Origin of the sequence: Streptomyces sp. WG7 (assembly GCF_049975785.1) — a bacterium.
In the GTDB taxonomy this organism is placed as follows: Bacteria; Actinomycetota; Actinomycetes; order Streptomycetales; family Streptomycetaceae; genus Streptomyces.
This window is the reverse complement of sequence record NZ_JBNGGE010000028.1, coordinates 55,803-106,916: the sequence shown is the minus strand read 5'-3', so window position 1 is coordinate 106,916 and position 51,114 is coordinate 55,803. Positions and strand designations below refer to the sequence as shown.

At 72.8% G+C, this 51,114-nt stretch carries 48 protein-coding genes and 1 pseudogene (1 of these 49 cut by a window edge); 28 read left to right on the top strand and 21 right to left on the bottom strand.

The features are described 5' to 3' along the window. Nucleotides 1-58: 58 nt before the first annotated feature. Nucleotides 59-1,954: a SpoIIE family protein phosphatase gene (locus ACP4J0_RS25215; RefSeq protein ID WP_426600964.1), complete on the bottom strand. Its 1,896-nt coding sequence runs from the start codon at nt 1,952-1,954 to the stop codon at nt 59-61. Between the two features lie 130 nt (nt 1,955-2,084). Between ACP4J0_RS25215 and ACP4J0_RS25210 the strand changes: the two genes are divergently transcribed. Together ACP4J0_RS25210 and ACP4J0_RS25205 are read left to right on the top strand one after the other, a co-directional pair. Then, complete coding sequence (locus tag ACP4J0_RS25210) at nt 2,085-2,780, top strand: hypothetical protein (protein WP_426600963.1); 696 nt, start codon at nt 2,085-2,087, stop codon at nt 2,778-2,780. 77 nt (nt 2,781-2,857) lie between these two features. After that, nucleotides 2,858-3,409: a GNAT family N-acetyltransferase gene (locus ACP4J0_RS25205; RefSeq protein ID WP_426600961.1), complete on the top strand. Its 552-nt coding sequence runs from the start codon at nt 2,858-2,860 to the stop codon at nt 3,407-3,409. A gap of 103 nt (nt 3,410-3,512) precedes the next feature. On the opposite strand, the gene ACP4J0_RS25200 is transcribed toward ACP4J0_RS25205, so the two are convergent. From ACP4J0_RS25200 to ACP4J0_RS25170, 7 genes are all read right to left on the bottom strand, one after another. Continuing rightward, entirely contained in the window at nt 3,513-4,013 is a 501-nt protein-coding gene (locus ACP4J0_RS25200; protein ID WP_426600960.1) for an ATP-binding protein, read from the bottom strand. A 111-nt stretch (nt 4,014-4,124) separates the two neighbouring features. Then, complete coding sequence (locus ACP4J0_RS25195; protein ID WP_426600959.1) at nt 4,125-4,259, bottom strand: hypothetical protein; 135 nt, start codon at nt 4,257-4,259, stop codon at nt 4,125-4,127. 164 nt (nt 4,260-4,423) lie between these two features. Further along, entirely contained in the window at nt 4,424-6,064 is a 1,641-nt protein-coding gene (gene pgm, locus ACP4J0_RS25190) for a phosphoglucomutase (alpha-D-glucose-1,6-bisphosphate-dependent) (protein WP_426600958.1), read from the bottom strand. 233 nt (nt 6,065-6,297) lie between these two features. Beyond that, a complete protein-coding gene (locus tag ACP4J0_RS25185; RefSeq protein ID WP_426600957.1) occupies nt 6,298-6,486 on the bottom strand; it encodes a hypothetical protein in 189 nt (62 codons plus the stop codon). A gap of 81 nt (nt 6,487-6,567) precedes the next feature. Continuing rightward, nucleotides 6,568-6,969 carry a hypothetical protein gene (locus ACP4J0_RS25180; RefSeq protein WP_426600956.1) on the bottom strand — a complete coding sequence of 134 codons (402 nt, stop codon included), beginning with the start codon at nt 6,967-6,969 and terminating at the stop codon, nt 6,568-6,570. Between the two features lie 315 nt (nt 6,970-7,284). Continuing rightward, nucleotides 7,285-8,076 (bottom strand): PepSY domain-containing protein, encoded by a 792-nt coding sequence (locus ACP4J0_RS25175; RefSeq protein ID WP_426600955.1) that lies wholly within the window; start codon nt 8,074-8,076, stop codon nt 7,285-7,287. A 74-nt stretch (nt 8,077-8,150) separates the two neighbouring features. Beyond that, nucleotides 8,151-9,089 carry a LysR family transcriptional regulator gene (locus ACP4J0_RS25170; protein WP_426600954.1) on the bottom strand — a complete coding sequence of 313 codons (939 nt, stop codon included), beginning with the start codon at nt 9,087-9,089 and terminating at the stop codon, nt 8,151-8,153. A 214-nt stretch (nt 9,090-9,303) separates the two neighbouring features. Here ACP4J0_RS25170 and snpA point away from each other — a divergent pair, with 214 nt between their 5' ends. Beyond that, entirely contained in the window at nt 9,304-9,993 is a 690-nt protein-coding gene (snpA, locus tag ACP4J0_RS25165) for a snapalysin (protein WP_426600953.1), read from the top strand. A 220-nt stretch (nt 9,994-10,213) separates the two neighbouring features. On the opposite strand, the gene ACP4J0_RS25160 is transcribed toward snpA, so the two are convergent. Then, complete coding sequence (locus ACP4J0_RS25160; protein WP_426600952.1) at nt 10,214-10,903, bottom strand: adenosylcobinamide amidohydrolase; 690 nt, start codon at nt 10,901-10,903, stop codon at nt 10,214-10,216. Between the two features lie 263 nt (nt 10,904-11,166). On the opposite strand from ACP4J0_RS25160, the gene ACP4J0_RS25155 reads away from it, so the two are divergent. Then, on the top strand, nt 11,167-11,517 hold the full coding sequence (locus ACP4J0_RS25155) for a hypothetical protein (RefSeq protein WP_426600951.1): 351 nt from the start codon (nt 11,167-11,169) through the stop codon (nt 11,515-11,517). Nucleotides 11,518-11,581: 64 nt separating this feature from the next. On the opposite strand, the gene ACP4J0_RS25150 is transcribed toward ACP4J0_RS25155, so the two are convergent. Both ACP4J0_RS25150 and nsrR read right to left on the bottom strand, forming a co-directional pair. After that, a complete protein-coding gene (locus tag ACP4J0_RS25150; RefSeq protein WP_426600950.1) occupies nt 11,582-12,778 on the bottom strand; it encodes a globin domain-containing protein in 1,197 nt (398 codons plus the stop codon). A 98-nt stretch (nt 12,779-12,876) separates the two neighbouring features. Then, on the bottom strand, nt 12,877-13,323 hold the full coding sequence (gene nsrR / locus ACP4J0_RS25145) for a nitric oxide-sensing transcriptional repressor NsrR (protein WP_426600949.1): 447 nt from the start codon (nt 13,321-13,323) through the stop codon (nt 12,877-12,879). A 102-nt stretch (nt 13,324-13,425) separates the two neighbouring features. Here nsrR and ACP4J0_RS25140 point away from each other — a divergent pair, with 102 nt between their 5' ends. Then, complete coding sequence (locus ACP4J0_RS25140) at nt 13,426-13,863, top strand: hypothetical protein (RefSeq protein WP_426600948.1); 438 nt, start codon at nt 13,426-13,428, stop codon at nt 13,861-13,863. 7 nt (nt 13,864-13,870) lie between these two features. Here ACP4J0_RS25140 and ACP4J0_RS25135 read toward each other — a convergent pair whose 3' ends face one another. Together ACP4J0_RS25135 and ACP4J0_RS25130 are read right to left on the bottom strand one after the other, a co-directional pair. Continuing rightward, a complete protein-coding gene (locus tag ACP4J0_RS25135) occupies nt 13,871-14,554 on the bottom strand; it encodes an ABC transporter ATP-binding protein (RefSeq protein WP_426600947.1) in 684 nt (227 codons plus the stop codon). Next, nucleotides 14,551-15,639 carry an ABC transporter permease gene (locus ACP4J0_RS25130; protein ID WP_426600946.1) on the bottom strand — a complete coding sequence of 363 codons (1,089 nt, stop codon included), beginning with the start codon at nt 15,637-15,639 and terminating at the stop codon, nt 14,551-14,553. Before ACP4J0_RS25130 ends, ACP4J0_RS25135 begins: the two co-directional genes overlap by 4 nt. 227 nt (nt 15,640-15,866) lie before the next feature. Here ACP4J0_RS25130 and ACP4J0_RS25125 point away from each other — a divergent pair, with 227 nt between their 5' ends. The 7 genes and pseudogenes from ACP4J0_RS25125 (at nt 15,867) to ACP4J0_RS25095 (ending at nt 22,539) form a co-directional block, all read left to right on the top strand. Next, nucleotides 15,867-17,096: a sensor histidine kinase gene (locus tag ACP4J0_RS25125; protein WP_426600967.1), complete on the top strand. Its 1,230-nt coding sequence runs from the start codon at nt 15,867-15,869 to the stop codon at nt 17,094-17,096. Beyond that, nucleotides 17,093-17,737: a response regulator gene (locus ACP4J0_RS25120; protein ID WP_426600945.1), complete on the top strand. Its 645-nt coding sequence runs from the start codon at nt 17,093-17,095 to the stop codon at nt 17,735-17,737. The genes ACP4J0_RS25125 and ACP4J0_RS25120 overlap by 4 nt, the downstream gene beginning before the upstream one ends. Nucleotides 17,738-18,023: 286 nt before the next feature. Beyond that, nucleotides 18,024-18,716 carry a GAF and ANTAR domain-containing protein gene (locus ACP4J0_RS25115; protein ID WP_426600944.1) on the top strand — a complete coding sequence of 231 codons (693 nt, stop codon included), beginning with the start codon at nt 18,024-18,026 and terminating at the stop codon, nt 18,714-18,716. Nucleotides 18,717-18,791: 75 nt separating this feature from the next. Continuing rightward, a complete protein-coding gene (locus ACP4J0_RS25110) occupies nt 18,792-20,105 on the top strand; it encodes a cation:proton antiporter (protein ID WP_426600943.1) in 1,314 nt (437 codons plus the stop codon). 571 nt (nt 20,106-20,676) lie between these two features. Continuing rightward, a pseudogene (locus tag ACP4J0_RS25105) lies at nt 20,677-20,820 on the top strand (cytochrome P450); the annotation flags it as partial. Next, a complete protein-coding gene (locus ACP4J0_RS25100; protein ID WP_426600941.1) occupies nt 20,817-22,040 on the top strand; it encodes a cytochrome P450 family protein in 1,224 nt (407 codons plus the stop codon). The pseudogene ACP4J0_RS25105 and the gene ACP4J0_RS25100, both read left to right, overlap by 4 nt. Before the next feature lie 97 nt (nt 22,041-22,137). Beyond that, entirely contained in the window at nt 22,138-22,539 is a 402-nt protein-coding gene (locus ACP4J0_RS25095; RefSeq protein WP_426600940.1) for a hypothetical protein, read from the top strand. A 75-nt stretch (nt 22,540-22,614) separates the two neighbouring features. Here ACP4J0_RS25095 and ACP4J0_RS25090 read toward each other — a convergent pair whose 3' ends face one another. Further along, nucleotides 22,615-23,676 (bottom strand): glucose 1-dehydrogenase, encoded by a 1,062-nt coding sequence (locus ACP4J0_RS25090; protein WP_426600939.1) that lies wholly within the window; start codon nt 23,674-23,676, stop codon nt 22,615-22,617. Nucleotides 23,677-23,855: 179 nt separating this feature from the next. Here ACP4J0_RS25090 and ACP4J0_RS25085 point away from each other — a divergent pair, with 179 nt between their 5' ends. Then, nucleotides 23,856-24,650, top strand: a complete 795-nt coding sequence (locus ACP4J0_RS25085; RefSeq protein ID WP_426520034.1) for a ribonuclease BN — start codon at nt 23,856-23,858, stop codon at nt 24,648-24,650. Nucleotides 24,651-24,781: 131 nt separating this feature from the next. Here the strand turns inward: ACP4J0_RS25085 and ACP4J0_RS25080 are convergent, their stop codons facing one another. The 3 genes from ACP4J0_RS25080 to ACP4J0_RS25070 form a co-directional block, all read right to left on the bottom strand. After that, nucleotides 24,782-25,930 carry an SDR family oxidoreductase gene (locus ACP4J0_RS25080; protein WP_426600938.1) on the bottom strand — a complete coding sequence of 383 codons (1,149 nt, stop codon included), beginning with the start codon at nt 25,928-25,930 and terminating at the stop codon, nt 24,782-24,784. Next, the gene (locus ACP4J0_RS25075; protein ID WP_426600937.1) at nt 25,927-27,729 is read right to left on the bottom strand and encodes a thiamine pyrophosphate-requiring protein; all 1,803 of its coding nucleotides are present in this window, start codon (nt 27,727-27,729) and stop codon (nt 25,927-25,929) included. The genes ACP4J0_RS25080 and ACP4J0_RS25075 overlap by 4 nt, the downstream gene beginning before the upstream one ends. Nucleotides 27,730-27,854: 125 nt before the next feature. Beyond that, entirely contained in the window at nt 27,855-28,922 is a 1,068-nt protein-coding gene (locus tag ACP4J0_RS25070) for a LacI family DNA-binding transcriptional regulator (protein WP_426600936.1), read from the bottom strand. 236 nt (nt 28,923-29,158) lie between these two features. On the opposite strand from ACP4J0_RS25070, the gene ACP4J0_RS25065 reads away from it, so the two are divergent. From ACP4J0_RS25065 to ACP4J0_RS25035, 7 genes are all read left to right on the top strand, one after another. Further along, on the top strand, nt 29,159-30,085 hold the full coding sequence (locus ACP4J0_RS25065; protein WP_426600935.1) for a carbohydrate ABC transporter permease: 927 nt from the start codon (nt 29,159-29,161) through the stop codon (nt 30,083-30,085). 7 nt (nt 30,086-30,092) lie between these two features. Next, nucleotides 30,093-31,043, top strand: coding sequence for a carbohydrate ABC transporter permease (locus ACP4J0_RS25060; protein WP_426600934.1), 951 nt, complete (start codon nt 30,093-30,095; stop codon nt 31,041-31,043). A 98-nt stretch (nt 31,044-31,141) separates the two neighbouring features. Next, nucleotides 31,142-32,485: an ABC transporter substrate-binding protein gene (locus tag ACP4J0_RS25055; protein WP_426600933.1), complete on the top strand. Its 1,344-nt coding sequence runs from the start codon at nt 31,142-31,144 to the stop codon at nt 32,483-32,485. A 93-nt stretch (nt 32,486-32,578) separates the two neighbouring features. Beyond that, complete coding sequence (locus tag ACP4J0_RS25050) at nt 32,579-34,624, top strand: beta-galactosidase (RefSeq protein ID WP_426600932.1); 2,046 nt, start codon at nt 32,579-32,581, stop codon at nt 34,622-34,624. A 162-nt stretch (nt 34,625-34,786) separates the two neighbouring features. Next, nucleotides 34,787-36,832, top strand: coding sequence for an RICIN domain-containing protein (locus tag ACP4J0_RS25045; protein ID WP_426600931.1), 2,046 nt, complete (start codon nt 34,787-34,789; stop codon nt 36,830-36,832). A 116-nt stretch (nt 36,833-36,948) separates the two neighbouring features. Beyond that, the gene (locus tag ACP4J0_RS25040) at nt 36,949-37,590 is read left to right on the top strand and encodes a sugar O-acetyltransferase (protein ID WP_426600929.1); all 642 of its coding nucleotides are present in this window, start codon (nt 36,949-36,951) and stop codon (nt 37,588-37,590) included. 117 nt (nt 37,591-37,707) lie between these two features. Beyond that, nucleotides 37,708-38,499, top strand: coding sequence for an SAM-dependent methyltransferase (locus ACP4J0_RS25035; protein WP_426600928.1), 792 nt, complete (start codon nt 37,708-37,710; stop codon nt 38,497-38,499). Between the two features lie 24 nt (nt 38,500-38,523). Here ACP4J0_RS25035 and ACP4J0_RS25030 read toward each other — a convergent pair whose 3' ends face one another. Continuing rightward, nucleotides 38,524-38,709 (bottom strand): hypothetical protein, encoded by a 186-nt coding sequence (locus ACP4J0_RS25030; RefSeq protein ID WP_426600927.1) that lies wholly within the window; start codon nt 38,707-38,709, stop codon nt 38,524-38,526. 170 nt (nt 38,710-38,879) lie between these two features. Between ACP4J0_RS25030 and ACP4J0_RS25025 the strand changes: the two genes are divergently transcribed. The 7 genes from ACP4J0_RS25025 to proP all read left to right on the top strand — a co-directional run bounded on the left by ACP4J0_RS25025 (nt 38,880) and on the right by proP (nt 48,088). Further along, entirely contained in the window at nt 38,880-40,061 is a 1,182-nt protein-coding gene (locus ACP4J0_RS25025) for a spore photoproduct lyase family protein (RefSeq protein WP_426600926.1), read from the top strand. Nucleotides 40,062-40,239: 178 nt separating this feature from the next. Then, the gene (gene cdtA, locus ACP4J0_RS25020) at nt 40,240-41,100 is read left to right on the top strand and encodes a siderophore ABC transporter ATP-binding protein CdtA (protein WP_426600925.1); all 861 of its coding nucleotides are present in this window, start codon (nt 40,240-40,242) and stop codon (nt 41,098-41,100) included. After that, on the top strand, nt 41,097-42,083 hold the full coding sequence (locus tag ACP4J0_RS25015; RefSeq protein ID WP_426600924.1) for an ABC transporter substrate-binding protein: 987 nt from the start codon (nt 41,097-41,099) through the stop codon (nt 42,081-42,083). Before cdtA ends, ACP4J0_RS25015 begins: the two co-directional genes overlap by 4 nt. Nucleotides 42,084-42,090: 7 nt before the next feature. Then, nucleotides 42,091-44,160, top strand: coding sequence for an iron ABC transporter permease (locus ACP4J0_RS25010; protein WP_426600923.1), 2,070 nt, complete (start codon nt 42,091-42,093; stop codon nt 44,158-44,160). Between the two features lie 66 nt (nt 44,161-44,226). Further along, nucleotides 44,227-44,820: an exonuclease domain-containing protein gene (locus ACP4J0_RS25005; protein WP_426600922.1), complete on the top strand. Its 594-nt coding sequence runs from the start codon at nt 44,227-44,229 to the stop codon at nt 44,818-44,820. Nucleotides 44,821-45,052: 232 nt separating this feature from the next. After that, nucleotides 45,053-46,390 carry a lipase family protein gene (locus ACP4J0_RS25000; RefSeq protein WP_426600921.1) on the top strand — a complete coding sequence of 446 codons (1,338 nt, stop codon included), beginning with the start codon at nt 45,053-45,055 and terminating at the stop codon, nt 46,388-46,390. Nucleotides 46,391-46,552: 162 nt separating this feature from the next. Further along, nucleotides 46,553-48,088: a glycine betaine/L-proline transporter ProP gene (gene proP, locus ACP4J0_RS24995; RefSeq protein WP_426600920.1), complete on the top strand. Its 1,536-nt coding sequence runs from the start codon at nt 46,553-46,555 to the stop codon at nt 48,086-48,088. On the opposite strand, the gene ACP4J0_RS24990 is transcribed toward proP, so the two are convergent. Then, a complete protein-coding gene (locus ACP4J0_RS24990) occupies nt 48,052-48,993 on the bottom strand; it encodes a DMT family transporter (RefSeq protein WP_426600919.1) in 942 nt (313 codons plus the stop codon). The two genes, proP and ACP4J0_RS24990, sit on opposite strands and share 37 nt — an antisense overlap. A gap of 215 nt (nt 48,994-49,208) precedes the next feature. On the opposite strand from ACP4J0_RS24990, the gene ACP4J0_RS24985 reads away from it, so the two are divergent. Further along, the gene (locus ACP4J0_RS24985) at nt 49,209-49,958 is read left to right on the top strand and encodes a hypothetical protein (RefSeq protein WP_426600918.1); all 750 of its coding nucleotides are present in this window, start codon (nt 49,209-49,211) and stop codon (nt 49,956-49,958) included. A gap of 2 nt (nt 49,959-49,960) precedes the next feature. Here the strand turns inward: ACP4J0_RS24985 and ACP4J0_RS24980 are convergent, their stop codons facing one another. Next, nucleotides 49,961-50,452 (bottom strand): MSMEG_6728 family protein, encoded by a 492-nt coding sequence (locus ACP4J0_RS24980; RefSeq protein ID WP_426600917.1) that lies wholly within the window; start codon nt 50,450-50,452, stop codon nt 49,961-49,963. A gap of 14 nt (nt 50,453-50,466) precedes the next feature. Next, nucleotides 50,467-51,114 carry the 3' portion of a DUF5914 domain-containing protein gene (locus tag ACP4J0_RS24975; protein WP_426600916.1) on the bottom strand. 387 nt of this gene lie beyond the right edge of the window, so the window shows 648 of its 1,035 coding nt (coding positions 388-1,035); its start codon lies beyond the right edge, outside the window; its stop codon occupies nt 50,467-50,469.

Below are 51,114 nucleotides of genomic sequence, written 5' to 3'. Positions count from 1 at the left end.
GGGCGGCGGGCGGCGGGCGGCGGGCGGCGGGCGGCGGGCGGCGGGCGGCGGGCGGCCCCTACTCCTCCGGATCGACGTGTGTCGGGTCCGCCACCTCGGGCTGCTGGCGACGTGAACCGGGCGCGGCCCGGTCGGGGGTGGCCTCGCTGTGCGCGGTCTGGGGCGGTGGAGGCGGCGCGGTGTCCCCCGGGGCGCCGACACCGGCGGCGGGCAGGCGCAGGGCGAGCAGGGCCACGTCGTCGCCGCGGGGCGTGATGCGGGCGAGTAGCTCGTCGCAGAACTCGTCGATGGTCCGCCCCTCCAGCCGGCCGGCCAGGACACCGGCGTGGTGGCGGAGCTCGGCCATGCCGAGGTCGATCGGGCGGTCACGGCTCTCCACCAGGCCGTCGGTGTAGAGCAGGAGCATGCTTTCCGGCGGGAGTTCCTCATGTGCGTCCGGCCAGCTCAGCCCGAGACGCAGGGTGGCGCTCATGCCGATGAGCGGGCCGTGGCCGCCCTCCAGGAAACGGGTCTCCCCCTCCCTTGTGATCAGCAGGGGCGGCGGGTGTCCCGCGTTCACCCAGTGGAACCGCCAGGGGCCGCCTTCGGGGCCTTCGACGCGGGCGAAGACGAGCGTGGCCATGGGGGCGTCGCTGGTGTTGGTCACGGCCTCGTCGAGACGCCGCATGATCACACTGGGCGGCTCCTGATGGTCCCAGGCGAGGGCGCGCAGCATGTTGCGGACCTCGGCCATGTGGGCGGCGGCCTGGAGGTCGTGTCCCACCACGTCCCCGATGACCAGGGCCATGACACCGTCGGCGAGGAGAAAGGCGTCGTACCAGTCGCCGCCTACCTCCATGGCGCTCTCGGCGGGCCAGTACCGGGCCGCCATGCGGACGTGGTCGACCTGCGGGAGGGGGGTCAGCAGCTGGCGCTGCATGGTCTCCGCGACGTTCTGCTGCTCGTGGTAGAGCCGCGCGTTGTCCAGGACCAGTCCGACACGGCGGCCGATGTCGGCCAGCAGGGCGACCTCGCCCTCGGTGTGTGCGGGATGGTCCCCCGCGCGTGCCACGGTCAGCATCCCGTACGAGCGTTGCCGGGTGCGGAGCGGGACGACCACGGCCGAGTGCCCGCCGAGCCGTTCGAACAGCACCCGGTGGGTGGCGGCGAGGGGGTTGTGCGGGTCGTGCAGAAGGTCCTCGGCGTTCAGCGGGACGGGGCGGTCACCGTTGGTCAGCCGGGTCAGCGCGGCGCGGGCCGGGTCCGGCAGCGAGGTCACCCGCCCCCTCAGCCGTCCCGCCCGGTGCGGGTGCGTGGCGCTGCGGACGGCGACCCGCTCCAGGACCTCCGAGTGCCCCGGGTAGACGTCGACCGCGGCCCACTGGCCCAGTTCCGGCACCAGCAGCCGCAGGAGCCGGCGGATCGTGGCGGAGGTGTGCTCGGTGGGGATCAGGACCGTGGAGATCTCGGCCACCAGGTGCAGCTGGGCGGTGAGGGCCTCCAGCGCGGTGGTGCGTGCCTCGGTCTCCTCGGTGGCGCTGCGGTGCAGGCTGAAGTCGTGGAAGACGAGCACCAGTCCTTCCGTCCGGCCCTCTCTGACCAGCGGAGTGGCCGCCCAGATGATCGGTACCGTGGTGCCGTCCGCCCGCTGGAAGTACTCCTCGCTGCCCTCCTCGTAGGAAGCCCCGTGCAGGGGGTTGCGCAGCGCGCACCGTTCGCGCGGCACGGGGCTGCCGTCGGCGTGCCGGTGCAGCAGGTCGTGCGCGTCGTTTCCGATCATGTCCCGCGCCGACCGGCCCAGCAGGCGCTCGGCCCAGGGATTGACCGAGGTGATGCGCGCGGACGGGTCGAGGGTGAGGACGCCGGCGCCGAGGGCTTCCAGGACGGCGCGGGCGAAGTCGGGTGCCGGGGAACCGCCCGCATTCCCGGCTCCTGGCCCGTCGCCCTTCCGGGGGCCCGCCCAGCGTGATGTCACGGCCCTCACAGCCTTCCGATGCCGTCCATCCCGCCAGGTTCCCTCAGGAAGCGGTGATGAACCGCTCCGGCGGGCCGAAGGGGGGAGGTCGGGTAGGCTCCCGGTGCTGATCTTGTACCTGGAGGGTTGCGTGCGGACGAAGACCACGACCACGGTGTCGGCCTTGCTGACCTGTCTGCTGGCCGGGGCCCTGGTGGCGGGCTGCGGCGGCGACTCCAGCGGGGACAAGTCCGCCGGCGACATGCTCGAGGACGCCAACGCCGTGATGCGGGGGCTGAAGTCCGTGCGGGTCGACTCCACCAGCACCGCGGCCGAGGGCGGTACGGTCACCGTCCGGCTCGTGACCGACCTCGACAGCCGGTGCACCGCCAGGACCACGTTCTCCCAGGGCGGCACTCTCGACCAGATCCGGATGGGCGACACCGACTACGTCCGTCCCGACCGCGCCTACCTGGAGAAGCGGAAGCCCGGCAGCGTCACCGGCGAGCAGCGGCTGTGGATCAGAACGCCCGTCGGCGCGGCACAGCCCGGTGACGGGCTCTCCTCCTGTACCCGGCCCTTCGAGTCCTTCGGTACGGCGAAGAAGGGGAAGAACACCCGCGTCGGCGACCGGGAGGCCGTCGAGCTGACCGTGACCGACAAGGAGGACCGGGGCGGGACGTACACCTTCTACGTCGCCACGGAGGGCAAGCCCTATCTGCTCCGGGCGGTCTACAAGGGTGCCGAGTACGACACGACCACGTCCTTCGCCGGTTTCGACGAGCCGCTGGACATCCAGCCGCCGAAGGCGGACGAGGTGATCGACGCACAGGACACGCTGCGGTGAGCCGGTGAGCCGGTGAGCAAGCAGGCCGCTCCGCTTATCCGGTCGCTCCGCCGGTCCGCTCCCCGTAGGTTGGCGTGATGCCCGAACTCAGAACGGATCGTCTCCTGCTCCGCGAGTGGCGGACTTCCGACCTGGGCCCGTGGGCGGCCATGAACGCCGACCCGGTGGTCCGCGAGTACTTCCCCGGGGTTCTCACCCGTGAGCAGAGCGAGGCGTCCGTGGCCCGCTTCCAGGCCGACCTCGTGCGACGGGGCTGGGGATGGTGGGCGGTGGAGGTCGTCGCCACCGGCGAGTTCATCGGGTTCACCGGGCTCGACCCCGTGGAGGACGGCATGCCGTTCACCGGAGTGGAGGCGGGCTGGCGGCTGGCCCGGTCGGCCTGGGGGCGCGGCTGTGCCACCGAGGCCGCGCGGGCCGTGGTGTCCCACGCCTTCCGGGAGATCGGACTGGCGGAGGTCCTCGCGGTGACGACGGCCACCAATCTCCGCTCGCAGGCCGTGATGCGCCGCATCGGCATGACCCGCGACCCGGCCGACGACTTCGACGACCCGGGCGTGCCCGAGGGGCCACTGCGCCGCAGTGTGGTCCACCGCCTGCGGGCCGGGGACCGGCGGCCCGCCGAACGGTAGGCACGGGCGGCGGGCCGGCCGTCTCGTACAGCGGTGGTGTCGTTGGTTCCGCGGGGCGGTGGAGCCGTCACCCGCCGGGCGGTGGAGCCGTCACCCGCCGGGCTCAGGACGGGCGGCCGACGGCTGTGCCGGGTTCCGGACGGGCGGCCGAGGCTGTGCCGTTCATGTCGTCGGCGAGCCGCACCGCGGCCCGCATGCGCTTGCCGACCGGCTCCCGGCGCACCTCGAAGCTCTGGCAGACGGCCATGACTATCTCCAGTCCGTGCCGGCCGATCCGGCCCGGGTCCGCCCTCTCGGCCACCGGCAGCACCGGGTCGCTGTCCCACACCGTGACCTCCACCCGGTCCTCGGCCAGCTCCAGATCGACCGACGAGGGGCCGGGCGCGTATTTGCAGGCGTTCGTCAGCAGCTCGCTGACCACCAGCTGCACCAGGTCCGTCGCGCGGTCGGACACCGGAAGGCCCCGCACCGCCCGCACCCGTGCCAGGAACCGCCGGGCCAGCTCCCGGCCCCGGGCGATGTCGCCGGGCCTGCCCTCGTACTCCGCCGAAACCCTGACCAGCTCACTTCTCAGCCGGCCCCCATCGTGGGCAGCCCCGTCCATCCGATCCGCCCTCTTCCTGAGCCTTGACCGTTACGCCAGCCCGTCTACCCCGAAACGCGGGAAACATCAGAGGACGGCCGTGCGATCACGAGTACTCCGTGGTCTCATCACTCAGTCGCTCGCCGGGGGCGGTACGAGGCGGAGGAAGCCCAGTGCGTCCCGGTGGACCCGCAGCCGTTCCGGGCGCACATCGCCCTCCTGGAGACCGGCGCCGACGTCGTCCTCAGCCGTCTGTTCGTTCTCCACGGTGTCCGGATGACCGGGGAGCCGCACGCCGCCTTCCAGGTGGCGATCGGCGGTTGCGAGACCCGCGGGCCGACCGTGGCACTCCCCCGGGCCGGTCGTCGCCGACCGGCCCGGGGTCCGGCGCCGGATGGGTGCGGGGTGGGTGCGGGGGTGCCGGTACGGCGTCAGCCGCCCAGCGCGCCGAGGACGACGTGCTTGGCCTCGTCCTGCACCTGCCGGAGGTGGTCCGCCCCGAGGAACGACTCCCCGTAGATCTTGTAGACGTCCTCGGTACCGGAGGGGCGGGCCGCGAACCAGGCGTTCTCGGTGGTCACCTTGATCCCGCCGATGGACGCGCCGTTGCCCGGCGCCTCGGTGAGCACGGCGGTGACCGGCTCCCCGGCGAGGGTGTCGGCGGTGACCTGGGCCGGGGACAGCTTGGCCAGGCGGGCCTTCTCCTCGCGGCTCGCCGGGGCGTCGATGCGGGCGTAGGCGGGTTCGCCGAAGCGTGCGGTGAGGGCGGCGTAGTGCTCGGAGGGCGTCCTGCCGGTGACGGCGGTGATCTCGGAGGCGAGCAGCGCCAGGATGATGCCGTCCTTGTCCGTGGTCCACACCGAACCGTCCCGGCGCAGGAAGGACGCCCCGGCGGACTCCTCACCACCGAAGCCGAGCGTGCCGCCGACCAGCCCGTCCACGAACCACTTGAAGCCCACGGGTACTTCGACCAGCCGCCGGCCGAGATCGGCGGCGACCCGGTCGATCATGCCGGAGGACACCAGCGTCTTGCCGACGCCGGCGTCGGCGGGCCACTCGGTGCGGTGGGCGTAGAGGTAGGCGATGGCGGTCGCGAGGTAGTGGTTGGGGTTCATCAGCCCGGCGTCCGGGGTGACGATGCCGTGCCGGTCGGCGTCCGCGTCGTTGCCGGTCGCGATGGTGAAGCGGTCGCGCTGCTCGATGAGCGAGGCCATCGCGTGCGGCGACGAGCAGTCCATGCGGATCTTGCCGTCCCAGTCCAGCGTCATGAACCGCCAGGTGGGGTCGGTGAGCGGGTTGACGACGGTCAGGTCGAGGCGGTGCTGTTCGGCGATCCGGCCCCAGTACGCGACGGAGGCGCCGCCCAGCGGGTCGGCACCGATGCGCACGCCCGCCGAGCGGATCGCGTCGAGGTCCAGGACGCTCGGCAGGTCCGAGACGTAGGCGCCGAGGAAGTCGTAGCGGCCGGTGCCGGGCGCGGCCAGCGCCCGGGCGTAGGGGACGCGCCGTACGTCCTTCAGGCCGGCCGTGATGATCTCGTTCGCCCGGTCCTGGATCCAGGAGGTGGCGTCCGAGCCGGCGGGGCCTCCGTTCGGCGGGTTGTACTTGAACCCGCCGTCGGCGGGCGGGTTGTGCGAGGGGGTGACGACCACACCGTCGGCGAGGCCCGAGGCGCGGCCGCGGTTGTGGGTGAGGATGGCGTGCGAGACCGCCGGGGTGGGTGTGTAGCCGTCCGCGGTGTCGATGAGGACGGCCACGTCGTTGGCGGCGAACACCTCCAGCGCGGTGATCCTCGCGGGCTCGGACAGGGCGTGCGTGTCGGCGCCCAGGAAGAGCGGACCGTCGGTGCCCTGTGCGGCGCGGTACTCGCAGATGGCCTGGCTGGTGGCGGCGATGTGGTCCTCGTTGAACGCCGCCGCCAGGGACGATCCGCGGTGCCCGGACGTGCCGAAGGCCACGCGCTGCCCGGGCTCCGCCGGGTCCGGGTGCAGGGCGTAGTACGCCGTCACCAGCCGGGCGACGTCGATCAGGTCCTCGGGGCCGGCCGGCTTCCCGGCTCGGTCATGCTGCATTGCGCCCACTCCTCCGCATCGGTCGGGACTTTCCTCGCGGTCCCATCTTCCCCTGTCCGGGGAGCGGTGCCGGACGTCCCGGCCGAGGTCCGGGATGAACGTCGTGCCCCGGGCGGCGGCGCCCACACCCGCACGGGCCGGTCCCTGACTGCCGGACGACCGACGGACGCGGGCCGAGGCAGCCGCGGTACCGCCTCCACGGCACCGGCGTTCTCACGCCGGGGAAACCCGGCTCACCGGGCGGGAGCGGTACGTACTTCCACGCGGTCCCGGGCACCCCGGGTACCGACCTGCCGGCAGGTCGCCGTCGCGTAGCGGTACAGGGGCCGGAGCACCGTCAGCCGCCACAGCCCGGCCAGCGGTGACAGCAGGAACATGAGGAGCCGATGCCGCGAGGTCTCGTCCGGTCGGATCGGGGTCACGCCACGAGCCCGGATCCACGGTCTCCGCAGGCCGGGTCGGCCGACGGGTCCGGGCGACGTGACGCGACCGTCCGTGACACCTCAGATCCGGCCGCCGGTGAGGCGGGTGAGGGGGCCCTGCGTGTGGCGTCCCGCGCGGCGGCCCACCGCGTACGACGCGGCGCTCAGCGCGGTGATGCCGGCGCCCATGCCCGCGGCGACGAGCTTGCGGTGGGCGATGGCCGTCCACGCCGTCCTCGCCGTGGACGCTACCTGCCCCGAGGTGGTGATGACCGCCCGGCGGCCGGCTTCGACGCCCTTGGCCGCCGTCTGCACGGCGCCGTTCGCGGCCTGAGCCGAACGCTGGGCACCGGCCTTGTCCGCGGCGGCCTGTCCGGCCCGCGAGGCGGGAGCGGTCGCCTTGTCCGCGGCGTCGCGGGCCTTGGACTCGGCGGTCCGTGTGGTGTTGGGCTTCTGGTTCGTGTCCTTGTTCGGATCGCTCATGGACACCGCCTTGCCCCTCACTCGGACGGCAAACACGTGCGGCGGGTCCAGCGGCGCGGAACACCGGACTTCGGAGTCACGCCACGCCGGGCGGCGTTCGCGGCTCGACGCGCACGTCCACCGCACGGTCGCCGTCGTCCGACGCCTTCGGGCACGCGCGACGGGAGCAGCCGGGTGACTCCGTCCGGCTGCTCCCGTCGTGCTGCTCCGGTTCCTCTCGTGCTTCTGGTGTCCGATGTTCTTGCGGTTCTGCTGTCGGTTGCTGTCGTGGTTCTGCTGTCGGGTGGTTCTTCTCGCGGCGTTTCGGGGCGGCGCTCAGTCGCGGTCCACGTCCTCGCGCAGGATCTCGCCGTTCGTCGCGTCGACGTCCACGGTCGTCTTGTTCCAGTTGTCGGTCGACACCACGTCGACGGACCACAGGAGCTGCTGGTTGTCGTTCTCGTCCAGCTCGACGCCGGTAACGGTGCCCTTGGTCTTGTCCGTGGCCACCTTCACGGCCTGTTCCGGGGTCTGGGTCGCCTTCTTCAGCCGGTCGGCGAGCTGCTGCTTGTCGTCCGCGTCCTGGTCCTCGACCTGGGTGCGGAAGACCTTGCCGGAGACGGCGTCGACGTCGATCCGGTACACGGTGCCGTCGGTGGTGGCGACCTTGGCCTCCCACTCCGGAGCACCCTGGCTGGGGGCCGGGTTCGGCATGCTGGGACTGGGCGAGCCGGTCGACGCGGTGGCCTCGGCGGACGTGGGCTTCAGTTCGAGGTCGACGAGCTTGCCCTCGGGGACCTCCTTGACGGCGGTGTCGGCCGCCTTGTCCCACGTGACCTTCGCCTTCGGGACCAGGGCCTGTCGCTCGGACTGGTCATCGGTCAGGGTCTCCGAAGGAGAGGGGGAGTCCGTGCCGGTGGGGGAGGCCGTGTCGGTGGGGGAAGCGGTGTAGGTGGGGGAAGCGGTACTGGTCGGGGACGTGATGGGGGGAGTGGTCTGAGCCGCCTCGGCGACACTGGAGCGTGCCGTGTCGGCGTTCGTGCAGCCGGTCATCAGGAGGACGGAACTGCCCAGGGCGCAGATGACGGCCATCGAACGAAGAGGCGGAAGACGTCGCACAGAGCTCATACACCTCTCCGTAACCGTATGACCTTCTTGCCATACCGGTTCGGGAGGGAAACCACCGCAATGGCCGATACGGTTCAGCGCGCCGGCACCAGGCGCGACCCGGTGTGCTCGAGCCACTCCCGGTAGGCGGTGGACTGGCGGGCCACCTCCCAGTACGCCTCCTCCAGCGCCGGGTAGCAGGCGTCCAGCTCGGTCCGGGTGCGCGCGGCCACCAGAAGGCGCACGCCGAGGGGGTCGCCGTACAGGCGCCGCACCGCCGTGTCGGGGCGTGACTGGGAGCTCGGCTGGCATACGGTCACGACCTCGCCGGTGGCGACGAGGGAAGCGGCGGTGTGGTAGTCACCGTGCAGGACGCGCGGGTCGAGGCCGACGGCGCGCAGCATGCGGTGCACGCCGTCCCACTCGCCGTCGACGGTGGGGTCGACCATCCAGCGGTCGCCGGCCAGGTCGGCGAGGCGGACTACGGACCGGGTGGCGGCGGGGTGGTCGGCGGGCAGCATGACGAACTGCGGTTCGCGCTCGACGAGGACCCGTGTCCGCAGCCCCTCGGGGACGTGCAGCGGACAGCCCTCGACCTCGTGCACGAAGGCGACGTCGAGCTGGCCGTCGGTGACCGAGCGCAGCAGGGCGTTGGCGGAGACGTCCATCTGGAGCGTCGGTTCCAGGCCCGGCTGTCTGAGCCGGCGCAGCCAGCCGGCCAGGGCACGGCTGGCGGTGGAGCCGACGCGCAGCCGGCTGTCGCCGCCGGCCGCGGCGGCGCGGGCCTCGCGGACCAGGGTGCGCATGTCGGTCAGCAGCGGACGGGCCCGGCCGAGGACCGTCCGGCCGAGCGGGGTGGGCCGGCAGCCGGTGCGTTCGCGGATGAACAGGGGCCCGCCCAGGGCCTGTTCGATGCGGTTCAACTGGGTGCTCAAGGTCGGCTGGGCGACGCCCAGTTGGCGTGCCGCCCGGTGCAGGCTGCCGGCGTCGGCGATGGCGCACAGTGCGCGTAGGTGCCTCACCTCGAGCTCCATGCAGGGAGCGTAAAGCGGAACAGTTGGTTGCGCCAGGTGAACAAAACGCGGCGGATCAGGGCGAGTTCTGCACTCCGGTCGAAGCTGTTCCCGGCCGATGCGCGGCCGGTGATAGCCCCGTCCTATCGCCTGCTGCCATCATCACGCGGGCTCATGAACGCTCCACACTCACCGGTGACGACTTCTCCCCACTCCCCCACACAAGGAGTCATCGATGCGCATCAGTCTGCCCCTGCTGTCCACCGCGGTCGGCCTCGGCCTGACCGCGGCCGTGCTGGGCACCGGCCCCGCCGCGACGGCCGCCGCTCCGCAGCCCCAGGACCAGGCCCGCGCCGCCCACGTCGGCTACCAGCCCTCCGCCGGCTCGGGCGAAGACGCCGCCGCCAACCGGGCGTTCTTCGAAGCGGTCATCGAGTCCGTCGCCGAGAAGCGCGCTGCCGACCCGGCGTCGACGGCCGCCGTCACCGTCTACTACAGCGCCGCCAACGCGCCCAGCTTCCGGTCGCAGATAGCGCGCTCCACCCAGATATGGAACGGCTCGGTGTCCAACGTGCGGCTCGCGGAGAGAAGTTCGGGCGCGGACTTCGCGTACTACGAGGGCAACGACTCGCGCGGTTCGTACGCGTCCACGGACGGGCACGGCAACGGCTACATCTTCCTCGACTACCGGCAGAACCAGCAGTACGACTCGACCCGCGTGACCGCCCACGAGACCGGGCACGTGCTCGGTCTGCCCGACCACTACTCCGGCCCGTGCAGCGAGTTGATGTCGGGCGGCGGCCCCGGTCCGTCCTGCACCAACGCCTACCCGAACGCCAACGAACGCGGCCGGGTGAACCAGTTGTGGGCGTACGGCTTCAAGGCCGCCCTCGACAAGGCGCTGCAGAAGACCTCTCGGAGCTGACCGCCAGAGGCGGACACCTGTGGGGGCGGCCCGGCCGGGCCGCCCCCACGCACGTGTGCCGCCGGGGGGTGACGGACGCAGGGGAAGAGCGGGTCCGGGGACGTCCACCGGGTGGCCTCCCCGTCGTCGTGGACGTGTCCCTCGGCCGCGTTGGCCGGGTGTGCCCGTACCGGGAGCGCGCCAGGCCGGCCGGCGGCCGCCGCACCGATCCGTGCGGCGCTCAGGTACGCGCGACGGCGGGCAGCGCGCCGAGCACGGCCCGGTGTACGGCCCGGGCCAGCCGGGCTCCCCACTCGGAACGCGGGCCGGCGAAGGAGTGGACCTCGGCGCCGGCCCGCGGGGCGCGGGCCGCGACGCACACGGCGTCCGTGGGAGTGCCGGAGCAGTCGAGGCCCGACTCCAGCAGCGCCTGGACCTTGGCCTCGGTCGCCGTCATCACGGCGTTGACCAGGGCGGCGTCGCTCAGTGCGACCGGCAGCGCGGCGACGATGTTGATCGTCCCGGGTGCGGCGGGCCCGGTGGCGCCCTCCTCCGGTGAGGCCGCCCAACCGCGTACCGAGATGCCCGCGGTCACCACGGCTTCCGCACCGCCGTCCCGCGTACGGGCCCGGGCGGACACGTCGGCGGCCGTCATCAGGCCCACCCCGGGGCCCCGGGCGCCCGCGGCGCGAGCCAGGTCGGCCAGGTGCCGTGCCGGGTCGGTGCGCCGGTAGCCGTGGGCGACCTGGGCGTTGAGCACCCACGCGCGGTCGTCGATCCCGCCGCCGAGTACCGCACTGCTGGCCATCCGCCAGCCCGGTCCCGGGCGCCACAGCAGGGCGTGCAGCCGTTCGCCGTCCTCCATGCGCGTCAGGTGCTCCGGGTTCAGCAGACGGGGCCCGGTACGGGGCGGGGGCAGGAGGGCGGGCACCGGTCGGGGCTCCTTGCGACGGTCGGGAAACGCGGATCAGCGGACGGACGTCGGGTGACAGATGCCGGAGACGGATGTCGGGGGACAGGCGTCGGGGACGGCTGCCGGGGAACAGGCGTCGGGGGCGGACCGGACGATCGTACTCAGTGCCGCGTCCGGACCGGGCGGGCCGTCCGGTCCGGACGCGGGGCGCGTTGCGGACGCGGTGCCGGGCGCCTTCACTGAACACAACTTCGCCATCAGGCGTCGGATCGGAGGCCGCAATGCTGTCCCACACCCTGGAGCATGGGGTCCTGGTCATCACGCTGGACCAGGACCCGGGAATCGACGGGCGGGCCACGCTGACCACGCACATCACCAACCTGGTCGACGCCCACCAGCCGACCCCCGTCGTCATCGTTCTCACCGAGCGGGCCTCCGGCCCCGCCGCCGTCAGCGCCGTGCTCCGTGCCCACCAGTGGTGCGCTCGGCTCGGCGTCCTGATGTGCGTCGTCACCCACAGCGCGCCCGTCAGGCGGCTGCTGGAGGACAACGCCGACACCTCCGGTCCGCGGCTGGTCGTGCACGCCCGCGTCGACACCGCCATCACCACCGCGTTCACCGCGGCGGCCTAACGCCCCGTACTCGTTCCCGCGGCGGCCCGGCCGCCCGTGCCCGGGAGCGTGCGACCGCCTCCCGCTACTGCTCTCCGAGCCAGAGGTCGGGGCCGAAGACCTCGTAGTGGACGGCCTGGGCCGGCACACCGCGGCGCAGCAGGTCACCGCGGACGGCGCGCATGAAGGGCACCGGGCCGCACAGGTAGGCCGTGAGCCCCGAGGGCAGTTCGAGACCGGCGAGGTCGGCGCGGCCGGCGGCTGCCTCCGGGGCCTGGTCGCCGGGCTCCTCGTACCACAGGTGGAGCCGGGCGTCGGGCAGCGCGCGTATCAGGTCGAGCTGTTCCTGCCGGTGGGCGTGGTCGGCGGGGGTGCGGTCGGCGTGGACGACGGTCACCGGGCGGGTGGCGCCGGCGGCGGCCAGGTGATCGAGCATGGCCAGCACGGGGGTGACGCCGATTCCGGCGGAGGCCAGCAGCAGCGGGCCGTCGTCCTCGGCCAGGGCCAGGTCGCCGAAGGGTGCGGACACGGTGAGCACGTCGCCCTCGCGGGTGTGCGCGTGCAGCCAGGAGGAGACCTCGCCGTCCGGCCGCCCGTCGCCCTGGACGCGCTTGACGGTGATGCGCAGGTCGGACCGGCCGGGCGCCGCGGACAGGCTGTACTGGCGGATCTGCCGGGAGCCGTCGGGCAGTTCGGACCGCACGCTGACGTACTGGCCGGGACGGAAGGGCTGGGTGGGACGGTCGTCGGCCGGCCGGAGTACGAAGGAGACCGCGTCGGGGCTCTCCTCGCGGCGCTCGGCGACCTCCATGCGGCGCCAGACGTCCCCCTCGGCGACCCCTGCCTCCTGGTAGAGGCGGGTCTCGACGGCCACCAGCGCGTTGGCCATCAGCCAGTAGACCTCGTCCCAGGCCGCGGCGACCTCGGGGGTGACGGCGTCGCCGAGCACCTCCGCGATCGCGGCGAACAGATGACGGTGGACGACCTTGTACTGGTCGGAGGTGACACCGAGTGAGGCGTGCTTGTGCGCGATCCTGGAGAGCATCACGTCCGGGCGGGCGTCGGGGCGCTCCAGCAGCATGCCCGCGAACGCGGCGATGGAGCCCGCCAGGGCCCGCTGCTGCTCCCCGTTGGCCTGGTTTCCCCGGTTGAACAGGTCCCGCAGCAGCTCGGGGTGGGCGTCGAAGAGCTTCCGGTAGAACAGCGTGGTGATGTCACCGATGGCCGCTCCTACCGCCGGGAGGGTGGCCCGGACCACGGGGACGGACTGTTCGGAGAGCACAGCGAGCTCCTTGATCGGTAGGTGATATTCGTGTCTTCGGTCGCGGCTCGGCGCCGGCCCGTCGGTCACCGCTCGGCGGCCGACGGCGGGCCACTCCGTCATCCGGCGGGGCGGCCCGTCAGCCCGACCAGGACCGGCCCGGTCGGCGAGGCCACCAGGTCGGCCACGGTCAGCGGGTCGAGCGCGGCGTAGAACGCCTCCTGCGCGTCCCGCAGCGCGCCGCGGAGCCGGCAGGCCCCCCGCAGCGGGCACGGCGTATCGCCCTCGCAGGCGACCACCTCACCGTCGCCCTCGAGTTCGCGTACCAGCCGGCCCACCGAGGCGTGCCGGCCCAGGTCGGTCAGCGTCAGACCGCCGCCGCGACCGCGCCGCGCCTCCACGATGCCGAGGTGCTGCAGACGCGTGATGGCCTTGGCCGCGTGCGTGTACGGAACGCCGACGACCTCGGCCACCTCGCGGGTGGTCGGCGGGGCGTCACCGTCTCTCACGACCGCCAGGCGCATGACGGATCGCAGCGCCAGGTCGGTGAACTTCGTCAGCCGCACAGCCCGGACGCTATCAAATACGCATAATGGATTCGTGTTTACTTACGACGATGACTCTGTGGAGTGCGTCACCGGACGTCCCACGACGGACGGTGACACCTGATGGCAGCGGAAGACGGCGACTCTCCCGCTCCGGCGGCCGGTCCTCCCCTCCCCCGGGTGCTGTGCGACACCACGGACCTCCTGTCACCCGGCGGCGACGCGAGGACCGGCGCCCTGTGGAGGCTCGCGGAACCGGGGCGGCAGCTCGACGCCAACGTGGTCCGCGTCCCCGCGGCGGGACGGGTCGACACGCACACCGAACCGGACCTCGACGTCCTGCTGCTCGTCCTCGACGGCGAGGCCGCCCTGCTCCGCACCGACGGCGAGAGTCCGCTGCGCCCGGGCGTCCTGACCTGGCTGCCGCACGGCGCGACCCGAGCCGTCGTGGCCGGCCCCTCCGGGGTGACGTACCTGACCGTGCACCGGCGCCGCCCCGGCATGCGCATTCAGCCACCGGCTGCCGCCGACCGGCTGCGGCCGGACCCGGACGGCGCCTGAGCCGCGGTCAGCCGACCGGTGCGGGCGGACTCAGACGTCCGTCGTGCACCTCGGTGACACGGTCGGCCGCGGCCAGATGAGCGTGGTCGTGGGTGACCAGCACGGTGGCGGTGCCCCGCTCCCGGGTGAGGCGGCCGATCAGGCCGAGGACGGCGGCGCCCCGCTCGTGGTCGAGGGCGCTGGTGGGTTCGTCGACGAGCAGCACACCGGGGTCGTTCATCAGGGAGCGGGCGATGTTGACCCGCTGACGCTGGCCGCCGGAGAGCTGGTGGGGCCGGCGGTCGGCCCGGTCCGCCATGCCGACCGCGGCGAGGAGCTCCAGCGCCCGGCCGCGGGCGGCGCGCGGCCCGCGCCCGTCGATGTGGGCCATCACCTGGAGCTGCTCGGCCGCGGTCAGCGCCGGCAGCAGGTTGGGCTGCTGGAAGACGATGCCGATCCGGTGCCGGCGCAGGTCGGCCAGCTCCCCTCGGCTCATCCCCGTGGTGTCCGTGCCGTCCACGGTGACGGTGCCCGTGTCGGGCGTGATGAGGGTGGCCGCCACGGCCAGCAGGCTGGACTTGCCCGAGCCGGAGGGGCCGATGACGGCGGTCAGACAGCCCCTCGGAACGTCCAGGGTGACGCGGTCGAGGGCGGTCAGGCGGCCGTCGCCGTCGGGGTAGGTGAGGGTGATGTCGGTCAGGCGCAGGCTCATCGGGCGCTCCCCAGGGCGGTCAGCGGGTCTACGGAGGTGATGCGGCGCACCGCGAGGCCCGCCCCGAGCGCGCCGAGGAGGACCATCACGGCGGCCGGTACGAGGACGGTGGCGGGAGTGAGGACGAAGGGGACGGCCGAGCCGGACAGCGAGGCGCCGATCGCCGCGGCGGCGGCGGTGCCGGCGAGGGTCCCGCCGGCCAGCAGGACGACGGCCTGGCCGAGCGCGTCGCGCAGCAGTGCGGCGGTGGTGGCGCCCAGCGCCTTCAGCACGGCGATGTCACCGCTGCGCTGAATGGTCCACACGGTGAAGAAGGCGCCGATGACCAGGGCGGAGATGGCGAACAGGAAGCCGCGCATCAGTTGCAGGGAGCCGTTCTCGGAGGTGTAGGAGCCGATCGCGGAGAGCGACTCGTCCTTCGTGACGGTCTCGGTGCCCACCGCCCGGTCCGTCGCCGCGGTGTCGGTGCCGGAGGCGGTGTCCAGGGCGATCACCGTCGCGGCGGGTCCGCCGGTGCCCGTGGCGGGCGGGGCGACGGCCTGCCAGGTGCGCAGGCTCGTCCACACCACGGGGGTGTGGCTGAAGGAGTCGTCGCGGCCGGTGGCGGCGACGGTCAGCGGCCGGCCGGCGAGGGTGACGGTGTCGCCCTCGCGCACGCCGAGTTCCCCGGCCGCGGCGAGCGGCATCAGGACCGTACGGTCGTCGACGCGGTCGCCGTCGGGTGCCAGGGGCGAGCCGGGTTCGACGCCGAAGACGGAGACACCGGTGCTCCGGTCGCCCGCGGTGGCCCGGGTGGTGGTGATGCCCAGCGGCTCGGCGCGGTGGACGCCGGGCGCCTTCGCCCACCGGCGCCACTGGTCCTCGGTGACGGTGGAGTTCGCGTACGACAGGTCCTGACCGCCGCTCGGCGCGGCGAAGGCGATCCGGTCGGCGGGCAGGGAGGTGACGGCGGAGATGTTCTCGCGGGCCAGGCCGGTGGTCAGCCCGGACAGCAGCCCGACCAGCAGGGTGATCAGTACGACGACGCTGCCCATCAGGGCGAACCGCCCCTTGGCGAACGTCAGGTCTCTCAAGGCGACAAACACGTCTTCGCCCGGCCTTTCGACAACGGTGGGAGTCAGGGTGCACGGCCGACGGAATCGGCGACGTGTCCCACCGTCGCCGCTCAAAGGCCTCGCGGGCATCGCTCCTGGGCGGGGACTTCACGGGCCGAAGGGTGCGGCCCGGCTTGCACCTTTCGACAGATGCCCGGCCCCGGCACGGTCCGTAGGCTGGGGTGATCGTGAACGCGCTGACTCCCACCACCCGGGCCATGGCCTGGAGCCTGCACCTGCTCGTGGCCGGCCTGCTCGCCCTGGCGGCGGTGCGGGCGGCGACGGACGACCGGCCGCACGCCCCCGCCGTGATCGCCGTGGCGGCGGCGGTGGGCGCGGTGTACGGCGTGGGTCCGGCGTTGCCCGCCGTCCGGGCCTCCCGCCGTGCGGCCGCGTCGTGGCTGGGCGCGGTCGGCGCGGTGTGGCTCGTGCTGCTGGCCCTGTCCGCCGAGGGGGTGTGGCTGGCGTTCCCGCTGTACTTCGTCCAGCTCCATCTGCTGTCCCGCCGTGCCGGGCCGGTGGCGGTGACCGCCACGGCGGTCGCGGCGATCGCCGCGTTCTCCGCCCACCGGGGCACGTTCACCGCGGCCACCGCGATCGGCCCGGCGCTCGGGGCCGCCGTCGCCGTGGCGGTGGTGTGGGGCTACCAGGCGCTGTACCGCGAGAGCGAGGAGCGGCGCCGGCTCATCGAGGAGCTCACCGTCACCCGGGCCGACCTGGCCGACGCCCAGCGGGCCGCGGGCGTGCTGGAGGAACGCCAGCGCCTCGCCCGGGAGATCCACGACACGCTCGCCCAGGGCCTGTCCAGCATCCAGTTGCTGCTGCGTGCCGCCGAGCGGGCCCTGCCCGACCGGCCGGGACCCGCGGCCACCTACGTGGGCCAGGCCCGCCAGGCCGCGGTGGACAACCTCGCCGAGGCCCGCCGGTTCGTCGTCGCCCTCTCGCCGCCGGCCCTGGACGACACGACCCTCGCCGACGCGCTGGAGCGGCTGTGCGCCACCACGACCGAGCGGCACCGCCTCGACGTCCGCTTCCGCCTCGCCGGCCGGCCCCGCCCGCTGCCCACCGCGCAGGAGGTCGCCCTGCTGCGCGTCGCGCAGTCCGCGCTGGCCAACACGGTGGGGCACGCCCGTGCCGACGGCGCCGAGGTGACCCTGAGCTATCTCGACGACGCCGTCGCCCTCGGCGTCACCGACGACGGGGTGGGTTTCGATCCCGCCGCCGTGTCCGCCCCCGGGGCGGAGGGGGGCGGTTTCGGACTGGCCGCCATGCGGGCCCGTATGCACACCCTGGACGGCACGCTCCGCGTCGAGTCCGCTCCCGGGCGCGGCACCGCGCTGACCGCGCGGCTCCCGCACACGCCCGCGCCCGCCCCTGCCCGCGGCACCGACGACCCCGCCGGTCCCGCCGGCCCCCATGAACCCCACCACCCCGAGGCCCAGCCGTGACCGAGACCACCCCGCCGCCGATCCGTCTGCTGCTCGCCGACGACCACCCCGTCGTCCGTGCGGGGCTGCGCGCGGTGCTGGAGACCGAGGAGGGCATCACCGTGGCGGCCGAGGCCGCGACCGCCGAGGAGGCCGTCGAGCGGGCGGAGCGGGGCGACATCGACGTCGTCCTGATGGACCTGCAGTTCGGCAGGGGCATGAACGGCGCGGAGGCCACGGCCGCGATCACCGCGCGACCGGGGGCACCGCGCGTCCTGATCGTCACCACGTACGACACCGACGCCGACACATTGCCCGCCATCGAGGCCGGAGCCACCGGCTACCTCCTCAAGGACGCGCCGCCCGAGGACCTCGCCGCCGCCGTGCGCACCGCGGCGACGGGCCGGACCGCGCTCGCGCCCACGGTCGCGGACCGGCTGATGACCCGCCTGCGGGAGCCGCACACCTCGCTGACCCGCCGGGAGACCGAGGTCCTCGCCCTGGTCGCCGAGGGCCTGTCCAACCAGCACGTCGCCGAGCGGCTCCATCTGACCGAGGGCACGGTGAAGTCCCACCTGGCCCGCGTCTACACCAAGCTGGACGTGGACTCCCGCACCGCCGCGGTCGCCACCGCCACCGCCCTCGGTCTCATCCGGCGGTGAGCCGGGAGTCCTGGGACCTCACCGGGGAGTCGCCCGGTGCTCAGCCGGCGCGGCAGCCGGCCGCGCCGTCGAGGGCGCCCTGCCGCCCCACGGGCGGTGGGGCGGCGACGACGGCTGTGCGGGTGAACGCGGTGAGGCGACGGCTGTGCGGGTGAACGCGGTGCGGCGACGGCTGTGCGGGTGAACGCGGTGACCAGGGCGCACCGGACGCCGATGCGGGCGCGATCTCCCTGTTGCATCCGGCCGTCCGCGGGGCACTCCCTCCAGGGAGCGAGGAGGAAACGGTATGGAGGACTGGCGTGTGTTCGCACAGCAGATGGCCTCCCTGGCGCGTGATCTGCTGGCGCAGGAATCGGTGAACGACACGCTCGAGCGGATCACCGGTTCGGCCAAGGAGCTGGTGGAGGGCTGTGACGCCGCCGGCATCCTCATCCTGCGCGGCGACCACGTGCGGTCGCTGGCGCCCACCGACCAGGTGGTCGTCGACAGCGACGAGCTTCAGGGACGCGTCGGGGAAGGACCGTGCTTCGACGCCGCGCGCACCTCCGAGGGGCCGCGGCAGTTCCGGATCGCCGACTTCACCGACGAGGCCCGGCGCTGGCCCAAGTACGTGCCCGAGGCCCGCAAGCTGGGCCTGGGCAGCATGATGGGCTTCCTGCTGTTCACCGAGGACGAGGATCTCGGGGCGCTGAACATCTACTCGTACCGGCCCGGCGCGTTCACCGACGCCAGCGAGACGGCCGGCTGGCTGCTGGCCTCCCACGCCGCGGTCGCCTTCTCCAGCGCCCGCACGCACGCCCAGCTGCAGGAGGCCATCGGTACCCGGCACACCGTCGGTGAGGCCATGGGCATCCTCATGGGCAGGCACCGACTGACCGAGGACCAGGCCTTCGCCGCGCTGCGCCGCTACTCGCAGGACCGCAACGTGAAGCTCCGTGACGTCGCCCGCCAGGTCTGCGACCAGGGCGGTCTGCCCTGAGCCACCTCGGGGGCCACGCCGGGATCCTGCCGGACGGCCGGCGTACGGCCGCCAGGCAGCGGGCACACGTCAGCGGTGACCTTGGCTGACTTCCTCTTCACCGTCCTCGGCGCGGGCGCGCTCGCGGCGGCCGTACTCCCCCGGCTGGTGGCCGGACGGCCCCTGTCCATGCCGCTCGTCTTCCTGGCCTGCGGGGTCGCACTGCAACTGCTGCCCGCGCCCCTGCCGGAGATCGACCTGGTGCGCGACCGGGTCTGGGTGGAGCACCTCACCGAGATCTGCGTGATCATCTCCCTGATGGGCGCCGGGCTGGCCCTGAACCGCCCCTTCGGCCTGCGCCGCTGGCGGGCACCGTGGCGGCTGATCGGCATCACCATGCCGCTGACCATCGCGGTCACGGGGCTCCTCGCCTGGTGGTTGCTCGACTGGCCGCCGGCCGCCGCGCTGCTGCTCGCGGCCGTGCTCGCGCCCACCGACCCGGTACTCGCCTCCGAGGTGCGGGTGGGCGCGCCGACCGACTCCGAGCACGACGAGGACGAGGTCCGTTTCGCGCTCACCAGCGAGGCCGGCCTCAACGACGGCCTCGCCTTCCCCGTCGTCATGGCGGCGATCGCGCTGACCGCGGCGGCCGGTACCGGCCTGTCCGGCGACTGGGTCGGGCACTGGCTGCTGGTCGACGTGCTGTACGGGTGCGTGGTCGGAGCGCTGGCCGGCCTGGCCGTCGGCACACTGCTCGGCTGGCTCTTCTTCCGCGTCGGCCGGCGCGCGGTGCGGCTGTCCGAGCACCGGGAGGGCTTCGTCGCCCTGGGTGCCACGTTCCTCTCCTACGGCGTCACCGAACTCGCCCACGGCTACGGGTTCCTGGCCGTCTTCGTCACCGCCTGCCGCATCCGCGCAGCCGAACGCGACCACGGCTACCACGCGGTGCTGCACGACTTCGTCGAGCAGGTCGAACGACTGCTGACCGCCGGGCTCCTCTTCCTGCTGGGCGTCTGTGTCGCGCAGGGCGCCCTGGCCGACCTGACCTGGCAGGGCGGGGCGGTCGGTCTGCTCGTGCTGCTCGTCGCCCGGCCGCTGACCGGCTGGGTCGCGCAGTTCGGCACGGCCGCGGGCCCCCGGGAGCGTCTCGTGACCGCCTTCTTCGGCATTCGCGGCATCGGCTCGCTGTTCTACCTCGCCCACGCGCTCGGCACGGAGGGCTTTCACGTCCCGGCCGGGGAGCTGTGGGCCGTGGTGGCCTTCACCGTCCTCGCCTCCGTCGTCCTGCACGGGGTGACCGCCTCGCCGGTGATCTCCCGCCTCGACCGGCTGCGGCGGCTCCGAGCCGGTGGCCGCGGCGGGACCGGACAGGCACCGACCGAGGACGACGTGGCCGACGAGCGTCTGTGACGCGCCCTGCCGGACGGATGTCACCGGCAGCACGCGGCGTTCGAACGGGTAGGGATTTGCACGAGACTCTTCTCATTTCGATCACGAACTCTCGTATAGTGATCGCCAGTTGCCTGCCGTGTGACAGATGTCGTCACACGCGCCCGAAGGACGACACGAGGGCCGCCCCGGCGGCCTGGCGAGGACCCGATTGATGACCGCGCCCGCCCGCCCCGGCGACCGCCACGGTCCCCGCGCCCTCGCACCCGCGGCCCTGCCCTGCGCGGCGGTGTCGGCACTCGTCGGCGGCGGTGCGGTCGCCGCGGCACCGTCCCCGGTACGCGTTCCGCTCGGGCTGGGCGCGAGCGCCGCGGCCATCCTGCTCCGCGTGGCCGTGACGGTGGCCGTGCACGCCGTGCACCGGGAACGGGCCACCCGCCGCCTGCTGGACTCCGCCCGCGCGGATGCGGCGGGGCCGGCTCAGGACCGGGCGCGGCCGGCCGAGCGGGAAAGACAGGAGCGGGAGCGCCTGCCCGACGGCCGGGAACGGGCCATCGCCGGCCAGACGCGCCGGGCCACGTCCCTGGCGGGCCTCCTCGCCGACCGGCTGCCGGACATCGACCTGGCCGTGCCCGCCGGGCCCCTCATCCGTCGCCCCTCGCCCTGGCTGCGGGGGCTGACCGAGTTGCCCGTGCGGTTCACCCCGACCACTGCCCTGGGAGGCACGTCAGCATGACCACCGGCGCCGAAGAGGCCACGATCCCGCTGGACCCGTTCGTCACCGACCTGGACGGCGAGAGCGCCCGGCTGCGCGCGGCCGGGCCGCTGGCCGCCGTGGAACTGCCCGGCGGTGTACCCGTCTGGGCCGTCACCCACCACGCCGAGGCCAAGGCCCTCCTCACGGATCCCCGCCTGGTCAAGGACATCAACGTGTGGGGGGCGTGGCAGCGCGGCGAGATCCCCGCCGACTGGCCGCTCATCGGGCTGGCCAACCCCGGCCGGTCGATGCTCACCGTGGACGGCGCGGAGCACCGCCGGCTGCGCACCCTCGTGGCGCAGGCGCTCACGGTGCGCCGGGTGGAGCACATGCGGGGGCGGATCACCGAGCTCACCGGCCGGCTGCTCGACGAGCTGCCCGCGGACGGCGGCGTCGTCGACCTCAAGGCGGCCTTCGCCTACCCGCTGCCGATGTACGTCGTCGCCGACCTGATGGGCATCGAGGAGGCGCGGCTGCCGCGGCTGAAGGTGCTGTTCGAGAAGTTCTTCTCGACGCAGACGCCGCCCGAGGAGGTCGTCGCGACCCTCACCGAGCTGGCCGGGATCATGGCCGACACGGTCGCCGCGAAGCGCGCCGCTCCCGGCGACGACCTGACCAGCGCGCTGATCCAGGCGTCCGAGAACGGCGACCACCTCACGGACGCGGAGATCGTGTCCACGCTCCAGCTGATGGTGGCCGCCGGTCACGAGACCACGATCTCGCTCATCGTGAACTCCGTGGTCAACCTCGCCGCGCACCCCGGGCAGCGGGCCCTGGTGCTCTCCGGGGAGGCGGAGTGGTCCGCGGTGATCGAGGAGACGCTGCGCTACTCGACGCCGACCTCGCACGTCCTGATCCGCTTCGCGACCGAGGACGTCCCGGTCGGCGAGAAGGTGATACCCGCCGGCGACGCGCTGATCGTGTCGTACGGCGCTCTGGGCCGGGACGAGGAGGCGCACGGTCCGACGGCGGGCGAGTTCGACATCACCCGCACCTCGCCCAGCCGGCACATCTCCTTCGGTCACGGCCCGCACGTGTGCCCCGGCGCGGCCCTGTCCCGGCTGGAGGCGGGCGTGGCGCTGCCCGCGCTCTACGCCCGGTTCCCGCGCCTGGACCTGGCGGTACCGGTGTCCGAGCTGCGCAACAAGCCGGTGGTCACACAGAACGACCTCTTCGAGCTGCCGGTCAGGCTGGCGTAGCGGCGTCCGGCCGGGCCGGGGTTGTCACCCGCGGGGCGTTTGCTCCCCGCCCTGCGGGTAACTCCGGCATTCCGGACGCCGACCCCCGGGAGTCGCCATGTGGAAGCGCAAGAGCAGGAAGGGCCGCCGGGCCGCGAAGCCGGTCCCCGTGGAGCTGTGCGACCTGTGCGCCAGGGTCTTCCCCGCGAACGAGTCCGTCAGCGGCTACGTGCCGGACTCCTCCGCGGCGCACTCCGTTCACACCTGGGCCGACGGGCTGCGGCTCATCACCGCGTGCTGCGACGACCACTTCGACGTGGTCAAGGCGGGCTACGCGCACCGGCCCTTCGTGGAGGAGGAACTGTGGGCGGCGAAGCTCACCCGGACCCTGACCACGGGTCCGCCGGGGCTCTCCATGGAACAGCTCGGCTGCCGGACGGGGCTCCAGGAGCCGCAGATACGTGCCGCCATCGCCTGGCACAACGAGCGCATGCGTGAGCAGCAGCGCACGGACCCCTGACCCCGATCCCGGCCGGCTCGGTCACAGCCGGTCGCCGCCGTCGTCGCGTGCTCCCCCGGGCCGTGCCGTGAGCGGTCAGCGCGCGCCGCCCTCCAGTGTGATCACCGTCTTGATGCCATCGGCGTGCCGCTCGAACGCCGACGCCGCCCGCTCCAGCGGCACGCGGCGGGTGAGAAGCCGGTGGAGCCATTCCCGGTCGGCTCGCGCCAGGGCGTCGGCGGCCTGCCGGAAGTGGCGGAGGTTGGCGTTGACGGAACCCACCACGACGTCGTTCTCCAGCACGATGGCGCGGTTCACCGCGCCCGCGTCGACGGTCAGGCGCCGCCCGGCGGGCGAGACGCCGGTGAGGCAGACGATGCCGTACGCCGCCGTCCCGCGGATCGCTTCGCACACCAGCGCGGCGGCCCCGGTGGCCTCGACCACGACATCCGGACGTACGGCGGTGAGCACGTCGCCCGCCGCGTCGCTGTGGTACGTGGCTCCCAGGGCCCGCACGAGGTCCGGTTTGGGTCCGTCCGTGACCCGGTCCAGGACATGAACGTCGAGGCCGCGCTGCCGGCCGAGCAGCGCGGCGAGGAGGCCGATGGGGCCGGCGCCGGTCACCAGTGCCCTGCGGGGCTCGAACCAGGCCCTGGCACCCACCCTCTCGATCTGTTCCCATGCCTTGGCCACGACACTGGCCGGCTCCATGAGGACACCCGCCAGTCCCAGCGCGGCGTCGACGCGCACGGCGTAGTCGGTCTCCAGACACCACAGCTCGGCGCCGTACCCGTCGAGCTCCTTGATGCCGCGTTCGCGGTAGCGGCCGTTGCGGCACATGTCGAACTCTCCGTGCGCGCAGGCGCCGCAGGGCACCGGGTCCGGGCGCCGCACCACGCCGGCCACCAGGTCACCGGGGTTGAATCCGCTGCCGTGCGGCGCCTCGGCGACACGCCCCAGGGACTCGTGGCCGAGGATCAGCCGGCCGCGGTCCGGCGCCGCCCGGCCGTACTCGCCCGAGGCGATCTCCCGGTCCGTACCGCACAGGCCCAGGGCCACCCCACGGACCAGGAGTTCACCGGCGGCCGGTTCGGGGTCCGCGACCTCCTCCACCCCGAGCGAGCCGGGCCGGCCGGGGCGGACAGTCAGTGCGCGCATGGTGCTCACCCTCTCGGCTCGTCTTCCCGGAGCCGGTTCCCCGCATCGTTCGGCCCATGCGGGGGCCGTTCGGTCGGCGCGCGGCGGGCATCCGTGGGACGCCACGTTTGTCCGGCCCGCCGCCGGGTCACTCAGTTCCGCGTCCGCGAGCCGCCGAAGGGAACGCCCGAGGAGCATCCGTGAACCGCTTCCAGCCGTTCCACCGTGTGTGGGACCGGTTGGCCGCGTCCGCCCTCGTCCGGCGTGGCCGGGACCTGGAGCTGATGCACCGGGCCATGGGGTTCGCCACGCTCGCCCTGGTCACGCTGGCGCCGCTGCTGATCGTGGTGGCCGCCTTCGATCCCCTGGGACGTGGCGGCTTCGCGTCCTGGCTGGCCGACGGCATGGGGCTGTCCGGCCGGTCCGCGCGGGTGCTGACCGACATCATCAGTCCGCCGACCAAGGTCGTCGGCACCACGAGTGTGTGGGGCGGTATCGCGCTCGCCGTGTTCGGCGTGTCCTTCGCGGCGAGCGTGCAGAACGGCTACGAGCGGATCTGGGGGCTGCCCTCCGGTCCGTGGCACCGGGTCTGGCGCCAGATGACCTGGGTGGTCGCGCTGACCGCGTACCTCTACCAGGAGGTGCAGACGCGGACCGCTCTGCACGGGTCGGTGCGGATCGCGCTGTCCACCGCGACGGGCGCACTGTTCTTCTGGTGGGGTCAGCATTTCCTGCTGGGCAGCCAGATCCGCTGGCGGGACCTGCTGCCGGGAGCGATCGCGACCATGGTGGGCCTGATCGGCCTGCGCGGCTTCTCGTACCTCGTCTTCACACCGCTCATCCTCGACAACGCGATCAGCTACGGCACGGTCGGCATCGTGCTGGTGGTGGAGTCCTGGCTGATCGGGGTGGGGTTCGTGGTCTTCGGCGGCGCGATGGTCGGCCACTGGTTCTGCGAACATCACTGGTGGACACGCACCATCGACCGTGAATGACCCGGTCGGGCCGTTCGTCTTCCGCACGCCTCGTGGCCGGCCGTGCCGCACGCCGCGAGTGAGCCGCGCGCGACGGCCCGCCGCCGCGTCGACCACCCCCGGCGGACCGACCGCTCGACGCGGCTTTCGCGTCAGCGTCGCGTCGGCGCGCAGCGGGCGGTCGTCCGCGCCCTCCGGCCGGAGGGGTACGCGCCGCGCCGCGTCGGCGCCTCACCGCGGGGGGAGCGTCGGAGGACGCCGTCGGCCAGTGCCGCGACGACCGTCCCGGTCACGGTGGCGGCCAGCGCGAGTGGCCGGCGGTGGCGGGAGAGCCAGAACTGGAGGCTGCGGGCGTGGGACTCGTCGTCGAACAGGCCGTGCGCGCCGTAGTCGGCCGGTGCGGTGTCGTCCGGCGGCTTCCAGAGGTTGACCGGGCGGGACGGGTCGACGGGCTCGTCCGTCTGCTGCGAGTCGTAGCCGGTCCGGGCCAGATAGCGGTCCAGCAGACCCGGGACGAACTTCTGGCCGAGCAGGGTGGCGACGGTGGACCCGCCGACCCAGTACTCGCGCCGCCCGGGATGGTCGGCGGCGTACAGGACCGCCTCGGCGGCGACCTCGGGCTGGTAGACGGGAGCCACCGGGCGCGGGTGCCCGGGCAGCCGGGTGAGGACCCAGCTGAACTGGGGCGTGTTGAGCCCCGGCATCTGGACCATGGTGACCCGCACGCCGCTGCGGTCGTGCAGCAGCTCGCAGCGCAGGGACTCGGTGAAGCCCTGGATGGCGTGTTTGGCCCCGCAGTACACCGACTGCAGGGGGACGCTGCGCTGGGCGAGGGCCGATCCGACCTGGACGATGGTGCCGCGATCGCGCGGCGTCATGTGCCGCAGGGCGGCCTGGGTGCCGTGGACGAAGCCGAAGTAGGTCACCTCCGTGGCGCGTCTCAGCTCCTCGGGCCGGACCTCCGGCACGGGCGCGAAGACGGTCGTGAACGCCGCGTTCACCCAGATGCCGATCGGGCCGAGTTCCTCCTCGATCCGGGCGGCCGCCGCGTCGACCGCCTCCGGGTCGGAGACGTCCACCGTCAGGGGCAGCGCGCGTCCGCCGGCCTCCCGGACCTCCTCGGCCGCCTGCTCCAGGGCGTACGCGCCGCGCGCGAGCAGGGCCACGGAGCTCCCGCGGGCGCCGAAGGCGCGTGCGGTGGCCCGGCCTACTCCGCCGCTCGCCCCGGTGACGACCACGACTTCGGTACCGTCCGCCCGGCGGTGCCGCCCGCCTCCCCGGGTCCGCCGCGCGCCGCTCACTTCCTGCCCCGGCCGGGCAGGTGCCCGGCGTACTCGGTGAGCTTCTGCCGTACGCCCTTGGTGGCGATCCCGGTGAGCTCCGGGTCGTGCAGCGCCGCCTTGACGGCCTTCTTGCCCTGCTCCTTCATGATGTGCGGCGGGATCGGCGCGATCTCCGCGTCGACCTTGAACTCCAGGACCACCGGCCGGCCGGCGGCGAGCGCCTCGTCCCAGGCGGCACCCACCTTCTTGGGGTCGTCGCAGACGATGCCCTTGAGGCCGAGGAGTTCGGCGTAGGCGGCGTAGGGGACGTCGGGGATGTCCTGGGAGCCGGGGTACTTGGGGTCGCCGGCCATGGCGCGCTGCTCCCAGGTGACCTGGTTGAGGTCCTGGTTGTTGAACACGCAGAAGACGAGCGGGGCCGACCCGGACAGGCGGTCCAGGTACCGCTTGACGGTGATCATCTCGTTCATGCCGTTCATCTGGAACGCGCCGTCCCCGATGAACGCGATCACCGGCCGGTCCGGGTAGGCGAACCTCGCCGCGATGGCGTACGGGGTGCCCGGCCCCATCGTCGCCAGCGTGCCGGACAGCGAGGCGCGCATGCCCTCGCGGAGCTTGAGGTGCCGGGCCCACCAGTTGGTGCCCGAGCCGGAGTCGGCGGTGAGGATGGCGCCGTCCGGGAGGCGGGGCGAGAGTTCGGCGGCGACGGCCTGGGGGTTGATCGTCCTGCCGAAGTGCTCGCCGGCCCAGCGGTCGGCCAGGTCGTGCCACTCCCGTACGTCCTTCTCGATCTTCTCCCGCCAGCTCCGGTCCTTCTTGCGCTGGAGCATCGGGATCAGGGCGCGCAGGGTCTCCCTGGAGTCGCCCACGAGGTGGGCGTCCATGGGGTAGCGGATGCCGATCATGCGGCCGTCGATGTCGATCTCGACGCCCCGGGCCTGTCCCTCCTCCGGCAGCCACTCGGAGTACGGGAAGCTGCTGCCGACCATCAGCAGGGTGTCGCAGCCCCGCATCATCTTGTCACTGGCCTTGCTGCCCAGCAGGCCGATGGGCCCGGTGACGTACGGCAGGTCGTCGGGCAGGACCTCGCGCCCGAGCAGGGCCTTGGCGACGCCGGCGCCGAGCAGTTCGGCCACCTCCCTCACCTCGGCCTCCGCCTTCGCCGCGCCCTGGCCGACCAGCATGGCGACCTTGTCGCCCGCGTTGAGGACGTCGGCGGCCCTGCGGAGCTCGTCGAGGTCGGGCAGGACCCGGGGCCTGCTCCAGCCCACGCTGGAGAAGACGGAGCCGTGCTCCCTGGGCGGGGAGGGCTGGGCCTCCTCCTGCTGCACGTCGCCCGGAATGATGATCGTGGCGACGCCCCGGGTGGTCAGCGCGGTCTTGAAGGCACGGTCGATCACGTGCCGGGCCTGGCCCGGGTGCACGACCATCTGGCAGTACTCGGACACGTCCGCGAACAGCTGGTCGAGGGCGATCTCCTGCTGGTAGTGGGTCCCCAGGGAGAGCCGCTTCTGCTGGCCCACCACCGCCACCACGGGCTGGTGGTCGAGCTTGGCGTCGTACAGGCCGTTGAGCAGGTGCACGGCGCCCGGCCCCGAGGTGGCGATGCAGCAGCCCACCTCGCCGGTGAACTTGGCGTGGGCACACGCCATGAACGCGGCCATCTCCTCGTGCCGCGTCTGGATGAACTCCGGGTCGCCGTCGGCCCGGTCGAAGGCACCGAGCAGGCCGTTGATGCCGTCACCCGGATAGCCGTACACACGCTGGACGCCCCACTCGGACAGACGCTGGAGCACATAGTCGGCGACTTCGGTCATGGAGCTCTCCTGGACGTGCGGAGACGGCGGTCGGCTTGTGGAGTTGCCTTCCCCGGCAGGCGTAAACCGGGAGGCAGTGATCCGTTCGGCCAGGAACCGAACCGGCTGCCGGCGCCGGTCCGGCCCTACTCCGGCGGCGCCGCCGTACTCGCCCGGGTGACCAGACGGGTCGGCACGAGCGTCGTGCCCCGCTCCGGGCCGTCCTGGCGCATCTTGCGCAGCACGGCCCGCACGCAGAGCCGACCGACCTCGGCGAAGTCCTGGTGGACGGTGGTCAGCGGAGGCAGGAAGGAGCCGGCCTCGGGGATGTCGTCGAAGCCGATGACGCTGACGTCCTCGGGGACGCGCCGGCCGCGTTCGTGCAGCGCGCGCATCAGGCCGAGGGCCATCTGGTCGTTGGCCGCGAAGACGGCGGTGCACTCCTCGCGGGCGGCGAGTTCCAGGCCGGCCCGGTAGCCGGACTCCGCCGACCAGTCGCCCCGGGTGAGGGGCGGCGGGGTGCGGCCGGCCTCGGCGAGCGTGTGCCGCCAGGCGTCCGTGCGGCGCTGGGCGGCGAAGGAGCCCTCGGGCCCGCCGAGGTGCCACACCGTGTCGTGCCCGAGGTCCAGCAGGTGGCGCACGGCGGCGCGGGTGCCCCCGGCCTGGTCGGTGTCGACGACCGTGTAGTGGTCGCCGGCGTCGGAGTCGACCACGACGACCTGCACGTGGGGCGGCAGGGTGAGGGACGCCGCGTCCAGCAGGTGGACCTCCATGATGACGATCACCGCGTCGACGGCGAGCTCCTCCAGCCGGGAGAACGCGCCCCGCACCTCGTCCTGGGTGGGGACGGCGACGGGCAGCAGCGTCACCGCGTACCCCTCGCTCGCCGCGGAGGTGGCGATGGCCTCCAGGGTGCGCACGTTGCCGGTGGTGGCCAGGGAGAAGGTGATGACGCCGATGGTGCGGAACTCACCGCGTTTGAGCGCCCTCGCCGCGCTGTTGGGCCGGTAGCCCAGCTCCTTCATGGCCGCCAGCACCTGCTGCCGGGTCTCCTCGGTCACGCCCGCGTAGCCGTTGGAGACGCGGGAGACGGTCTGCGAGGAGACTCCCGCGAGCCGGGCCACGTCCGCCATGGACGCCGTCGGCACCCGGCCGCGGCGGCGGCGCCCGGTCCCCGCGTCCCGCGCGTCCGCGACGTCCTCAGCCGTGTCCACTGCCGTTCGCCACCTCTCCGCGACCGTCCCGATCCCCGGCTCCCGAGGACCCTTGACCGCCGTCCTCGGGGCAGTGTAGACATGCCGCCATCAAATGTTTACGCAAACATAACAGCACGTCGATCAACAGAACCACACCCCAGATCAACAGAACCGCACTTCCGCGGCGCATGATGTTTGCGTAAACATGGTGAGGCTCCAGGACGCCTGCAGGACGTGGACGAGCGAGGAACGACATGACGACGCTGCAACCGCCGGCCGCCGCCGAGCCGCGGCCGGCCCCTCCCCCGGCGAGGCGGGAGCGCCGCTCCTGGACGGGCTGGGGGTTCCTCGGTCCCTTCGTGGCCGTGTTCGCGCTGGTGTTCCTCGCGCCGATCGCCTACTCGGTCTACCTGAGCCTCTTCCGCGACCAGCTCATCGGCGGGACCACCTTCGTCGGTCTGGACAACTACAGCCAGGCGCTGAAGGACGAACACTTCTGGGCCTCGCTCGGCCGGGTCTCGCTCTTCCTCGCCGTGCAGGTGCCGATCATGCTCGGCATCGCGCTGCTGGTGGCGCTGGCGCTGGACAGCGGACGCCTCTACGGCCGGGACTTCTTCCGCATCTCGATCTTCCTGCCCTACGCCGTGCCCGCCGTGGTGGCCACCCTGATGTGGGGCTTCATGTACGGCACCCGGTTCGGCCTGCTCGGCGACATCAACAGCGCACTGGGCGTCTCCCTGCCCGACCCGCTCTCCCCGGACATGGTGCTGGCCTCCATCGGCAACATCGTGACCTGGGAGTTCGTCGGCTACAACATGCTGATCTTCTACTCGGCGCTGCGCGTCATACCGAACTCGCTGTACGAGGCGGCCCAGATCGACGGCGCCGGACAGATACGGGTGATCACCGCCATCAAGCTGCCCGCCATCCGCGGCGCCCTGGTGATCGCGACCATCTTCTCGATCATCGGCAGCTTCCAGCTCTTCAACGAGCCCAGCATCCTGCAGCCGCTCGCGCCCAACGCCATCACGACCGACTACACGCCGAACTACTACACGTACTCGCTGTCCTTCAACGGCCAGCAGCACAACTACTCCGCGACGGTCGCCATCGTCATGGGGCTGATCACCATGGTCATCGCCTACGTCGTCCAGCTGCGCGGCATGCGCAAGGGAGTGTGAAGCAGCGATGACCAGTCCTGTCGCCACCGTCTCCGACCGTTCCGCGACCGCCCCGTCCGGCACCTCGGGCGCCGTACCCCGGCTGCGTACCTCCCGGCGCCGCCACTCCGCCGACAAGCCCCGGCGCAGCGTGCTGCTGACCGTGCTCACCTCGCTGGTGCTGCTGTACAGCCTGGTGCCGCTGATCTGGCTGGCCGTCAGCGCCACCAAGACGCAGGAGGGGCTCTCCCGCTCCTTCGGCCTGTGGTTCGACAGCGACTTCGCGCTGTGGGACAACATCAGCCAGACGTTCACCTACGACGACGGCGTCTTCACCCGCTGGCTGCTGAACACCCTGCTGTACGTGGGACTGGGCGCGGGCGGCGCCACCTTCCTCGCCGTGCTCGGCGGCTACGCGCTCGCCAAGTTCGACTTCCCCGGCCGGCGTGCCGTCTTCGCCGTCGTCATCGGCGCGGTCGCCGTGCCGGGTACCGCGCTGGCGGTGCCGACCTTCCTGATGTTCAGCGAGATGGGGCTCACCGACACCCCCTGGGCGGTGATCATCCCGTCCCTGATCTCGCCGTTCGGCCTGTACCTGATGTGGGTGTTCGCCACCGAGGCCGTCCCGACCGAACTGATGGAGGCCGCCCGCATCGACGGCGCCGGCGAGGTGCGCACCTTCTTCCAGGTCGCCCTGCCGCTGCTGGCACCCGGCATCGTCACCGTCCTGCTGTTCACCATGGTCGCGACCTGGAACAACTACTTCCTGCCGCTGGTCATGCTCAAGGACCCCGACTGGTATCCGCTGACGCTGGGTCTGAACAGCTGGAACGCCCAGGCCGCGACCGCGGGCGGCGAGGCGGTCTTCCACCTGGTCGTCACCGGGTCGCTCATCACCATCCTGCCGCTGATCGCCGCGTTCCTGCTGCTCCAGAGGTACTGGCAGTCCGGACTCGCCGCCGGGAGCGTCAAGGAGTAGCCCCCGCAACACCCAGTAGTCCCCTCCCCCAACCCCCCTCCCGCCCCTCCGACCCCCAACGGTGCCGGTTCCGGCCACGAAGAAGTGGAAGCAATCCCATGCCCAAGCACTCGCGCCGCCTCCTGCGCGGCACAGTCCTCGCCTGCGCCCTCGCCCTGGGGGCGACCGCCTGCGGCGACTCCGACGACGGGGGATCGAGCCGGAAGGCGGTCTCCGAGGCGGACATCCAGGCGGCCCTCAAGGAGGGCGGCACCCTCACGGTCTGGGCATGGGAGCCCACGCTCGAGCAGGTGGCCACCGACTTCGAGAAGGAACACCCGGGCGTCGAGGTCAACCTCGTCAACGCGGGCACCAACAACGACCAGTACACAGCGCTGCAGAACGCCATATCGGCGAAGAAGGGCGTCCCGGACGTCGCGCAGATCGAGTACTACGCGATGGGCCAGTACGCGCTGACCAAGCAGCTCACCGACCTCAAGGCCTTCGGCGCCGACAAGCTCTCCGGCACCTTCTCCCCCGGCCCGTGGAACGGGGTGAAGGCGGGCGGCGAGGGCGTCTACGCGCTGCCGATGGACTCCGGTCCGATGGCGCTGTTCTACAACAAGAAGGTCTTCGACAAGTACGACATCAAGGTGCCCACCACCTGGGCCGAGTACCTGGACGCCGCCCGCGACCTGCGCAAGGCCGACCCGAAGGCCTACATCACCGCCGACGCCGGCGACGCCGGCTTCGCCACCAGCATGCTCTGGCAGGCCGGTTCGCGCCCCTACACGGTGAACGGCACCGAGGTGAAGGTCGACTTCTCCGACCAGGGCGCCAAGACGTTCACCGACACCTGGCAGAAGCTCATCGACGAGAAGCTGCTCGCACCCGTCACCAGCTGGACCGACGAGTGGTACAAGGGCCTCGGCGACGGCACCATCGCGACCCTCGCCACCGGCGCGTGGATGCCCGCCAACCTCGCCTCCGGCGTGAAGGACGCCGCCGGTGACTGGCGCGTCGCCCCGCTGCCGCAGTGGACCGCGGGCGGCAAGGCCAGCGCGGAGAACGGCGGCAGCGCGCTCGCCCTGCCGGAGCTCGGCGGGAACGAGGCGCTGGCGTACGCGTTCGTCGAGTACGCCAACGCGGGCGACGGCGTGCAGACCCGCCTGCAGAACGGCGCCTTCCCGGCGACCACCGCGGACCTGCGGTCCACGGAGTTCCAGGACACCGCGTTCCCCTATCTCGGCGGCCAGAAGGCCAACAAGATCTTCGCCGAGTCGGCCGCGAACGTCGCCGACGACTGGTCGTACCTGCCCTACCAGGTGTACGCCAACTCGATCTTCAACGACACCGTCGGCAAGGCCTACGTCTCCGGCACCACGCTGGCCGAGGGCCTGAAGTCCTGGCAGGACGCCTCCGTCAAGTACGGGACCGAGCAGGGCTTCACCGTCGAGAAGTAGCACAGGCAGCACACGATGCGGCGGTCCGCGGGCGGCGGCGCGACCCAGGCGCCGCCGCCCCCGTACCGCACGCACCCCATCGGAAGGACCGCCATGATCTCCACCCTGCTGTCCCGCCTGCGAAGCGGGCCGGACGGTGCCTCCGCGCCCCGTCTCGCCTTCGGCGCCGACTACAACCCCGAGCAGTGGCCCCGGGAGGTGTGGGAGGAGGACGTACGGCTGATGCGCGAGGCCGGGGTCAACGTCGTGTCGCTGGCCATCTTCTCCTGGGCCCGCCTCCAGCCGGGCCCCGACGTCTGGGACTTCGCCTGGCTCGACGAGGTCATGGACCTGCTGCACGAGAACGGCGTCGGCGTCGACCTGGCCACCGCCACCGCCTCCCCGCCGCCCTGGCTGACCACCGCGCACCCCGAGATCCTCCCGGTCACCGACCGGGGCGAGACGCTGTCGCCGGGTGCGCGCCAGCACTGGCGCCCGACCTCGCCCGTCTTCCGCGAGCACGCCCTGCGCCTGGTCCGCCGGTTGGCGACCCGCTACGCCGACCACCCGGCCCTGGTCGCCTGGCACGTCAACAACGAGCTGGGCTGCCACAACGTGTACGACTACTCCGACGACGCGGCCCGCGCCTTCCGAGACTGGCTGCGCACCCGGTACGCCACGCTGGACGCCCTCAACCACGCCTGGGGCACGGCGTTCTGGTCGCAGCGCTACAGCGACTGGGAGCAGATCCTGCCGCCGCGGCTGGCCGCCTCCCACCCGAACCCGACCCAGCAGCTGGACTTCAAGCGGTTCTCGTCCGACGCGCTCAAGGACCACCTGCTCGCGGAGCGGGCGGTCCTGCGGGAGGTTACGCCCGGCATCCCCGTCACCACCAACTTCATGGTGATGCCCGGCACCAAGGGCATGAACTACGCGGACTGGGCGAGCGAGGTGGACTTCGTCGCCAACGACCACTACGTCGTGCCGCGTCCCCAGGACCGCGACGAGCTGTCGTTCTCCGCCAACCTCACCAGCGGCATCGCGGGCGGCCGACCCTGGTTCCTGATGGAGCACTCCACCAGCGCCGTCAACTGGCAGCCCGTCAACCTGGCCAAGCGGCCCGGTGAGATGGCCCGGGACTCGCTGACGCACGTGGCGCACGGTGCCGACGCGGTCTGCTTCTTCCAGTGGCGCCAGTCCGCGGCCGGCGCCGAGAAGTACCACTCGGCGATGGTCCCGCACGCCGGCTCCGACAGCGATCTGTTCCGCGCGGTCACCGCGCTCGGCGACACGCTGAAGACGCTGGCGCCGGTGGCCGGCAGCGAGCGGGAGCCCGCCGAGGTCGGCATCCTCTTCGACTGGGAGTCGTGGTGGGCGAGCGAGCAGGACTCGCACCCCACCTCACTGCTCGACTACCACCAGGAGGCCCTCGACTGGTACTCCGCGCTCCTCTCCCTCGGTATCCGCGCCGACGTCGTCACCACCGGCGCCGACCTGAGCCGCCACCGGGTGCTGATCGCGCCCGTGCTGCACCTGGTCACGGCCGAGCTCGCCAAGGACCTCACCCGGTACGCCGAGCAGGGCGGGCACCTGATCACCACGTACTTCTCCGGCGTCGTCGACGAGAACGACCACGTCTGGCTCGGCGGCTACCCGGGCGCCCTGCGGGACCTGCTCGGCATCCGCGTCGAGGAGTTCGGCCCGCTGCCCGCCGGGCAGACCGTGGAGCTGGACGACGCGAGCACCGGCGGGCTGTGGACCGACCACATCACCGTCACCTCGCCCGGTACGGAGGTCCTGTCCCACTACCGCACCGGTACGTACGCGGGCCGCCCGGCCGTCACCCGGCGTACGACGGGCGGCGGTTCGGCCGCCTACGTCTCCACCCGGCTCGGCGCCGACGGGCTCGCCTCGCTGCTGCCGCGGCTGCTGGACCCGGCCGGCGTGGTGAGCGAACTGCCCGCCGAGGTACGCGGATCGGTCGAGGCCACCGTGCGCCGCGGCCCCGGCGGCCGGTTCCTGTTCCTGGTCAACCGGACCGACGAGCAGGTGACCGTCCCGGGCATCACCGGAGAGGCCCTGGTGGGCGGCACCGGCGCCGACGGCTCCGTCGTCCTCGCGCCCCGGGGCGTCGCCGTCCTGCGCACGCCCACCGGCTGAGCGCACACCGGCACCACCCGCACCACCAGAGGTTCACCACCGCACCGACCCACGACTCCCCCGGAGCGGCACGCGCCCGCTCCGGGGGCCGCCCCCTCCTGCCCGACTCGAGGCGGGGGCCACACCACCGAAGCGACCACACCTTCCCGTTGGGAGCACACGATGGCACGCCGTACCCGCAGCAGACGCCTCCTCGGGGCCGCCGCCCTGACCGCCCTGGCCACCGGGGCCGCCCTGATCAGCGTTCCCGCCCAGGCCGAACCGGCCGCGGCCGCCGCCTCCGTCACGGTGCGGCCGGACCCGTCGTACCAGCAGGAGAGGTTCGAGGGCTGGGGCACCAGCCTGGTCTGGTTCGCCAACGCCACCGGCGACTACCCGCCCGAGATACGCGAGAAGCTGGCCCGGCTCCTCTTCGGCGACGACGGCCTGGGGCTGAACATCGCCCGGTACAACATCGGCGGCGGCAACGCGCCGGACGTCAAGGACTACCTGCGCGCCGGCGGCGCGGTCGAGGGCTGGTGGAAGGCTCCCGCGGGCACCACCCGCGAGGACACCGACTGGTGGAGCGCCGACGACCCAGCCGACTGGAACGAGGACGCCGACGCCACCCAGCGCTGGTGGGTCGAGCGCATCAAGGACGACATCGACCACTGGGAGACGTTCAGCAACTCCCCTCCGTGGTTCATGACCGTGAGCGGCTACGTGTCCGGCGGCTTCGACTCCAGCGCCGACCAGCTCAAGTCCGAGTCGGTCGACGACTTCGCCGCCTACCTGGCCGGTGCGACGAAACGGCTGGAGAAGGCCGAGGGCATCAAGGTCGACACCGTCGACCCGTTCAACGAGCCCAACACCCCCTACTGGGGCACGCGGCTGGGCGCGGACGGCAAACCCGTCGGCGGCCGGCAGGAAGGGGCGCACATGGGCCCCGAGCTCCAGCGCAAGGTGCTCCGGGCCCTGGCTCCCGCGCTGAGGAAGGCCAAGGTCAAGGCCGACATCTCGGCGATGGACGAGACCAACCCCGGCACCTTCGCGACGAACTGGAACGCCTACTCCCAGGCCGACCGCGACCTCGTCGGCCAGATGAACGTCCACACCTACGGCACCGGGCAGCGCACCACCGTGCGGGACCTCGCCAAGGCCGCGGACAAGCCGCTGTGGATGAGCGAGGTCGGCGGCGACTGGGGCGACGGCCAGGACTTCGAGGACATGCGGCCCGGCCTCGGCCTCGCCCAGCACATCGTCGACGACCTGCGCGAACTGGAACCCCGCGCCTGGGTGTTCTGGCAGCCCGTCGAGGACTACGACAACATGAAGCCCGGCGGCGAGTCCGCGAAGGGCGGCAACTGGGGCAGCATCCAGCTCCCGTTCGACTGCACCGCCGAGGACACCCTCGAGACCTGCCCGATCCGGACCAACACCAAGTTCGACACCGCCCGCAACTTCACCCACTTCATCCAGCCCGGCGACCGGCTGATCAGGACGGACGACACCTCCAGCGCCGCCGCCGTCACCCGCGACGGCAAGGGCGCCTCCCTCGTCCACGTCAACCGCACCACCGCGCCCCGCGCGGTCACCGTCGACCTGTCGAAGTTCCGCGACGTGCGCCGCGGGGCCACCGTCACCCCGGTCGTGACCAGCGCCGACGGCAAGCTCGAACGGCAGGCCCCGATCAGGGTGAGCGACCGCGCGGCCACCTTCACCGTGCCCGCGCAGTCCGTGACCTCCTTCGAGATCAAGGGCGTCTCCGGCGTCGCGAAGGACGCCGCCCTGCTCCGCAAGGGCCACACCTACACGCTGACCGGTGTGCAGAGCGGCAAGGCCGTCACCGTGGCGGCGGACGGCACGAACCTGGTCCTCGGTACCGGCTCCGGCACGGACGCCCAGCAGTGGCGGCTCAGCGCGGTACGCCACGACGACGGCGTCCGCGACCGCTACGTCTTCACCCACCCCGAGGACGGCACGCGGCTGGCCGTACGCGACGACGTCCCGGTGGCCGAACCCGACACCGGCAAGCGCGACAGGGCCGCCGAGTGGATCATGTCGACCACCGGCGACGGCACCTGGACGCTGGTCAACGCGGCCACCGGGCGCCTGCTCGAAGTGGGCGGCCAGGCGACGCACGAGGGTGCGGCCGTCACGACGTGGCCGCCCAACTCCGGTGCCAACCAGCGCTGGACGGTGACGGACGTGTCCGCCACGGCCGGCTGACCTCCGCCCCGGCCACCGGCCGGCATCCACCACGACACACCCGGCTCCGTCCGCACCGCTCTCCCGGGCGGTGCGGACGGAGCCGCCCACGCACGGCAACGGCTGAAGGAGGCCACATGACGACCGACCCGCGGGAGACCGAGGTCCGCCGCAGGATGGCGGCGCGGGAGCTCTACTCGGACGGCGGGCCGGGCCTGGAGGGCCTGGCCGAGGAGCGGCTGCGGGGCAAGGAGCTGGCCGACGCCTACAACCGGACCGGTGCCCGGGACGAGGAGGGCCGCCGGACCATCCTGGAGGAGATGCTCGCCTCGCTGGGCACGGGGGTGTGGATCGAGCCGCCGCTGCACGTGGCCTACGGCAACCGTGTGCACCTGGGCGACGACGTGTACGTCAACTTCGGCCTCACCCTCGTCGACGACGTCGAGGTCTTCGTCGGGGACCGGGTGATGTTCGCCCCGCACGTGACCATCAGCACCACCGGACACCCCGTCCACCCGGAGCTGCGCAGGGACGGTACGCAGTTCTCCGCGCCGGTGCGGATCGAGGACGACGTGTGGATCGGGGCGGGCGCGCTGATCATGCCGGGGGTCACCGTCGGCCGGGGCTCGGTGGTCGGCGCGGGCAGCGTGGTGACGGCGCACGTGCCGCCCATGGTGGTGGTCGCCGGGACACCGGCGCGGGTCGTGCGCGAGATCACCGACGCCGACCGGGAGTGGACCTACCGTCCGCCCCGCACCCTGCCCCGGAGTGCCGGGTGACCCTCGCCGAGCGGTGAGCAACTCCCGTCACCGGCCCCGCACATGGCACGGTACGCACGGCAGTACGATGATCGGGAACTGCGGCGGAACGTCACCTCCCGGACCACGGAGCCTGCCATGACGACGGACCATTCCCAGCCTCCCCGCATCGACACCGGCCGGGCCCACCCGGCGCGTGTCTACGACTGGCTGCTGGGCGGCAAGGACAATTACCCCGTCGACGAGGCGGTGGGCGAGACACTGCCGCCCGAGGCGCGGGACGCGGCACGGCAGAACCGGGCGTTCATGAACCGTGCGGTGGCGCACCTGGCCGCGCGGGGCATCGACCAGTTCCTGGACATCGGCACGGGCATCCCGACCGAACCCAACCTCCACCGGATCGTCCAGCGGACGGTGCCGGCGGCCCGGGTCGTCTACGCGGACAACGACCCGATCGTCCTGCGCCACGCGGAGGCCCTGCTGGTCAGCAGCCCCGAGGGGGCCACGGACTACATCCAGGCCGATGTCCGGGAGCCGGACGAGATCGTGCGGCGTGCCCGGGAGGTCCTGGATTTCGGCCGTCCCGTCGCGCTGTCGCTGATCGCGCTGATGCACTTCGTCCCGGACGAGCAGGACGCCCACGGCATCGTCCGCGGACTGGTCGAGACCCTCCCGTCGGGCAGCCACCTGGTCCTCTCGCACGCCGCGATCGACCTCTTCCCCGAGCTGGCGGAGCAGGTGATCGCCCAGTACGCCAAGGGCGGCATCCGGCTCGGGTTCCGCACCCGGACGGAGGTGGCGCGCTTCTTCGACGGGCTGGAGATGGTCCCGCCCGGCCTGGTCACGGCCACCGAGTGGTACGGGGCGGACCAGGAGCCGCCCGCGCCGGAGGAGAGCGGCATCTACGCGGGCGTGGCGCGTATCCCCTGACCGGGCGGGACCTGGGGCGGTGGCTCAGCGGCGGCGCCCGCGCGCCGCCCACCCGGTGCCGATCCCGGCGACGTGCAGGGCCAGCAGGGCGAGGCCGAGCAGCATGACGTTGGTGGAGGTGAAGATGTCGTTGGTCGAGATCTCCGCCGCGTTGATCAGCCAGGCGATGAGGAACAGGACCGCCGCGATGATGGCGAGCACGGTGTACATCCCTTCGGTTCCGGGGCACCGGACCGGTGCCGTGTCACGCGTATGCCCCCGACGGGGTGCGTGACACGGCGGCGGGCACCGCGCACTTTCGTACAGTGGAGGGACCGGGACCGCCCGCGGCGCACCGAAGCCGAGGCCGGTCCGTCCAGCACCCTCGCACCGGAGCACCCATGCACGACCCGTCCACCGCCCCGGACGACGGCTCCGGCACCCTGTTCGGTCTCGACGCCCTGGCGCCCGGGCCGCCGGCCCCGCCGCCCGCCGCCGGACCGCTCTTCCGGGACTCCGCCGCGGCCCGCCGTCTGCTTCCGGTACGGGAGATCCACGCCGAGCCGGCGGCAGCCGCGTCCGCGCGCGGCCGGCAGGTGATCGCCCGGTTCCCCGAGGCCCGCGTCGTCGAGGTGGACTCCCACTGGCGCATCCCCGGCCTGCACGGCAACGAGGGCAACGTCGAGCGCTGGGTCCGGGTCAAGGGCGAGACGCTCGTCCTGGGCGAGCGGAAGACGCTGACGACACGCCCCAACGGCCGGTCCGCGGACTGGATCGCCCCCGGCGCCTCCAACGGCTGCGCGATGGCCTGCGCCTACTGCTACGTGCCGCGCCGCAAGGGGTACGCCAACCCCGTCACCGTCTTCACCAACATCGACCGGATCATCGCCCACCTCGGCCGGCACATCGCCCGGCTGGGACCCAAGCCCGAGCCGAACCAGTGCGACCCGGACGCCTGGGTGTACGACGTCGGCGAGAACGGCGACTGCTCGGTGGATGCCCTGATCTGCGACAACACCGCGGACCTGGTGCGCGCCTTCGGGCGGTGGCCGACGGCCAAGGCGTCCTTCGCCACCAAGTTCGTCAACCCCGACCTGCTCGCCCTCGACCCGCGCGGCCGGACCCGGATCCGCTTCTCCGTGATGCCGCCGGACGACTCCCGGCTGCTGGACGTACGCACCTCCCCGGTCGCCGAGCGCATCGCCGCGGCCGGCGACTTCCTGGACGCCGGCTACGAGGTCCACTTCAACCTCTCCCCCGTGGTGGTGCGGCCGGGCTGGGAGGAGGCCTGGGCGGAGCTGCTGCGGCACCTCGACGACGTCCTGCCGGACCGGGTCAAGCGGCAGGCCGCCGCCGAGGTGATCATGCTGACGCACAACCGGGAGCTGCACGAGGTCAACCTGGGCTGGCATCCGCGTGCCGAGGAGGTGCTGTGGCGGCCGGAGGTCCAGCAGGCCAAACGCTCGGAGAACGGCGCGCTCAACGTGCGTTACCGCAACGGGGTCAAGGCCGAGGCGGTCGAGCGGCTCCGTGTCCTCGTCGCCGCCCACGCACCGTGGCTGCGCGTCCGGTACGCCTTCTGATACTCCGGGCAGGACCGCGCGATCCCCGGCCGCCGGACAGGAATGCGCAATCCCCGTTCATCGCAAGCGAGTTGAGCACGCCGGCCGCTCCGGTGCGCACGGGACGGGGCGGTGGCCGCCGGCGTCGCGCGACCCCCGCCCCTACCAGGGGTTTTTAGGTTAGGCTAACCTTCGCCACGTGAGATTCGGTGAAGACGCAGCCGGTACGCCGCGCCTGCGCGGCCACGAGCTGTCGGCGACGGGTGTGACCGTGTCGTACGACGGTGTCGATGTCGTGCACGACGCCGCGGTCAGGCTCAGGCCCGGTGAAGTGACCGTTCTGGTGGGTCCGAACGGCAGCGGGAAGTCGACGCTGCTGCGGACCGTCGCCCGACTGCAGCGTGCCCGCAGCGCCACGCTCAGGATCGACGGCGACACCGACGGCCTGGCGCTGACGTCCCGTGAGTTCTCGCGGTACGTCGCCCTGCTGACGCAGGCGCGCCCGACCCCCGGCGGGCTGACCGTGCGGGACGTCGTCGAGTTCGGCCGCTATCCGTACCGGGGCCGCTGGGGGCGGCCGGACCCGGACGGCCCGGCCGCCGTCGACCGGGCGCTCGCGCTCACCGGCGTCGACGGACTCGCCGACCGCGGCGCCGACCACCTGTCCGGCGGGCAGTTGCAGCGGGTGTGGCTCGCGAGCTGCCTCGCGCAGGAGACCGGCGTACTGCTCCTGGACGAACCGACCACGTATCTCGACCTGCGTTACCAGGTAGAACTCCTCGACCTCATCCGCGACCTGGCGGACGACCACGGGATCGCCGTCGGGGTCGTCCTGCACGACCTCGACCAGGCGGCGGCCGTCGCCGACCGGATCACGCTCCTCGAAGCGGGCCGGATCGTCGCCGACGGCCCGCCCGAGGACGTGCTGACGCCGGAACGCCTGAGCGCCGTCTACGGCATCCGGATCGACGTCGACACCGACCCCCTGACCGGCCGGCTGCGCACCCGCCCGATCGGCCGCCACCACATACGAACCGAAAGGCTCGGCACCACCTCATGAGACGCCTCCTGCTCACCGCGGCCGCCACCACCGCCGCGGCGCTCACCCTTGCCGCCTGCGGCACCACGGAGCCCGCCGCCGACAAGTCCGAGAAGAAGGCCGCCTCGGAAGCCATCACCCTCAAGGACGGCAAGGGCACCGAGGTGAAGCTCGACGGCCCGGCCACCAAGGTCGTCGCCACCGAGTGGAACGTCGTCGAGAGCCTCGTCTCGCTGGGTGTCGACCCGGTCGGCGTCGCGGACGTCAAGGGCTACAAGACGTGGAACACCGCGGTCCCGCTGAAGAACGACCCCAAGGACATCGGCACGCGCGGTGAGCCGAGCATGGACACCGTCGCGTCCCTCTCCCCGGACCTCATCGTCGCCACCACGGACCTGCCGCCCGCCGCCGTGAAGCAGCTGCGCGAGGTCGCCCCGGTGCTGGAGGTGAAGTCCGCCGACCCCGCCGACCAGATCGGGCAGATGCTCGACAACGTGGACCTCATCGCCAAGGCCACCGGCACCACGGCCAAGGCCCAGACGATCCGCCAGGATTTCGAGGCGAAGGTCGCCGAGGGCAAGCAGGCCCTGGCCGACGCCAAGACGGCCGGCAAGGAGATCGCCTTCGCCGACGGCTACGTGACCTCCAACCAGGTCTCGATCCGCCCCTACACCGCGACCTCGCTCTTCGGTGAGATCAACGAGGCGCTCGGCCTGAAGAACGCCTGGAAGATGAAGGGCGACGAGGCCTACGGTCTCGCCTCCACCGACGTCGAGGGCCTGACCGCGCTGCCCGAGGGCGTCCAGTTCGTCTACATCGCCAACGACGGGGACAAGAACAGCACCCCGTTCACCGGCGCGCTGACCAAGAACTCGGTGTGGACGTCCCTGCCGTTCGTGAAGGCCGGCGACGTGCACCGGCTGAACGACGGGATCTGGATGTTCGGTGGTCCCGGGTCGATGGAGGCGTACATCGACTCCGTCGTCGGCTCGCTGACGAAGTAGCGGGGTCATGGCCGTCACCGCAACCGAACCCGCCGTCCGTCCGTCGACGGCTCCCACGCCCCGGTCGGGCGCGGCCGCGGTGACGGCCGGGCTCGTCCTGCTGGTCGCCGTACTCGCCGTCGTCGACATCGCTCAGGGCACCGCCGCCGCCGGACCGGCCGAGGTCTTCAAAGCCCTGACCGGGCAGGCGGACCCCGACGACGCGTCCGTCGTGATCGCGTCCCGGCTGCCCCGGATGACCGCCGGCCTCCTGGTCGGCGCCGCCCTCGGCATGGCCGGCGCCGCGCTCCAGAAGGTCAGCCGCAATGTGCTCGCCTCGCCCGACACCCTGGCGGTGAACGCGGGCTCCTACCTGGCGCTCGGGCTGGCCGGTGTCACCGGCGTCTCGCTCCCGATGATCGCCTCCTCCGGGGTCGCCTTCGCCGGCGGCCTGGCGGCGGCGGCCGTCGTGCTCGGCCTGTCCGGCCTCGGCACGGGCGCCGTCCGGCTCGTGCTCGCCGGCACCGCGCTGATGCTGGGCCTGAACTCCATGACGGAGGGACTGCTCCTGCTCTTCCCCGAGAAGACGGACGGCCTCTACCAGTGGAACCAGGGCAGCATCGGCCAGAACGGCTTCGACGGCGTCCTGCAGATGCTGCCCGTCGCCGTCGTCGGACTGGCCGGGCTGCTGCTGACGGCCCGCCGGGTGGACGCCCTGGCGCTCGGCGACGACGCCGCGCGGGGGCTGGGGGTCCCGGTCCGGGCCACCCGGGTCACGGTCGTCGTCCTGGCGGCGCTGCTGTCCGCCGCCGCGGTCACGCTCGCCGGTCCGATCGGATTCGTCGGCCTGTGCGCGCCCGCCCTCGTCCGTCCGCTCGCCCGCCGGTTCCGCGGCTTCGCGCGGTCCCGTACCTCCATGCCCGCGGCCGCGCTCACCGGCGCGGCCCTGGTCCTCGGTTCGGACGTGCTGCTGCGGACGGTCGTCTCCGACGACCTCTCGGTGGCGGTGCCCACGGGTGTCGTGACCAGCCTGGTCGGCGCCGTGTTCCTGGTCGTCATGGCACTGCGGCTGCGGGACACGGCCGGGGCCGGCGCGCCGGACCGGCTGCGCATCCCGAGCCGGACGGTGTTCCTGGTCACCGTGGCCGTCCTGGTCGCCGTCCTGATCGGCCTCGTGATCGTCGCCGTGCTGGTCGGTGACAGCAAGCTGCTGCTCGGTGACGTCGTCAACTGGGCGCAGGGGCGGGCCGGCCGGACCGTCTCCTTCGTCCTGGACACCCGGGTGCCCCGGGTGCTCGCCGCGCTCTGCGCGGGCGCGGCGCTCGCCCTGTCCGGCACGCTGGTGCAGGCCGTGACCCGCAACCCGCTCGCGGAGCCCAGCGTCCTGGGTGTCTCCGGCGGTGGCGCGCTGGGCGCCGTGCTGCTGGTGACCACCGTGCCGGCCGCCGGGACGTGGGGGATCGCCGGGGCGGCGTTCGCGGGCTCCGCTGTCACCGCGGTGCTCGTCTTCGGGCTCGCCGCCCGGGGCGGCTTCCAGCACAACCGGCTGGTCCTGGTCGGTATCGGCGTCGCCGCCGCGACGACGGCACTGATCAGCCTGCTGATCGTGCTCACCGATCCGTTCAACTCGACGAAGGCGCTGACCTGGCTGTCGGGTTCCACCTACGGGCGGACCATGCCGGACGTCGTGCCGGTCGTGCTGGCGCTGGTCGTCGGGATCGGTGTGGCGGTCGCCCGGCGCACCGAGCTGGACCTGGTCTCGCTGGACGAGGACACCCCGCGACTGCTCGGCCTGCGGCTGGCGCCGGGCCGCCTCGGCTTCCTCGTGCTGAGCGTCGTGCTCAGCTCGACGGCCGTGGCCTGTGCGGGCACCATCGGCTTCGTCGGTCTGGTGGCCCCGCACGCGGCCCGCGCCCTCGTGGGCCGGCGGCACGTACGGGTCGTGCCGGTCGCGGTCCTCCTCGGCGCCACGCTGGTCTGCACGGCCGACCTGATCGGGCGCACGGTGATCGCCCCGGCCCAGCTCGGCGCCGGAATCATGACGGCGGTCATCGGTACGCCGTACTTCCTGTACCTGCTGGTGCGGAGCCGCCGATAGGTGCCGCTCGCGGCGCTCGGCCGAAAACCGGGTGACGGAGATCGTGGGCCCTCGTACGGTGCCGGGATGCACCGACGCGCCGCGGACGGGGGCCACGACGGCCTGCTGAACGTCATCGACCTGGAGGCCACCTGCTGGGACGGGCAGCCGCCGCCCGGTGCGGTGAGCGAGATCATCGAGATCGGGCTCGCCGTGGTGGACCTCGACACCCGGGAGCGGGTGGCCCGGCACCGCGTCCTGGTGCGGCCCGTCCGCTCCCGGGTGAGCCGTTTCTGTACCGAACTGACCGGCATCACCCAGGCCGAGGCCGACACGGGCGTGGGTTTCGCCCAGGCCTGCGACACGCTGGCGCGCGTGCACGGCGCCGGCGTCCGGCCCTGGGCGAGCTGGGGCGACTACGACCGGCACCAGTTCGTCGGCCGGTGCGCGGCGGACGGGGTGGCGTACCCCTTCGGCCGTCCGGCCGAGCGCACGCACACCAACGCCAAGGCGGTCTTCACCAAGGCCCACGGGCTGCGCGGGAGGCCCGGCATGGCGCGGGCGCTCGAACTCGCCGGGCTGCCGCTCCAGGGCCGGCACCACCGGGGTGTGGACGACGCCTGGAACATCGCGGCGCTGGTGCTCCACCTGGCCGACCGGGGCGCCTGGCCCAGGGCCTGACGGAGCCGTGGGGGCGGCCGCCTCTCGTCGGCAAGTCGGGCACGTCCTGGTTCGCGGTGTGACCCGCTGTGGGACGGAACGTCAAGTTACTGAACCGTAATAAGCATGGCGCTACCCGCGGTAACCCCTGGCCGGTTACGGTCCCGTCACCCCGCAGGAGCAGCGCGACCACGGCCCTGGCCCCCACCGGGCCGCGGACGACCGGTTCCGGCCCTTCCCCAGGAGGTTCGCCATGCCCCCACGCCCACGCACGCTCGCCGCGGCGGTCGCCGTCGCACTCGCCCTCGGCGCACAGGCCGTCCCGGCCGCCGGGGCCACCGGCTCGGCCACCGGTTCCGCCACGGAGGTGTCCCGCGGCGTCGAGATACCCGCCTTCTACACCCCGCCGGCCACGCTGCCCGAGGCCGACGGCGCGCTGGTCCGCAGCGAACCGCTGCGCCTCGCGCTGAGCCTGCCCGGCCTCGACGGCCCCCTGCCGGGGCGGGCGACCCGGCTGATGTACAAGTCCACCGACGCGAACGGCGAACCGGTCGCCGTGACCGGCGCCTACATCGAGCCGGCCGCGCGGTGGCGCGGCGGCGGACCGCGGCCCCTGGTCGCCGTGGCACCCGGCACCATGGGCCAGGGCGACCAGTGCGCCGCCTCCATGGCCCTGGAACACCCGCTGATGTTCAACGGCCAAACGGTGTCGGTGGGTTACGAGAACCTGTCGGTCTACCGGCTGCTGCTGCGCGGCGTCGCGGTCGTCGTCACCGACTACGTGGGCCTCGGCACCACCGACCGGCTGCACACCTACGTCAACCGCGTCGACGGAGCCCACGCCGTACTGGACGCCGTACGCGCCGCACGCTCCCTCGGCTCGGCGTCGGTCACCCCCGGCTCGCGGGTCGGCCTGTTCGGATACAGCCAGGGCGGCGGGGCGACGGCCGCCGCGGCCGAACTCCAGCCGTCCTACGCTCCGGACGTCGAGCTGGCGGGCACCTACGCCGGCGCTCCGCCCGCCGACCTGGCCGAGGTGACCGAGGCGATCGACGGCGGCGACCTGGCGGGCGCGCTGGGCTGGTCGCTCAACGGCTTCCTGCAGACCGAGCCGGCCCTCGGGCCCATCGTCGACCGGTACATCAACGCGGCGGGCGAGGAGGCGCTGAAGGACCTGTCGACCATGTGCGTCGGGGACGCGCTCTTCGGGTACGGGGGCGACAGCAGCACGGCCTGGACGAAGACCGGGCAGTCGCTCAGCGACATCATCCGGGCCGAGCCCGCGCTGCAGGACTTCCTGGCCGAGCAGCGGATCGGCTCGCTGAAGCCGGCCGGCCCGGTCCGCGTGGCCACGGGCGTCAGCGACGACCTGGTCCCCCACGAGCAGTCCCGCCGGCTGGCCGTCGACTGGTGCCGCAAGGGCGCGAAGGTCACCTACGACCCGGTGCTGCTGCCGGGTGTCGGCAGTGGCCTGCTCAACCACTCCGCTCCGCTGCTCGCCGATCAGGGCAAGGCCGTCTCCTGGCTCACCGACCGGCTCTCCGGGAAGCCGGCCGGCTCCAACTGCTGGAGCATGCCGGTGCAGCCCTGAGCCGTACCGGCCGCGGACGCGGGGCCCCGGCGGACGTCCGCCGGGGCCCCGCGTGCGATCCCACGTGAACCCGGGCAGCGGCTCCGGCATGCGCCGGACGATCATTGCGGCACAGAATTGCTCACGCGAAACGTGGTGAAGCGACAGAAAGGCGGCAGCGTGGTGAACGCGAAGCCTGACGGCGGGTCCGGCCCCCTCGGCCGGGTGAAGGTGCCGAGTACGGTCGCGCACCTGCCGCGGCAGGTGCGCGAGGAGCTGACCCGCCGGCTCCGCCGCAACAAGGGCGCCTTCCACGAGGACGACGTCCAGGTCGTCGAGGGACCGCTGCTCAAGCGCGCGGTCGGGGCCTCGGCGCTCGGCAACTGCATGGAGTGGTTCGACTTCGGCGTCTACAGCTACCTGGCCGCCACCATCGGCAAGGTGTTCTTCCCCGGCGCCTCCCCGACCGCCCAGGTCATCTCCTCCTTCGCCACCTTCGCCGCGGCCTTCGTCGTGCGCCCGCTCGGCGGCCTCGTCTTCGGCCCGCTGGGGGACCGCGTCGGCCGGCAGAAGGTGCTCGCCACCACCATGATCCTGATGGCGGTCGGCACCTTCTCCATCGGACTCATCCCGAGCTACGCCAGCATCGGCATCGCCGCCCCGGTCCTGCTGCTGCTCGCCCGCATGCTCCAGGGCTTCTCCACCGGCGGCGAGTACGGCGGCGCCACCACCTTCGTCGCCGAGTACTCACCCGACCGGCGGCGCGGGTTCCTCTCCAGCTGGCTCGACTTCGGCACCTTCGTCGGCTACGCCCTCGGCTCCGCGCTGGTCACCGTGCTGCACCTGGTGCTGACCGACGGCCAGATGCTCGACTGGGGCTGGCGCGTCCCGTTCCTGATCGCCGGTCCGCTGGGCCTCATCGGCCTGTACATGCGGCTCAAGCTGGAGGAGTCCCCCGCCTTCCAGCAGCAGCTCGACGAGCACGAGAAGAGCCTGGCCCAGAAGTCGGTGGGCAGCGAGTTCAAGACCATCATCAGGAAGCACTGGCGTCCGCTGCTGATCTGCATGGGCCTGGTGCTGCTCTACAACGTCACCAACTACATGGTCACCGGCTACCTGCCCACGTACCAGACGGAGACCCTCGGCCGCTCCAGCGGCTTCGCCGACGTGCTGGTGCTGATCGGCATGGTGTGGATCGTGCTGCTGATCACCTTCCTCGGGCGGCTCAGCGACCACGTCGGCCGCCGCCCGCTGTACGCCGTCGGCGCCGTCGCGATGATCATCCTCGCCGTTCCCGCCTTCCTGCTGCTGAAGGCGGACGGCACCTGGGCGCCGGTCGCCGGGATACTGCTCCTCGCCACCCTGCTGGCCTGCTTCGCCGCGCCGAGTGCCGCCACGCTGCCGGCGCTGTTCCCGACCGCGGTGCGCTACGCGGCCATGGGCATCGGCTTCAACTTCGCCGTCGCGGCCTTCGGCGGCACCACGCCGCTGCTCACCGAGGCACTGGTGAGCGTCACCGGCAACGACCTGATGCCCGCCTACTACCTGATGGTCGCCGGTGCCATCGGCCTGGTGACCGTGAGGTTCCTGCCGGAGAGCGCCCAGGTGCCGCTGAACGGCTCGCAGCCCATGGTCGGCTCCCGGCAGGAGCAGCGGGAACTCATCACCACCTCGAAGGACCTCTACCGGTTCTCCAAGGAGCGCTCCGAGGCCCGCTGACCCGCCTCCGGGACACGGCCCCGGCGCGCGAACCGCGGCGACGCGGCGCCCGACCCCACCGCGACCCCGGCGCAGACCAGCGCGCTGCCCACGGCCTGCGCGGCGCCGTAGGAGCCCGTGCCGACGAGCGGTGCCGTGAACGCCGCGGCGACCGGGATCAGGCCGGAGAACAGGGTGGCGCGCTCGGCCCCGATCCGCTGCATGCCCATGTACCAGCACACGAACCCGACGACGGTGACCACCGCCGCCTGCCACAGCAGCGCACCGGTCTCGACCGCGTCCGGCCGCCGCAGCCACCCGGCACCGTCGGCCAGGAGACCCACCACCGCCGACTCGGCCGCCGCGACGCCGCACACCACGGTGGACAGCAGCCGCGGGCCCAGGGGACGCAGTACGGGCACGGCGAGGACGGCGAATCCGACCTCGCCGACCAGGGCGCACACGGAGAAGGCGATGCCCGCGCCGTCGGTGCGCCCCCAGCCCTGCACCGTGAAGGCACCCACGGCCACGAACAACGCCCCGTACAGCACGACGCGCTGCGGCCGGCGTCCGTCCAGGAGGGGAACGAGGACGGCGACCACCACGGGCGCACAACCCACGAAGACGCCGGGGACCGCCGGTTCCGCCGTGCGTTCCGCGGCGAGGACGGCCAGGTTGAAGCCGACCATGCCGACGGCCGCGAGGAGCGCGAGGCGCAGCCACCGGCCGGCCCCGAGCATGCGCAGCCGGGTCGTCGCGCCGGGGCCGGCGAGCGGGACGAGCAGGAGGAAGGCCAGGCCGTAGCGCAGGAACTGGCCGCCCGCGTACGGGTAGTCACCGAGCAGGCTGTTGGCGGTGAAGGAGCCTCCGACGAGGACACAGGCGAGCGCGGCGAGCAGGGCTCCGCGCGTGGTGGTGGCGTTCATGCCCACGACGCTAGAAAGCACGGCGGCCCGTCACGGGGTCCACTTCAAGGGCGCCATCGGGGACCAATCGACGACGGCGTCCCTCACACGGTCGTCACGATTCCTCCTTCGGGTGCATGCCACGGGGATCCGGGGTAGTCGGAACGTCCCGGTGCCAACACATCGGTAAAGCAAGGGATTTGACGGGCATGAACGGACATGGGAAGGAACTTCCAGTGCGCACCCTCAAAGTGGCAACCGCTGTGGCGACCGCGAGCGTCTCCGTCGCCCTTCTGGCCGGCTGCGGCGGCGATTCCGGTGGCGAGAGCAAGCCGTTCGACGGGCAGAGCGCCGACGACATCGCCGCGAAGGCGGTGGAGGCCACCCAGCAGGCCAAGTCCCTGCACATGAAGGGGGACACCCGTCTGGAGGACGGCAGCACCGTCACCATCGACGTCTCCGTCGACCAGGAGAAGAACTGCCAGGGCACCATCGGCACCGGCGAGGGCAAGGCGGACGTGCGGCACACCGACGCGACGCTCTTCCTGCGCGGCGACGCGCAGTACTGGCGCAGCGCCCTGCAGCAGCAGCCCGACGCGGCCCAGAAGATGGCACCGAAGCTGCAGGGCAAGTGGGTGAAGATGCCGGCGAACGACGCCGCGACCGCCGGTGTCTGCGACAAGCAGGGCTTCATCGCCGCCATGGACGAGGACAAGTCCGAGCGCCAGGGCATGAAGCGCGGCGACACCACCGAGGTGGGCGGCGAGGAGGCCCTGAAGCTCACGAAGAAGGGTTCCGCCGGGGAGACCCTCGCCCTGTACGTCGCCACGGAGGGCGAGCCGTACATCCTGAAGACCACGACCGAGGGCGGCGAGAACCCGGGCAGCGTCACCTTCAGCGACTACAACAAGCCGGTGAGCCCCGAGCAGCCGCCCGCCGACCAGACCGTGGACATGAAGGAACTGGCCGGCGAGCAGCGGGCCTGACCCTACGGGGCGCCGCTCCCCGCGTCCCCGCGCTCCCGGTCGGAGGCCGGCCACACGTAGGGCAGGTCGTCCGGGACCCCGGGGAACAGCTCGGCGTACACCTCGGGCTCCTTGCGCACCAGCGCCGACCGGTGGCTGCGGTGGAAGGCGTCGTCCCCGAGCCAGGGCGGCAGTTCCCCGGCGTCCGCCAGCTCCGGCTGGTCGCGCACCGGCTCGTGCGGACGGCACACGGCGAGTCCGGCGACGAGCGAGGCGGCGCAACTGTCCTGGTGGCCCTGCTCGCGCCAGACCCGGCAGACCTCCAGGCCGTACCGGACGAGTGCCTCCTCGTAGCCCGTCCACATCCGTACCGCCGGGTGCCGGCGCCATCCGTAGCCCGGCACGGTCAGACCGCGCAGCACCTGGAGCGCCTCGACCCGCTGTTTGCCCAGCCGACGGCGGTCCAGGGCCAGCGCCGACTCCCGGAAACCGGGGTGGGGAAGGAAGGTCTGCATGCTGTCCTCTCCGGTCAGCCGGGGAACCGGCCCTGGTCGCGCAGGTGTCTGCGGCGTTCGGCGTAGGCGAGGTCGTCGCGCCACAGGCGGCCGGCGGCGGCGCGCATCAGCGGACGCAGGGCGGGTGCCAGACGGCGGGCCACGGGGAAACCCGGCCGGTCCGAGCTGGCCAGCACCGCCTCGACCACCGCGGTCCGCGGCCGGCCGCTCCCGTCCGGGCCGAGCGGTGTGGCATGGCTCTCCACGACGGACCCGGTGCCCTCGCCGTCGGTGATGCGCATGACGACGGTGCGGGGCTCCGGTGCGGTGAACTCGGCCCGTACGGGCACGACGAGCCGGCCGGTGAGCCGGAAGGAGACGTCCACGACGAAGCGGTCGGCGCCCGCGTCGGCGCCCGTCGTCCCGTCCGGCCTCCCGTCGGGTGCCTCGACGACCGTGAGGTCCACGAACGAGTGCGGGTGGAACCAGGCGCCGTGCCACGGGTCGAGCCGGTTGGCGACGACGTCCTCGGGCTCGCAGACCCCGACCCCGCGCCAGACGGACGTCAGCGCCGTCGCCCGCGGTGGCCTGGCGGGTACGACGGGCACCGGTGACGGCGGCTCCGCCCCCACCGCGTCCAGCCGCACCCACACCAACACGCCGTCGTCGTGGACCGGCAGGGG

Bases quoted from the DNA above. Each gene is read 5' to 3' on its own strand.
- ACP4J0_RS25065 (WP_426600935.1), top strand. From the start codon at position 29,159: ATGACGACGCTGCAACCGCCGGCCGCCGCCGAGCCGCGGCCGGCCCCT.
- ACP4J0_RS25090 (WP_426600939.1), bottom strand. From the start codon at position 23,676: ATGCGCGCACTGACTGTCCGCCCCGGCCGGCCCGGCTCGCTCGGGGTG.
- ACP4J0_RS25075 (WP_426600937.1), bottom strand. From the start codon at position 27,729: ATGACCGAAGTCGCCGACTATGTGCTCCAGCGTCTGTCCGAGTGGGGC.
- ACP4J0_RS25005 (WP_426600922.1), top strand. From the start codon at position 44,227: ATGCACCGACGCGCCGCGGACGGGGGCCACGACGGCCTGCTGAACGTC.
- ACP4J0_RS25125 (WP_426600967.1), top strand. From the start codon at position 15,867: ATGGCCTGGAGCCTGCACCTGCTCGTGGCCGGCCTGCTCGCCCTGGCG.
- ACP4J0_RS25095 (WP_426600940.1), top strand. From the start codon at position 22,138: ATGTGGAAGCGCAAGAGCAGGAAGGGCCGCCGGGCCGCGAAGCCGGTC.
- ACP4J0_RS25055 (WP_426600933.1), top strand. From the start codon at position 31,142: ATGCCCAAGCACTCGCGCCGCCTCCTGCGCGGCACAGTCCTCGCCTGC.
- ACP4J0_RS25155 (WP_426600951.1), top strand. From the start codon at position 11,167: ATGCTGTCCCACACCCTGGAGCATGGGGTCCTGGTCATCACGCTGGAC.
- pgm (WP_426600958.1), bottom strand. From the start codon at position 6,064: ATGCAGCATGACCGAGCCGGGAAGCCGGCCGGCCCCGAGGACCTGATC.
- ACP4J0_RS25175 (WP_426600955.1), bottom strand. From the start codon at position 8,076: ATGAGCTCTGTGCGACGTCTTCCGCCTCTTCGTTCGATGGCCGTCATC.
- ACP4J0_RS25060 (WP_426600934.1), top strand. From the start codon at position 30,093: ATGACCAGTCCTGTCGCCACCGTCTCCGACCGTTCCGCGACCGCCCCG.
- ACP4J0_RS25025 (WP_426600926.1), top strand. From the start codon at position 38,880: ATGCACGACCCGTCCACCGCCCCGGACGACGGCTCCGGCACCCTGTTC.
- ACP4J0_RS25040 (WP_426600929.1), top strand. From the start codon at position 36,949: ATGACGACCGACCCGCGGGAGACCGAGGTCCGCCGCAGGATGGCGGCG.
- ACP4J0_RS25010 (WP_426600923.1), top strand. From the start codon at position 42,091: ATGGCCGTCACCGCAACCGAACCCGCCGTCCGTCCGTCGACGGCTCCC.
- ACP4J0_RS24990 (WP_426600919.1), bottom strand. From the start codon at position 48,993: ATGAACGCCACCACCACGCGCGGAGCCCTGCTCGCCGCGCTCGCCTGT.
- ACP4J0_RS25045 (WP_426600931.1), top strand. From the start codon at position 34,787: ATGGCACGCCGTACCCGCAGCAGACGCCTCCTCGGGGCCGCCGCCCTG.
- ACP4J0_RS25100 (WP_426600941.1), top strand. From the start codon at position 20,817: ATGACCACCGGCGCCGAAGAGGCCACGATCCCGCTGGACCCGTTCGTC.
- ACP4J0_RS25180 (WP_426600956.1), bottom strand. From the start codon at position 6,969: ATGAGCGATCCGAACAAGGACACGAACCAGAAGCCCAACACCACACGG.
- ACP4J0_RS25205 (WP_426600961.1), top strand. From the start codon at position 2,858: ATGCCCGAACTCAGAACGGATCGTCTCCTGCTCCGCGAGTGGCGGACT.
- ACP4J0_RS25200 (WP_426600960.1), bottom strand. From the start codon at position 4,013: ATGGACGGGGCTGCCCACGATGGGGGCCGGCTGAGAAGTGAGCTGGTC.
- ACP4J0_RS25035 (WP_426600928.1), top strand. From the start codon at position 37,708: ATGACGACGGACCATTCCCAGCCTCCCCGCATCGACACCGGCCGGGCC.
- ACP4J0_RS25170 (WP_426600954.1), bottom strand. From the start codon at position 9,089: ATGGAGCTCGAGGTGAGGCACCTACGCGCACTGTGCGCCATCGCCGAC.
- snpA (WP_426600953.1), top strand. From the start codon at position 9,304: ATGCGCATCAGTCTGCCCCTGCTGTCCACCGCGGTCGGCCTCGGCCTG.
- ACP4J0_RS25050 (WP_426600932.1), top strand. From the start codon at position 32,579: ATGATCTCCACCCTGCTGTCCCGCCTGCGAAGCGGGCCGGACGGTGCC.
- ACP4J0_RS25030 (WP_426600927.1), bottom strand. From the start codon at position 38,709: ATGTACACCGTGCTCGCCATCATCGCGGCGGTCCTGTTCCTCATCGCC.
- ACP4J0_RS25015 (WP_426600924.1), top strand. From the start codon at position 41,097: ATGAGACGCCTCCTGCTCACCGCGGCCGCCACCACCGCCGCGGCGCTC.
- ACP4J0_RS24980 (WP_426600917.1), bottom strand. From the start codon at position 50,452: ATGCAGACCTTCCTTCCCCACCCCGGTTTCCGGGAGTCGGCGCTGGCC.
- ACP4J0_RS25140 (WP_426600948.1), top strand. From the start codon at position 13,426: ATGGCAGCGGAAGACGGCGACTCTCCCGCTCCGGCGGCCGGTCCTCCC.
- ACP4J0_RS25135 (WP_426600947.1), bottom strand. From the start codon at position 14,554: ATGAGCCTGCGCCTGACCGACATCACCCTCACCTACCCCGACGGCGAC.
- ACP4J0_RS25115 (WP_426600944.1), top strand. From the start codon at position 18,024: ATGGAGGACTGGCGTGTGTTCGCACAGCAGATGGCCTCCCTGGCGCGT.
- ACP4J0_RS25000 (WP_426600921.1), top strand. From the start codon at position 45,053: ATGCCCCCACGCCCACGCACGCTCGCCGCGGCGGTCGCCGTCGCACTC.